Origin of the sequence: Kitasatospora sp. NBC_00374 (assembly GCF_041434935.1) — a bacterium.
GTDB lineage: Bacteria > Actinomycetota > Actinomycetes > Streptomycetales > Streptomycetaceae > Kitasatospora.
In genome coordinates this window covers 4,459,434-4,515,556 of the sequence record NZ_CP107964.1, presented here as the reverse complement: position 1 = coordinate 4,515,556, position 56,123 = coordinate 4,459,434, and the positions used below count along the sequence as shown (strand labels likewise).

50 protein-coding genes and 1 riboswitch (1 of these 51 only partly in view) are annotated in these 56,123 nt (G+C 73.5%); of the genes, 23 read left to right on the top strand and 27 right to left on the bottom strand.

Annotation, left to right across the window (positions count from 1 at the left end):
• Positions 1-98 precede the first annotated feature (98 nt).
• Positions 99-1,217, bottom strand: coding sequence for a histidinol-phosphate transaminase (hisC, locus tag OG871_RS20320; RefSeq protein ID WP_371503365.1), 1,119 nt, complete (start codon positions 1,215-1,217; stop codon positions 99-101).
• A gap of 302 nt (positions 1,218-1,519) precedes the next feature.
• Here hisC and OG871_RS20315 point away from each other — a divergent pair, with 302 nt between their 5' ends.
• The 3 genes from OG871_RS20315 (at position 1,520) to OG871_RS20305 (ending at position 5,240) form a co-directional block, all read left to right on the top strand.
• On the top strand, positions 1,520-2,677 hold the full coding sequence (locus OG871_RS20315; RefSeq protein WP_371498382.1) for a LacI family DNA-binding transcriptional regulator: 1,158 nt from the start codon (positions 1,520-1,522) through the stop codon (positions 2,675-2,677).
• 215 nt (positions 2,678-2,892) lie between these two features.
• Positions 2,893-4,161: a metallophosphoesterase gene (locus OG871_RS20310; RefSeq protein WP_371498381.1), complete on the top strand. Its 1,269-nt coding sequence runs from the start codon at positions 2,893-2,895 to the stop codon at positions 4,159-4,161.
• Positions 4,162-4,394: 233 nt separating this feature from the next.
• On the top strand, positions 4,395-5,240 hold the full coding sequence (locus tag OG871_RS20305) for a hypothetical protein (protein WP_371498380.1): 846 nt from the start codon (positions 4,395-4,397) through the stop codon (positions 5,238-5,240).
• 19 nt (positions 5,241-5,259) lie between these two features.
• Here OG871_RS20305 and OG871_RS20300 read toward each other — a convergent pair whose 3' ends face one another.
• The 3 genes from OG871_RS20300 to OG871_RS20290 all read right to left on the bottom strand — a co-directional run bounded on the left by OG871_RS20300 (position 5,260) and on the right by OG871_RS20290 (position 6,587).
• Positions 5,260-5,895, bottom strand: coding sequence for a hypothetical protein (locus OG871_RS20300; RefSeq protein WP_371498379.1), 636 nt, complete (start codon positions 5,893-5,895; stop codon positions 5,260-5,262).
• 115 nt (positions 5,896-6,010) lie between these two features.
• Positions 6,011-6,178 carry a hypothetical protein gene (locus OG871_RS20295; RefSeq protein ID WP_371498378.1) on the bottom strand — a complete coding sequence of 56 codons (168 nt, stop codon included), beginning with the start codon at positions 6,176-6,178 and terminating at the stop codon, positions 6,011-6,013.
• Positions 6,179-6,230: 52 nt separating this feature from the next.
• Positions 6,231-6,587 carry a PRC-barrel domain-containing protein gene (locus tag OG871_RS20290; protein WP_371498377.1) on the bottom strand — a complete coding sequence of 119 codons (357 nt, stop codon included), beginning with the start codon at positions 6,585-6,587 and terminating at the stop codon, positions 6,231-6,233.
• A 202-nt stretch (positions 6,588-6,789) separates the two neighbouring features.
• On the opposite strand from OG871_RS20290, the gene OG871_RS20285 reads away from it, so the two are divergent.
• Positions 6,790-7,044: a hypothetical protein gene (locus tag OG871_RS20285; RefSeq protein ID WP_371498376.1), complete on the top strand. Its 255-nt coding sequence runs from the start codon at positions 6,790-6,792 to the stop codon at positions 7,042-7,044.
• A 35-nt stretch (positions 7,045-7,079) separates the two neighbouring features.
• Here OG871_RS20285 and OG871_RS20280 read toward each other — a convergent pair whose 3' ends face one another.
• Together OG871_RS20280 and OG871_RS20275 are read right to left on the bottom strand one after the other, a co-directional pair.
• Positions 7,080-7,655, bottom strand: a complete 576-nt coding sequence (locus OG871_RS20280) for a DUF5994 family protein (protein WP_371498375.1) — start codon at positions 7,653-7,655, stop codon at positions 7,080-7,082.
• Between the two features lie 377 nt (positions 7,656-8,032).
• Positions 8,033-9,517, bottom strand: coding sequence for an ice-binding family protein (locus OG871_RS20275; protein ID WP_371498374.1), 1,485 nt, complete (start codon positions 9,515-9,517; stop codon positions 8,033-8,035).
• Between the two features lie 416 nt (positions 9,518-9,933).
• On the opposite strand from OG871_RS20275, the gene OG871_RS20270 reads away from it, so the two are divergent.
• Positions 9,934-10,251 carry a hypothetical protein gene (locus tag OG871_RS20270; protein ID WP_371498373.1) on the top strand — a complete coding sequence of 106 codons (318 nt, stop codon included), beginning with the start codon at positions 9,934-9,936 and terminating at the stop codon, positions 10,249-10,251.
• A 321-nt stretch (positions 10,252-10,572) separates the two neighbouring features.
• Here the strand turns inward: OG871_RS20270 and thiC are convergent, their stop codons facing one another.
• Entirely contained in the window at positions 10,573-12,399 is a 1,827-nt protein-coding gene (gene thiC, locus OG871_RS20265; RefSeq protein ID WP_371498372.1) for a phosphomethylpyrimidine synthase ThiC, read from the bottom strand.
• Positions 12,395-12,530: riboswitch (TPP riboswitch) on the bottom strand. It overlaps the preceding gene by 5 nt.
• A 94-nt stretch (positions 12,531-12,624) precedes the next feature.
• Here thiC and OG871_RS20260 point away from each other — a divergent pair.
• Positions 12,625-12,831, top strand: coding sequence for a hypothetical protein (locus tag OG871_RS20260; protein WP_371498371.1), 207 nt, complete (start codon positions 12,625-12,627; stop codon positions 12,829-12,831).
• Between the two features lie 242 nt (positions 12,832-13,073).
• On the top strand, positions 13,074-14,543 hold the full coding sequence (locus OG871_RS20255; protein ID WP_371498370.1) for a flotillin family protein: 1,470 nt from the start codon (positions 13,074-13,076) through the stop codon (positions 14,541-14,543).
• Positions 14,544-14,650: 107 nt separating this feature from the next.
• Here the strand turns inward: OG871_RS20255 and OG871_RS20250 are convergent, their stop codons facing one another.
• Positions 14,651-15,319 carry a VC0807 family protein gene (locus OG871_RS20250; RefSeq protein ID WP_371498369.1) on the bottom strand — a complete coding sequence of 223 codons (669 nt, stop codon included), beginning with the start codon at positions 15,317-15,319 and terminating at the stop codon, positions 14,651-14,653.
• A 189-nt stretch (positions 15,320-15,508) separates the two neighbouring features.
• On the opposite strand from OG871_RS20250, the gene OG871_RS20245 reads away from it, so the two are divergent.
• From OG871_RS20245 to OG871_RS20225, 5 genes are read left to right on the top strand one after another with little or no spacing between them, the layout of a single operon-like run.
• Complete coding sequence (locus tag OG871_RS20245) at positions 15,509-16,519, top strand: 3-oxoacyl-ACP synthase III family protein (RefSeq protein WP_371498368.1); 1,011 nt, start codon at positions 15,509-15,511, stop codon at positions 16,517-16,519.
• On the top strand, positions 16,516-17,256 hold the full coding sequence (locus tag OG871_RS20240) for a glycosyltransferase family A protein (protein ID WP_371498367.1): 741 nt from the start codon (positions 16,516-16,518) through the stop codon (positions 17,254-17,256). The genes OG871_RS20245 and OG871_RS20240 overlap by 4 nt, the downstream gene beginning before the upstream one ends.
• A 14-nt stretch (positions 17,257-17,270) precedes the next feature.
• A complete protein-coding gene (locus tag OG871_RS20235) occupies positions 17,271-18,728 on the top strand; it encodes a class I adenylate-forming enzyme family protein (RefSeq protein WP_371498366.1) in 1,458 nt (485 codons plus the stop codon).
• Positions 18,725-19,762, top strand: coding sequence for a cytochrome P450 (locus tag OG871_RS20230; RefSeq protein ID WP_371498365.1), 1,038 nt, complete (start codon positions 18,725-18,727; stop codon positions 19,760-19,762). The genes OG871_RS20235 and OG871_RS20230 overlap by 4 nt, the downstream gene beginning before the upstream one ends.
• 5 nt (positions 19,763-19,767) lie before the next feature.
• Complete coding sequence (locus OG871_RS20225; protein WP_371498364.1) at positions 19,768-20,646, top strand: NAD-dependent epimerase/dehydratase family protein; 879 nt, start codon at positions 19,768-19,770, stop codon at positions 20,644-20,646.
• Positions 20,647-20,671: 25 nt separating this feature from the next.
• On the opposite strand, the gene OG871_RS20220 is transcribed toward OG871_RS20225, so the two are convergent.
• The 3 genes from OG871_RS20220 to OG871_RS20210 all read right to left on the bottom strand — a co-directional run bounded on the left by OG871_RS20220 (position 20,672) and on the right by OG871_RS20210 (position 22,236).
• Complete coding sequence (locus OG871_RS20220) at positions 20,672-20,872, bottom strand: DUF5326 family protein (RefSeq protein WP_363636447.1); 201 nt, start codon at positions 20,870-20,872, stop codon at positions 20,672-20,674.
• Positions 20,873-21,070: 198 nt separating this feature from the next.
• Positions 21,071-21,733 carry a thiaminase II gene (tenA, locus tag OG871_RS20215; protein ID WP_371498363.1) on the bottom strand — a complete coding sequence of 221 codons (663 nt, stop codon included), beginning with the start codon at positions 21,731-21,733 and terminating at the stop codon, positions 21,071-21,073.
• A 185-nt stretch (positions 21,734-21,918) separates the two neighbouring features.
• Positions 21,919-22,236, bottom strand: coding sequence for a cupin domain-containing protein (locus OG871_RS20210; RefSeq protein ID WP_371498362.1), 318 nt, complete (start codon positions 22,234-22,236; stop codon positions 21,919-21,921).
• Positions 22,237-22,325: 89 nt separating this feature from the next.
• Here OG871_RS20210 and OG871_RS20205 point away from each other — a divergent pair, with 89 nt between their 5' ends.
• Positions 22,326-22,700 carry a phage holin family protein gene (locus OG871_RS20205; protein ID WP_371498361.1) on the top strand — a complete coding sequence of 125 codons (375 nt, stop codon included), beginning with the start codon at positions 22,326-22,328 and terminating at the stop codon, positions 22,698-22,700.
• A gap of 94 nt (positions 22,701-22,794) precedes the next feature.
• On the opposite strand, the gene OG871_RS20200 is transcribed toward OG871_RS20205, so the two are convergent.
• Positions 22,795-23,223 carry an SsgA family sporulation/cell division regulator gene (locus OG871_RS20200; protein WP_371498360.1) on the bottom strand — a complete coding sequence of 143 codons (429 nt, stop codon included), beginning with the start codon at positions 23,221-23,223 and terminating at the stop codon, positions 22,795-22,797.
• 217 nt (positions 23,224-23,440) lie between these two features.
• The gene (locus OG871_RS20195; protein ID WP_371498359.1) at positions 23,441-24,217 is read right to left on the bottom strand and encodes an IclR family transcriptional regulator; all 777 of its coding nucleotides are present in this window, start codon (positions 24,215-24,217) and stop codon (positions 23,441-23,443) included.
• Positions 24,218-24,591: 374 nt separating this feature from the next.
• Here OG871_RS20195 and OG871_RS20190 point away from each other — a divergent pair, with 374 nt between their 5' ends.
• Entirely contained in the window at positions 24,592-25,116 is a 525-nt protein-coding gene (locus OG871_RS20190) for an NUDIX domain-containing protein (protein WP_371498358.1), read from the top strand.
• A gap of 17 nt (positions 25,117-25,133) precedes the next feature.
• Here the strand turns inward: OG871_RS20190 and OG871_RS20185 are convergent, their stop codons facing one another.
• The 4 genes from OG871_RS20185 to pdhA form a co-directional block, all read right to left on the bottom strand.
• Positions 25,134-26,438 carry a globin domain-containing protein gene (locus tag OG871_RS20185; protein ID WP_371498357.1) on the bottom strand — a complete coding sequence of 435 codons (1,305 nt, stop codon included), beginning with the start codon at positions 26,436-26,438 and terminating at the stop codon, positions 25,134-25,136.
• A 583-nt stretch (positions 26,439-27,021) separates the two neighbouring features.
• On the bottom strand, positions 27,022-28,347 hold the full coding sequence (locus OG871_RS20180) for a dihydrolipoamide acetyltransferase family protein (RefSeq protein WP_371498356.1): 1,326 nt from the start codon (positions 28,345-28,347) through the stop codon (positions 27,022-27,024).
• Between the two features lie 4 nt (positions 28,348-28,351).
• Positions 28,352-29,356 (bottom strand): alpha-ketoacid dehydrogenase subunit beta, encoded by a 1,005-nt coding sequence (locus OG871_RS20175; RefSeq protein WP_371498355.1) that lies wholly within the window; start codon positions 29,354-29,356, stop codon positions 28,352-28,354.
• Positions 29,353-30,495, bottom strand: a complete 1,143-nt coding sequence (pdhA, locus tag OG871_RS20170) for a pyruvate dehydrogenase (acetyl-transferring) E1 component subunit alpha (RefSeq protein ID WP_371498354.1) — start codon at positions 30,493-30,495, stop codon at positions 29,353-29,355. Before pdhA ends, OG871_RS20175 begins: the two co-directional genes overlap by 4 nt.
• 231 nt (positions 30,496-30,726) lie before the next feature.
• On the opposite strand from pdhA, the gene OG871_RS20165 reads away from it, so the two are divergent.
• Positions 30,727-31,182, top strand: a complete 456-nt coding sequence (locus OG871_RS20165) for an Lrp/AsnC family transcriptional regulator (protein WP_371498353.1) — start codon at positions 30,727-30,729, stop codon at positions 31,180-31,182.
• 69 nt (positions 31,183-31,251) lie between these two features.
• Here the strand turns inward: OG871_RS20165 and OG871_RS20160 are convergent, their stop codons facing one another.
• The 3 genes from OG871_RS20160 to OG871_RS20150 all read right to left on the bottom strand — a co-directional run bounded on the left by OG871_RS20160 (position 31,252) and on the right by OG871_RS20150 (position 35,989).
• Positions 31,252-34,191: an N-acetylmuramoyl-L-alanine amidase gene (locus OG871_RS20160; protein ID WP_371498352.1), complete on the bottom strand. Its 2,940-nt coding sequence runs from the start codon at positions 34,189-34,191 to the stop codon at positions 31,252-31,254.
• Between the two features lie 146 nt (positions 34,192-34,337).
• On the bottom strand, positions 34,338-34,946 hold the full coding sequence (locus OG871_RS20155; protein WP_371498351.1) for a TetR/AcrR family transcriptional regulator: 609 nt from the start codon (positions 34,944-34,946) through the stop codon (positions 34,338-34,340).
• 50 nt (positions 34,947-34,996) lie between these two features.
• A complete protein-coding gene (locus tag OG871_RS20150) occupies positions 34,997-35,989 on the bottom strand; it encodes a glycosyltransferase family 2 protein (protein ID WP_371498350.1) in 993 nt (330 codons plus the stop codon).
• 173 nt (positions 35,990-36,162) lie between these two features.
• On the opposite strand from OG871_RS20150, the gene OG871_RS20145 reads away from it, so the two are divergent.
• The gene (locus tag OG871_RS20145) at positions 36,163-37,431 is read left to right on the top strand and encodes a glycosyltransferase family 39 protein (RefSeq protein ID WP_371503364.1); all 1,269 of its coding nucleotides are present in this window, start codon (positions 36,163-36,165) and stop codon (positions 37,429-37,431) included.
• Positions 37,432-37,535: 104 nt separating this feature from the next.
• A complete protein-coding gene (paaN, locus tag OG871_RS20140; protein WP_371498349.1) occupies positions 37,536-39,236 on the top strand; it encodes a phenylacetic acid degradation protein PaaN in 1,701 nt (566 codons plus the stop codon).
• A 70-nt stretch (positions 39,237-39,306) separates the two neighbouring features.
• Here paaN and OG871_RS20135 read toward each other — a convergent pair whose 3' ends face one another.
• Positions 39,307-40,539: a glycosyltransferase gene (locus OG871_RS20135; RefSeq protein ID WP_371498348.1), complete on the bottom strand. Its 1,233-nt coding sequence runs from the start codon at positions 40,537-40,539 to the stop codon at positions 39,307-39,309.
• 120 nt (positions 40,540-40,659) lie between these two features.
• Between OG871_RS20135 and OG871_RS20130 the strand changes: the two genes are divergently transcribed.
• Positions 40,660-42,168, top strand: a complete 1,509-nt coding sequence (locus OG871_RS20130; protein ID WP_371498347.1) for an FAD-dependent monooxygenase — start codon at positions 40,660-40,662, stop codon at positions 42,166-42,168.
• A 15-nt stretch (positions 42,169-42,183) separates the two neighbouring features.
• Here the strand turns inward: OG871_RS20130 and OG871_RS20125 are convergent, their stop codons facing one another.
• Entirely contained in the window at positions 42,184-42,729 is a 546-nt protein-coding gene (locus OG871_RS20125; RefSeq protein ID WP_371498346.1) for a CGNR zinc finger domain-containing protein, read from the bottom strand.
• Between the two features lie 200 nt (positions 42,730-42,929).
• On the opposite strand from OG871_RS20125, the gene OG871_RS20120 reads away from it, so the two are divergent.
• The 4 genes from OG871_RS20120 to OG871_RS20105 all read left to right on the top strand — a co-directional run bounded on the left by OG871_RS20120 (position 42,930) and on the right by OG871_RS20105 (position 47,850).
• Positions 42,930-45,074 (top strand): protease pro-enzyme activation domain-containing protein, encoded by a 2,145-nt coding sequence (locus OG871_RS20120; RefSeq protein ID WP_371498345.1) that lies wholly within the window; start codon positions 42,930-42,932, stop codon positions 45,072-45,074.
• A 259-nt stretch (positions 45,075-45,333) separates the two neighbouring features.
• Positions 45,334-46,359, top strand: a complete 1,026-nt coding sequence (locus OG871_RS20115) for an XRE family transcriptional regulator (protein WP_371498344.1) — start codon at positions 45,334-45,336, stop codon at positions 46,357-46,359.
• Positions 46,360-46,468: 109 nt separating this feature from the next.
• On the top strand, positions 46,469-46,960 hold the full coding sequence (locus OG871_RS20110; protein ID WP_371498343.1) for a VOC family protein: 492 nt from the start codon (positions 46,469-46,471) through the stop codon (positions 46,958-46,960).
• Positions 46,960-47,850 carry a pyridoxamine 5'-phosphate oxidase family protein gene (locus OG871_RS20105; RefSeq protein WP_371498342.1) on the top strand — a complete coding sequence of 297 codons (891 nt, stop codon included), beginning with the start codon at positions 46,960-46,962 and terminating at the stop codon, positions 47,848-47,850. Before OG871_RS20110 ends, OG871_RS20105 begins: the two co-directional genes overlap by 1 nt.
• A gap of 221 nt (positions 47,851-48,071) precedes the next feature.
• Here OG871_RS20105 and OG871_RS20100 read toward each other — a convergent pair whose 3' ends face one another.
• The 5 genes from OG871_RS20100 to OG871_RS20080 all read right to left on the bottom strand — a co-directional run bounded on the left by OG871_RS20100 (position 48,072) and on the right by OG871_RS20080 (position 53,881).
• Positions 48,072-48,755 (bottom strand): TrmH family RNA methyltransferase, encoded by a 684-nt coding sequence (locus OG871_RS20100; protein ID WP_371498341.1) that lies wholly within the window; start codon positions 48,753-48,755, stop codon positions 48,072-48,074.
• The gene (locus OG871_RS20095) at positions 48,752-50,896 is read right to left on the bottom strand and encodes an FUSC family protein (protein ID WP_371498340.1); all 2,145 of its coding nucleotides are present in this window, start codon (positions 50,894-50,896) and stop codon (positions 48,752-48,754) included. The genes OG871_RS20100 and OG871_RS20095 overlap by 4 nt, the downstream gene beginning before the upstream one ends.
• Before the next feature lie 9 nt (positions 50,897-50,905).
• Complete coding sequence (locus OG871_RS20090; protein ID WP_371498339.1) at positions 50,906-52,003, bottom strand: HTTM domain-containing protein; 1,098 nt, start codon at positions 52,001-52,003, stop codon at positions 50,906-50,908.
• Positions 52,000-52,632, bottom strand: coding sequence for a DUF5819 family protein (locus tag OG871_RS20085; protein WP_371498338.1), 633 nt, complete (start codon positions 52,630-52,632; stop codon positions 52,000-52,002). Before OG871_RS20085 ends, OG871_RS20090 begins: the two co-directional genes overlap by 4 nt.
• Before the next feature lie 103 nt (positions 52,633-52,735).
• A complete protein-coding gene (locus tag OG871_RS20080; RefSeq protein WP_371498337.1) occupies positions 52,736-53,881 on the bottom strand; it encodes a rhodanese-like domain-containing protein in 1,146 nt (381 codons plus the stop codon).
• Between the two features lie 366 nt (positions 53,882-54,247).
• Here OG871_RS20080 and OG871_RS20075 point away from each other — a divergent pair, with 366 nt between their 5' ends.
• Positions 54,248-56,123 carry the 5' portion of a SpoIIE family protein phosphatase gene (locus OG871_RS20075; protein WP_371498336.1) on the top strand. It continues 938 nt past the right edge of the window, so only the first 1,876 of its 2,814 coding nucleotides appear in the window; it begins with the start codon at positions 54,248-54,250; its stop codon lies off the right edge, out of view.

Here is a 56,123-nt window from a genome sequence, read left to right as displayed (position 1 = left end):
CAGCCGTCGGACAACAGCGATCGGATGACAGATTTCAACATCTGTCATCCGTCGACTGCCATCGGTCCGCCGTCAGCCCCACCCCGCCGCCATCCCGCCTACAGCTCCTCGCGGAACGCCTCCGCCGCCGCCAGGAAGATGTCGTTGCCGGCCACCTCGCCGATCGTGATCCGCACGCCGTCCCCCTGGAACGGCCGCACCACGACACCCGCCGCCGCGCAGGTCGCGGCGAAGTCCAGGGCGCGGTCGCCCAGCCGCAGCCAGACGAAGTTGGCCTGCGAGTCGGCCAGGGCCCAGCCCTGAGCGGTCAGCGCGGCCACCACCCGGGTGCGCTCGGCGACCAGCGCCTCGACCCGCTCCAGCAGCTGGTCCTCGGCCCGCAGCGAGGCGACGGCCGCGTCCTGGGCGATCTGGCTGACGCCGAACGGCACCGCGGTCTTGCGCAGCGCGGTCGCCACCGGCTCGTGCGCGACGGCGAAGCCGACCCGCAGCCCGGCCAGGCCGTACGCCTTGGAGAAGGTGCGCAGCACGCAGACGTTCGGGCGGTCGCGGTAGAGGTCGATGCCGTTGGGCACCCGCTCGTCGCGGATGAACTCGATGTACGCCTCGTCCAGCACCACGAGGATGTCGGTCGGCACGGCGTCCAGGAACCGCACCAGCTCGTCGCGGCGGATCGCGGTGCCGGTGGGGTTGTTGGGGTTGCAGACGAAGATCAGCCGGGTCCGGTCGGTGATCGCCGCGAGCATCGCGTCGAGGTCGTGCTCCTCGGTCGCGGTGAGCGGCACCGGGACGGGGGTGGCACCGGCCACCTGGGTGATGATCGGGTAGGCCTCGAAGGAGCGCCAGGCGAAGATCACCTCGTCGCCGGGGCCGGCCGTGGAGAGGACCAGGGACTGCGCGACGCTGACCGAGCCGGTGCCGGTGGCGATGTGCTCGGCCGGCACGTCGAAGCGGCGGGAGAGCTCCTCGGTGAGGCCGGTGACGGCCATGTCCGGGTAGCGGTTGAGCGACCCGGCCGCGGCGACGGCGGCCTCCAGCACGCCGGCCAGCGGCGGGTAGGGGTTCTCGTTGGAGGACAGTTTGTACGCGTCGGCTCCGGCCGGCTTGCCGGGCTTGTAGGTCGGGATGCCGTCCAGGCTCGGCCTCAGCCGAGGACCCTGCGCTGCCGTTCCGCTCACGGTCGTCTCCGTTCTCTCCAGCCGCCAGGCTGCGGCCATCAGATCGCGTGCGTACGGGATCGCCGACACACGCAGTCCTCGGTACGCACCCGCACCACCCCGGTCGGGTGCCCTGAACGATACCCACCGCGCTCACCCGTAGGGGTGAGATGCTCGTTCGGGTTACGGGTGCAGATCAGCCATTCTGCCGGGTTCCAATGGCACATGTCAGAGGTAAGACGGCCGGATCTGGGCAGGTATCGAAGGGGGTTGTTCGGGCGCACTCAGGAAGAAACGTATCTTCATCAATGAGTAGTGAACCGGTCACGCAGCGGCGTCACGAGCCATACGATCGGTCCGCCATGACAGCAGCAGCCAACCAGAGCGGTCGGCGACCCACCGCCTCGCGGCGTCTGGAGCGGGCCGGCATCCGGGACGTGGCGGCAGCCGCCGGAGTGTCGATCACCACGGTCTCCGACGCCTTGAACGGTAAGGGCCGCCTGCCCGACGAGACCAGAAGCCGGGTGCGCGAAGTCGCCGAGCGCCTCGGCTACCGCCCCTCCGCCGCCGCCCGGACCCTGCGCACCGGCCGGTCCGGCCTGATCGGACTGACCGTCACCACCTACGGCGAGGAGCCTTTCACCTTCACCGAATTCGCCTACTTCGCCGAGATGGCCCGCGCCGCCACCAGCGCCGCCCTCAGCCGCGGCTACGCCCTGGTGGTCCTGCCCGCCTCCTCCCGCCACGACGTCTGGAGCAACATCGCCCTCGACGGCACCGTGGTGATCGACCCGCCCGACCAGGACCCGCTGGTCAGCGAGCTCTACCGGTCCGGCGTACCGGTGGTCAGCGACGGCAAGCCGGGCAACTGCCCGGTGACCGCCTGGGTGGACAACGACCACGAGGCCGCCGTACTCGGCATCCTCGACCACCTCTCCGAGGCCGGCGCCCGCCGGATCGGCCTGCTCACCGGCACCAGTACCGACACCTACACCCGGCTCTCCACCGACGCCTACCTCGGCTGGTGCCACCGGGTCGGCCAGGAGCCGGTCTACGAGGCCTACCCCGCCCACGACCCCGCCGCCGGCGCACTCGCCGCCGACCGGCTGCTGGCCCGTCCGGACCGTCCGGACGCGGTGTACGGCCTGTTCGACCCGAACGGCACCGACCTGCTGGCCGCCGCCCGGCGGTACGGCCTGCGGGTGCCGGACGACCTGCTGCTGGTCTGCTGCAGCGAGAGCGACGTGTACGCGGGCACCGAGCCCCCGATCACCACCCTCTCGCTCAAGCCCCGGCGGATCGGCACCACCGTGGTCAACCTGCTCATCGACGCGATCGAGGGAGTCGACTCGGGCACCGGTTCGGACACCGGGCGGCTCTTCCCGCCCCGGTTCCGCACCGCCGGGACAGGGCCTCCGCCGGGCACCCTGATGCCCACCGAGCTGATCGTCAGGGCCTCCTCGGAGCGCCGCAGCCCGCGGACCACCGTCAACCCGCCCCGCCCGCCCGGCGAGGAGTGACGGCCGCCCGGCCGGGTACGGCGGCACGCCGCGGAGGGTCCACGGCGGGCCGGTGGTCCGTACCCGGCCGGTGATCCGGGCCGGTCCGGCCTTATGGTCTGGACCATCACAGAAGGGGGCGGACCGGGCAGTCGGGACCGCCCGGAGGACGTTCGGACGAATTGGATACCGACCAGGTGAGGACGCCGGGAGAGTGGTCTTCCTATGATGGGCGAATGACACCCGAGGACCGCTTCCCCGGGCCTGAACTGCCCGACTCAGGCCCCCACCCACAGCAGGACCTCGACGTGCTCCCGTACGGCTCCTACTACGAGCCCGCCGAACCACCGGCCGGCTACCCGTTCGAGCAGACCTACAGCGGCTTCGGCGGCGCGCGTTACCTGGAGCAGCACTGGCCGACACCCGGTCACCTGCCCGGAGTGCAGCAGGCGGTGGCCGTCGGCCAGGTGCCCGGCCACTACGCGCCGAGCGGCCAGTACGAGGGCGGATACGAGCCCGAGTACAGCTCCGCGCCCGAGCCCGCGCCCGCCCCGCCGCAGGCCCCGCCGCAGGCCCCGCCGCAGGCCGCGCCCGCCCCGCCGCAGTCCGAGGACCCGCCGACCATCGAGCTCGGCCCGCCGATCCCGGAGGCGATCCCCGAGGTGCACTTCCCGTACCCGCAGCCCGAGCCCGGCGAGGCTCCCGGGCCGCTGTACGTGATCGGCGACGTGCACGGCTACCTGGACGAGCTGCTGGCCGCGCTGCACCAGCAGGGCCTGATCGACGACGACGGCCACTGGGCGGCCGGCCGCTCCCGGGTCTGGTTCCTCGGCGACTTCACCGACCGCGGCCCGGACGGCATCGGCGTGATCAACCTGGTGATGCAGCTGGCCGCCGAGGCCGCCGCCGCCGGAGGCTACTGCCGGGCCCTGATGGGCAACCACGAGCTGCTCTTCCTGGGCGCCGCCCGCTACGGCGACGAGCCCGTGCAGTCCACCGCGGGCACCGCGTCCTTCCTCGCCGCCTGGCGGCTCAACGGCGGCCAGCAGCACGACCTGGAGCGGCTGGAGCAGCATCACATCAGCTGGCTCTCCCGGCTGCCCGCGATCGCCATCGAGGACGGCCACCTGCTGCTGCACTCCGACACCACCGCGTACCTGGAGTACGGCCAGTCGATCGCCGAGGTCAACGACGCCGTCCACGTGGTGCTGGCCGACGAGGGCATCGACGAGTGGTGGGACTGCTTCCGCAAGTTCACCAAGCGGTTCGCCTTCCGCGGGCAGTCCGGCCCGCTCGCCGTCCACGAACTGCTGGACGCCTACGGCGGCTACCGGGTGGTGCACGGCCACAGCCCGATCCCGTACCTGACCGGGGTGGACCAGGCCGACGACGCGCCGCCGCACGTGCCGGGGCCCTACATCTACGCCGACGAGCTGGCCATCGCGATGGACGGCGGGGTCACCATGGAAGGCCGGCTGCTGGTCGCCCGACTGCCGCTGAACTGACATGATGTCCGCTCCTGCGACAGACAACTGAACAACTCTCCTGCGCTGCCGAGCCGCTGACGGTACTGAAAATCCGGAAACCTACTGTCAGCGCCGGCTCGCCGACCCCTACCATCGAGGCACCACGCGAGGCCCCTCGTCCGGCCGCCACCACCGGCTTTCGCCCCGGCGGCCCGGCGCGGCAGGCCCGCGCGGACCATCCACCTCCGTGACTCCAGCGGAACGGGGTACCCATGAGCAACGCCCCGCACCTGCTCGCCGAGGACCGCCCGGACTTCCTCCGGATCCTCGACGAAGCACTGCGCGACGGATCCGTCCTCGAAGCACTGCGCGCGCCCGGCCCGCACCTCAACGCCGAGCAGCTGCACACCAAGGCCGTGCTCGCGGCGGCCGAGATCGCCTCCACGGCGGCCACCGAGTACCGGCACTACGTCGACCTGCGCGACGGTCTCACCGCCCCGGACCGGAGCAGAGCCGGGGCCGGCGACGGCGCCGCGGGCGCAGGCGCCGGCCCCGCGCTCGGGGAGGGCGCCGGGCTGTTCCCGGTGCTCACCGCGCTCGCGCCCGTCCTGGCGGGCGGTGGCGGCTGCATCCTGCTGCTGCTCGGCTACTCGGTCCAGGCCACCAGCTCCGACCTGGCCCTGGGCCACGCCCTGGTGACGGCCGGCTGGGTCGCCGTCGTCATCGCCCTGGCCGCGCTGCTGATCGGCGGCGTCGGCCTGCTGCTGACGGCCCGTCGGGACGGCGCGTCCACCCCGGCAGGCCAGGATCCGCAGCTGCACGCCGATCTGGCCGAGGCCCGCCGCGTCTGGCACACCGCCCTGCGCGAGCGCGCCGTCATCCCCTACCTGCTCGCCAACCTCGACTCCGAGCCCGCGCTCTCCCCACAGCCCGGCGGCCGACCCGTCCCACCCGAACTGCTCAGCCCGGGCTACAGCAGCGCCCGCTACTCCAGCCCCGGATTCTCCAGCCCCGGCGTCGAGGGCGTCACCGATCCGGAGGGCAGGCGGCCCCGCCCCGCCGAGTTCACCGGCCCCGGCTACACGTCACCCGACTTCACCGGCCCGGACGAGGTCTGAGCGGCTCCGGTCCGCACGGTCAGAGCAGCCGGCCGCCGTGCTGCGGGCAACCGGGGTTGCGGTGGACGGCGGGCCGCCCCGCGGCGTCGTCCAGCCGGTACTCCCACGGCGCCCCGGGCGCCAGTCTGCGCAGGAAGAGCAGCTGGTTGACCCCGCCCGCCAGCCGCGCCCGGTACTCCTCGACCACCGGGCCCCCGGCACCGACCAGCTCCGACGCCACCCCTTCGACGAAGCAGAGCGGGCATCCCTCGGTGAGCCGCACGCTCCGCGACCCCGTCCCCGGCGGCACCTCCTCGACCAGGAGGTTCCCGTTCGGGACCACCGCGAGCATCATCACCACCCGCCCGGTCGACTCCCGCGCCGCGGCCACCAGGTGCCGCAGCCCCTCCGGGGTCACCACCCGCACCCGGACCACCTTGACCAGGACGACCAGGATCTCCAGCAGCGCCAGCCCGAGCACCCCGTACGCCGCCGGGACCAACCAGCCCGGCCCGGTGCCGTAGCCCTGCCACAGCGCCGCCCCGCTCCACAGCAGCAGGACCAGCAGCGGCCCCGTCCTGATCCCCCGTACGAACAGGAACCGCAGGAGCGAGACGAACAGCATCACCGGCAGCAGAACGACCCAGACCGCGTGCGCGAGCGCACCCACATCCATGGCATCCCCCCGGTCGGACCCGACTCAGGAAGGGGATGCCCGGTCCGCCCGGCGGTCAACCTGCCTCCGGGCGAGCCCACTTGCCGGCGGCCTCGGCAAATCGCCCCGGATGGCCTCAGCGGCCTGGACGCCGCCCTCCGCTCCGGAACCGCGCGCCGGCGACGACCAGCGCGACCACCAGGACGACGATGCCGAGGAACAACAGGTAAAGCAGACCGTCCGCGACGACGCCGATGATGCCGAGCACGATCGCCACGATGATGAGGAACAGCACCAGTGCCATCTCGGGACTCCTTCCCGTGTCTCCCGGGCTCTAGCGTCGCGTCTCCCGGGCTCTAGCGTCGCGCCAGGCGACGTTCACCGCCCCCGCCCGGCGCGTAGTCCAGCTCGTAGTGGGCGAAGACGGCCGGCTCGTCCTCGGCCGGCAGCTCACCGTCGGTGTCGATCGCCGGGGCGTTCTTGACCTGGTTCTTGGAGCGGGCGACCCGCAGATAGCCCGGCCCCACCAGCGCATCGGCGAGCGGGACGAACACCAGTCGGCGGCGCGTGGGCATCCCGACGGTGACGGTGGCGAACGAGGGCAGGTCGGTCGCGGTGTCGACGTAGACCGCCTCCAGCCTGCCGATCTTGTGGCCGTCGACATCGACCACGTGGTGGCCACGCCATTCCCGGATGTCAGCCGCTTCGAACATCAGCAACCTCCGACGTCAGTGGGCGTCTCCCATCGTCCCACCGGGGCGACCGCCGCACCCGCCGGTGCTCCGGCGCGGGTGAATCGGGGCGATCGACCACTCGCCCCGCCGCGGCGCCGGCCGGGCCACCGGTCGCCGACGGGACGCCGGGCCCATACGGTCGTGTCCTGGAAGCGGGGCGCCGTCGGCACAGGAGGCCAGGATGCGGCAGTACCGGTGGACTCTCGAAACCCAGGACGACGACGGCGACTGGTCCGAGCAGCGCGACGCTCCCGTGCCGAATCCCCTGGAGTACGACGGACCGCCCCAGAAGGCGGCCAACCACCTGCGGGACGTGTTCGTGCGCACGCTCTCCACACCGGCCCCGGGCCCCAGGGCGATCAGGGTACGGACTTGGGAGGGGCGCCACGCCGCCGGCGAACCCCAAGCCGAAACCGAGTGGTCACGCGAGTCGTGAGCCCTCTGCCGCGGCCGACAGGGCGAGAGCGACGCCTACCCGGGCGCGGGCCACGTCTCGGCACGCATCCGGGCTACGCCCGCGCGGCGGTCGGCCGCACCCGTTCCCGCGGCAGGCGTGGCGGCCGAAGGCAGGAAGTCGGTACGGACCTCCCGCTCCGGAAGGCCGTCGTCCTCACCTCCGAGCAGCGCACTCGCGGTCCGGGCGCCGCCCGGGTCGGCCGCTTCGGACATCAGGCGAGCGGCATCGACGACGTCCGTCGCCGGCGGAACGATCAGCAGCTCCAGGAGGGGAGGTGCGTACGAGCACACCATGATCGTGTGTTCGTCCTGCTCCGTGGTGAACCAGCCGACATGGATGATGTGCCCTGCGGCCGGAATCCGCCGGGGGATCTCCGGCCACTGTGCGGGGTTCACCGTGATCCGGGTGACACGACCCCAGCGCTGGTCCAATTCCGCTACCAGCGAGGGGATTTCAATGAGAAGATCACGCGAACGGGGCCACCAGGCGCCGTCCAGACGGCCGGGACGCACGCCGTCAGGCGCCAGTGACAGCCGGACGGGTGATTCCGAAGGCCGTGGATTAATCGCGCGGTCGAAGGTCACGGTCATGATGGACGACCTGACTGCGAAACCGGTCGAACCGGCTCCGAACTAGTCTTGCGCCGGAGACGACGCCAGTGTCCGGTGCCGGCATGCGAAGTGCCTTCGGTGATCTCCAGGATACTCCGGGCGGCCGGGCCGGAATCCCGCGCTGTGCGAGGCGCTGCGCGGCCAGGGCACCGGCCTCCCAGCCCCGGACGAGACCGCTGCCGAGGGGAGTCCTGTCCGGCTTTCCGTCGCCGGTCGCGCCCGTGTCGGCGAGACCCTGAGCCTCCGGACCAGTGGTCCGGAGGCTCAGGGCGGCGAATCCGACATTTCCGCGGCTGCTGTCCTGCCCTCAGGATTGCCGGTCCGACAGCACGCGACGATCAGCCCCTAGCCCTCGGCTAGTGCCGGCGGCCGACTCCACCGTCACGGCTCCTTCTCACCATGATGACGAGGAGTGAACCACCCGCGGCGAACAGAATCGCCGCCATGGCCGCGATACCCGTGACCGGGCTGTCTCCCGTCTGCGCAAGGCCGTGGGAAGGACCCTTGGACGGCGGGCCTGCCGAGGGCCTACTGGACGGAACACCCTGCGAGGGGCTCTGCGACGGCTGACCGTGGTCGTCGTTCCCCTGGTCGCCCTTCCCGTGATCGTCTCCACCATGGTCGTCTCCACCATGGTCGCCGCCGCCGTGACCGCCACCGCCGTGACCGCCACCCGGCCCGGCAGGCCCAGCAGGACCAGCGGGACCAGCCGGACCAGCGGGACCGGAGGGACCTGGGGCGCCGGGGGAACCGGGAGCACCGGGGGAACCGGGAGCACCGGGAGCACCCGAAGCGCCAGGAGCACCGGGGGAACCAGGGGCACCGGGAGCGCCGGGAGCACCCGAAGCGCCAGGAGCACCGGGGGAGCCAGGGGCACCCGGAGCACCCGAAGCGCCAGGAGCGCCAGGAGCACCGGGAGCACCGGGAGCGCCAGGAGCACCAGGAGCACCGGGAGCGCCGGGAGCGCCAGGAGCACCGGGAGCGCCAGGAGCACCGGGAGCACCAGGAGCACCCGCCGGGCCGCTAGGGCCGGGGGAGCCCGTAGGTCCGGGAGGCCCGCTCGGTCCGGGAGGACCAGGCGGACCGACGGTGCAGGCGGCCCGGGTAATGGTGTTGGTGTCCAGCGTGACCGCACCGTTCCGGGCCAGGGCCCGGCCCTCGATCACGGTGCCGGTCTGTGCCGCGATCGACGTGAGAGCAAGGATGTTGCCCTTGAAGAAGGAGTTGGTCCCGATGGTGGCCGAACTCCCCACCTGCCAGAACACATTGCAGGCCTGAGCGCCGTTGATGAGGCTGACGTTGCTCGCCGAACCCGTGATCAGGGTGGAGGCGATCTGGAAGATGAAGACGGCGCTGGGGTCGCCCTGGGCATCGAGCGTCACGGTGCCGTTGAGCGCCAGTGACGACGTGGACTTGTACACACCGGACGTCAGGGTCAGCCCGACGAGGTCCCCGGAGACGAGTGCCGTGGGCGCCCGGCCGGCGGCGTCGTTGTAGGCGATGACCAGATCGGACTGGGCCTGGAGGGCCTCGGCGTCGGCGACGTGCTGCACCCCGTTGAGAATTCCGGGCGGGAAGCCCGTCACCGACGAACCGGGGCTGAGGCCCAGATCGCCGTTGATGACGCTGGGGCCCGTGTTGGTGACCGTTGAACCGCCGAGGACCGCATAGCTGGTGTCGGTCCCCAGGGTCACCGGGGCCTCCGCCGCATGGGCAGGCTGCGAGATCAGCGTGGTTGTCGCCAGTAACGCCAGTCCGGGCACGAGGTAGAGGGCTTCCTTGAACCGGGTGCGTCTACGCCCGCTGTCGGGAGGGGCGGACAGGGTGGCATCCACTGCCATGGGACAAAGCCTTTCGTGTCGCCGTCGAACTCGGCCATCCATGGGGATTCCGAGTGGCTGTGGTGAGTTCCGATCAGACTCCATGCCCCGGTGATCACACCGACACCTATCGGGATTCGCCCCATGGCGGGGGCCACGAAGCGACTGCCTACCGGGTTTGTGATGAACCGTCACTCAACCGCGTACATACCAATGGCACCATAAGATCGAATGCTTTTTGAGAATCCAAATGAGTGGTGTCGCGGCCGAATTTCGACTGTTTCACCCATGTGCCTACGGCGCGTCGGCGGCCGCTCGCCGGGCGCGGGTGATCGCACATCGATCGCACACGATGGTGAAATACCTACGAATCGCCGCGTACGTCCGAGCCGGGGAACTGCCGCATCGTTTTTGCAGTTCGTGTCGTTGGGCCGAACATGAACACCCTGACCGATCTGCGTGGTGACTTGCCGACCGCTCCCGGGGACGGCGGCACCGGCCCGGTGGCCGAGCGCTGTCGCGCAGCGGGCGGCCTGGTCCGGACCTCGCTCGGCGAGCTGCGCCAGGAGCTCGGCTACGGGCGACTCGGCAGGCACGCCCTGGAGGAGGTCGCGGAGAGCCTGACCGCCGACGGGCTCGGCTGGTTCCCGGCCTGGCGGTTGTCGCCGAAGCAGAACGACGAGCCCCACAAGGAGCAGGAGTTGCGGGTGTACGCCCGGGATGGCGGCCTGCGGTGCCAGATCATCGGCGTCTGATCAAGGAGGCCGCACCGCAGCCAGGCCCTGGAGAATGCGCTGCCTGTCCTGCCTCAGCCGGCTGCCCGAGCAGCACTCAGGGCCCGCCGAACAACCAGACCCGTGCAGGTGAGAACACAGGTGAGCTCAGCAGCCCCAGGAGAATCGCCTTCCGCACCTCCATGGCGCGGAGCCTGACGATCGCCTCCCGGCGCGCGGCACCAGGACAGCAGGACGGGGAGAGCAGCAGGCCGGCGGGCAGCTGGCGCGGACGTGCCCGGGGCGCTGCCATGGGAGCCCCCTCCGGTCCCCCATGGCAGCGCCCCGGCGGTTCACCCGGTGTCAGTCGGCCAGCGGCAGGTAGACCCGGTTGCCCTGGGCGGCGAACTCCTCGGACTTGGCCTGCATGCCGGCCAGTGCCTCGGGTGCGTAGCCGGTGCCGTTGACGGCCGTGGAGCCCTCGCCGTGCTCGGCCCGGATCTGCTGCGAGATCTTCATCGAACAGAACTTCGGGCCGCACATGGAGCAGAAGTGCGCCGTCTTCGCGGGCTCCGCGGGGAGGGTCTCGTCGTGGAACTCGCGGGCCGTCTCCGGGTCGAGGGCCAGGTTGAACTGGTCCTCCCAGCGGAACTCGAAGCGGGCGTCGGAGAGTGCGTCGTCCCACTCCTGGGCGCCGGGGTGGCCCTTGGCCAGGTCCGCCGCGTGGGCGGCGATCTTGTAGGTGATGACGCCGGTCTTCACGTCGTCCCGGTTGGGCAGGCCCAGGTGCTCCTTGGGGGTGACGTAGCAGAGCATCGCGGTGCCCCACCAGGCGATCATCGCCGCGCCGATGCCCGAGGTGATGTGGTCGTAGCCGGGCGCGACGTCGGTGGTGAGCGGGCCGAGGGTGTAGAACGGCGCCTCGTCGCAGATCTCCCGCTGGAGGTCCATGTTCTCGCGGATCTTGTTCATCGGGACGTGACCCGGGCCCTCGATCATCACCTGGACGTTCCTGTCCCGGGCGATCCGGCCGAGCTCGCCGAGCGTCTGGAGCTCGGAGAACTGGGCGTCGTCGTTGGCGTCCGCGATCGAGCCGGGCCGCAGGCCGTCACCGAGCGAGAAGGTGACGTCGTACGCGGCGAGGATGTCGCAGAGCTCCTCGAAGTTGGTGTAGAGGAAGTTCTCCTGGTGGTGCGCCAGGCACCAGGCCGCCATGATCGAGCCGCCGCGCGAGACGATGCCGGTCTTGCGACGGGCCGTCAGCGGGACGTACCGCAGCAGCACGCCCGCGTGGACGGTCATGTAGTCGACGCCCTGCTCGCACTGCTCGATGACGGTGTCGCGGTAGACCTCCCAGCTCAGCTCCTCGGCCTTGCCGTCGACCTTCTCCAGGGCCTGGTAGAGCGGCACGGTGCCGATCGGCACGGGGGAGTTGCGCAGGATCCACTCGCGGGTGGTGTGGATGTTGCGGCCGGTGGAGAGGTCCATGACGGTGTCGGCGCCCCAGCGGGTGGCCCAGGTCATCTTCTCCACCTCCTCCTCGATGGAGGAGGTGACCGCGGAGTTGCCGATGTTGGCGTTGATCTTCACCAGGAAGTTGGTGCCGATGATGGCCGGCTCCACCTCGGGGTGGTTCACGTTGACCGGGATGACGGCGCGGCCACGGGCCACCTCGTCCCGGACGAAGTCCGGCTCCAGGCCCTCGCGCAGGGCCACGAACTCCATCTCCGGGGTGATCACACCCTGCCTCGCGTAGGCGAGTTGGGTGACCGCGGCGCCGTCGCGGCCCCGCAGCGGGCGGCGCGGCCGGCCGGGGAAGACCGCGTCCAGGTTGCGGAGGTTCCCGCCGCGCGGCGAGGTGTGCTTGATCCCGTCGTCCTCGGGGCGGGCCTCGCGGCCGTCGTACTCCTCGACGTCGCCGCGCTGGCGGATCCACGGGTCGCGCAGCGCCGGCAGGCCGCGGCGCACGTCGGGCTCGTAGGCCGCGTCGGTGTACGGCCCGGAGGTGTCGTAGAGCGGGACGGTGCGGCCGTTGGTGAGGTGGACCTCGCGGTACGGGACCCGCAGGTCGGGCCGGGATCCCTCCAGGTAGGCCTTGCGCCAGGCCGGGGTCGGGTAGCCGGTGGCCGCGCTGCTGACCGGGGCGGCCGTGCTGCGGGCAGACTTCTGCTGTGCATCAAAGACGGTCATCTGACCTTCTACTCCCTACGCCGGCATTATCCGGTCCAGGTTCCTGCGGTCGGCGCAGCGGTCGGCACGTCCTCGACGTGACCGTTCAGCGCCCTCTCAGCCCGGTGCTCCGAGCTCCCGTGTCCGCAGGCGGTTTGCCTGCGTAAGACGTCCAACACCGTAGCGGGCCGATCCGCCCAGGTCCAGACAGGTTCCGGACAGTGGACGCGGTGGCAGACTGGCCGGATGGTCGGGCTGACGGGGCGGGTGACGGGCAGGATCGGGGCCGGGCTGGTCGGCGAGGTGCTGATCCATGTGCCCGAACGGCAGGGGACGGAGGCCTTTCTCGCGTACCTGGCGGTGCCGGGCGAGCCGCTGGCGCCGGGGACACCCGTCGTGGTGCTGGAGTACCAGCCGCCGCGCACGGTCTACGTCGGCCCGGCGTACGGGTGACACCGCCGCCCGGACGCCGACCACCCGGACGCGACCGCCGCCCCTGACGCCGACCGCCGCCACCCTGCCGCGCACGCCGCCGTCTTGACGCAATCTTGACGCCCCTGATGCGCAATCAGGACGCCCGAGCCTTCCCAAGCGATCACAGCAGGCGAAGAATCTGCTGCTGCCACCGCGTTCCGCGCCGTCCTGCACATCAGAGCGCAGCCACGGAGCCGGTGCGCTTCGAAGGGGGAAAGCCGATGCTCATCGGCATCGCGGGGGCCGTGGCGGCCTCCATCGTCGTTCTGATCGTGCTCTTCAAACTGATGTGGCGGGTGGCGGAGCCGAACGAGGCGCTGGTCATCTCGGGCTCCACGCACCGCACCGAGGGCCTCGCCGACGGGCTGGGCTTCCGGATCGTCACCGGCCGGGGCACCTTCGTGGTGCCGGGCGTGCAGGTGGTGCGCAAGCTGTCGCTGGACCTGAACGAGGCCGAGCTGGACGTCGAGTGTGTGACGTCGCAGGGTATTCCGGTGCACGTCAAGGGCGTTGTGATCTTCAAGGTGGGCGACGACACGGTGTCGATCGCCAACGCCGCCCGGCGCTTCCTGGACCAGCAGAAGATGATGGGCCAGCGGGTGCACAACGTGTTCGCGGGCCATCTGCGGTCGATCGTCGGCGGGTTGACCGTCGAGGACATGATCCGCGACCGGGAGCGGCTGACCGGGGAGACCCGGGCCGCGTCCGGTTCCGAGATGGAGAAGCTCGGCCTGATCATCGACTCGCTGCAGATCCAGGAGATCCTGGACCCGACCGGCTACATCACCAACCTGGCCGCCCCGCACGCGGCCGCCGTCCAGCGGGACGCCCGGATCGCGGCCGCGGAGGCGGACCGCCGGGCCACCGAGGCGGAGCAGGAGGCGTTCGCCCGCAAGGCCGAGGCGACCCGTAACTCCGGTATCCAGCAGGCCGGTTACCAGGCCGAGATGGAGACCGCGACGGCCCGCGCGATGCAGGCGGGACCGCTGGCGCAGGCCGCCGCCCGGCAGGAGGTCGTGGTCCAGGAGACCAAGGTCGCCGAGCTGGAGGCGCACCGCAAGGAGCAGCAGCTGCAGGCGGACGTCCGCAAGCCGGCCGACGCCCGCGCGTACGAGACCAGGACCAAGGCCGAGGCGGACCGTGACGCCCGGATCTCGGCCGCCGAGGCGCTGGCGCGGGAGACCGAGCTGAAAGCGGGTGCCGAGGCGAACCGGGTGAAGGTGGCGGCCACCGCCGAGGCGGAGGCGACCAGGGCCCGCGGTCTGGCGGCGGCCGAGGCGACCAAGGCGACCGGTCTGGCGGAGGCCGCCTCCGCGGAGGCGAAGGGCCTGGCGCAGGCCGAGGCGGCCCGGGCGCTCGGTCTGGCCGAGGCGGAGGCCATCAAGGCCCGGGCCGCGGCCCTCGCGGAGAACCAGGAAGCCGTGGTGGCCCAGCAGTTGGCCGAGAACTGGCCGGAGATCGTCCGGGCCGGCGCGGAGGCCTTCGGCAACGTCGAGCACATGATCCTGCTCAACGGCGCGGACGGGATGTCGGACATGTTCGCCAAGGCGCTGACCATGGGCGGCACCGGGCTGGGCCTGGCCCGGCAGCTGCTGAGCGCGATGAACGCGCCGAAGGCCCCGGCGGACGAGGAGCGGCCGGCCGGCGGAAAGCCGGTGGTCGGCCTGCCGATCCCGGTGCAGGAGGGCTGACACGGGTGCGCCCGCCCGTCGGGGAGACGGGCGGGCGCACTGCGGGCGGGCGCACTGCGGGCGGGCGCACTGCGGGCGGTTCGGGAGGTTCAGGTGGCCTCGGAGGCTCAGGCGGCCTCGGCGACGACCCGCTCGGCCATCCGCCCGGCGAAGACGTTGCCGACCAGGACCCCCAGGCCGATCGCGGCGACCAGCAGGACGGTGCTCAGCCAGACCATGGTCTCCACCGGCACGGTGTACGCCAGCACCACCTTGGCGGCGCACTCGGTGACCAGCACGGTGCCCCAGGCCAGCGAGAAGTTGCGCTCGTCGCGGCGGAAGGCGGCCGAGCCGGCCATCAGCCGGTCCCAGGCGGCGGACCGGGCCGCGTCGCCCTTGACGAGGAAGGGCCGCAGGCCGGCCGTCATGAGCGGGCGGCCGAGCAGCGCCGTGACGATCATCGAGCCGCCGATCACGCTGCTGACCGCGCCGTCCTTGGCGACCATCAGCCTGGGGTCGCCGGCGACGGCGGACAGCGCGATGCCGACCACGTTCACCACCAGCATCACCAGGGCGAGGGTGTTGACCGAACGGTCCCGGACCAGCCCGGCGACCGTGCGGACGACCGGGACGGCGCTGGAGAGGGTCAGCGAGGCGACCAGGCCGAGGCCGAACAGCGAGTGTGCCGCGTAGTAGACGCCGAGCGGCACCGCCACGTCGACGGCCAGCGGCCGGAGGGCGGCGGCCGCCCCGGAGGTGTTCTGCTCGGTCTTCGCGCTGGTGGTGATGGTGGCCATGGTCCCGCTCCCCGTCCGTGCCGGTCGCTCTCTGCGATGTCTCAAGGTTCCCGTCCGGCGGGGGTCGTGCGGCAGTGTCGGCTGTGCGGGAAAGCGCATGACGGATGTCATGGCCGGGGCCGATCGCCTGTCACTGATGAGTACGGGTACTCAGGCCCGGCACTGCGGTGACCGGCCAGGATGATGGCCATGGACCTCCATATACCGCGGGTCGGCATCACCGCCGTGGGCGCCTGTCTGCCCGCCCAGGTGCTGACCTCTCAGCAGCTCCAGGACGAGGTGGCGGGCGGCAGTGGCCTCCGGCTGCCCGGCGGGATGTTCGAGAAGGCCACCGGCATCCGCACCCGGCACTTCGCCGCCGACGGCGAGTACGCCTCCACGCTGGCCCTGGGCGCGGCCCGCCGGGCGCTGCACAGCGCCGGCCTCGACCCGCTGGACATCGACCTGCTGCTGTTCGCCTCGGCGACCCGGGACGTCTGCGAGCCCGCCACCGCCCACCTGGTGCAGGCCGAACTCGGGTCCCGCGCGCATGCGTTCGACATCTCCAACGCCTGCAACAGCTTCCTGAACGGCATCGACACCGCCCGCGCGATGATCCTGGCCGGGCGGGCCCGCCGGGCGCTGGTGGTGACCGGCGAGACACCCAGCCGGGCGATGCGGCGCGACCCCGGCGGGCTGGCGGAGTTCCGGGCGGGATTCGCCGGCTACACCTTCGGCGACGCGGGAGCGGCCGTGGTCGTGGAGGCGGTGGAGCGCGGCGGCATCCTGGACATCGAGACCGAGACCGCCTCCGAGCACTGGGAGGTCGGCGGCATCCCGGGCGGCGGCTCGCGCCACCCGCGCGGCGACGAGTACAGCTACTTCCGGGGCGGCGGCAAGGAGTTGCGCGGCGTCTTCGAGAAGATCGGCGGCGACATCCTGACCAGGGTGGCGGCCCGTACCGGCCTCGGCTGGGACGCGTACGCCCGGGTGCTGGTGCACCAGGTGACGCTGCCCTACCTGGAGCGCTTCGTGGAGCTGACCGGCGTGCCGGCCGAGAAGCTGGTGGTCACCGTGGACCGGCTGGGCAACCTGGCCAGCGCCACCCTGGGCGTCCAACTGGAGCAAATCCGAGCCGAGTTGACGCCGGGCGAGCGGGTGCTGCTGGTCGGACTCGGCGGCGGGGTCAGTCTGATGACGATGGTCTGGGAGGTGTCGTGACCGAGCTGTGGGTGGTGATCCCGGCCTACCAGGAGGAGGCCCGGATCGAGGGCGCGCTGCGGGCCCTGGCCGCCCAGCGGGACCGGGACTTCACCCTGCTGGTGGTCGACAACGACTCCGCCGACGGCACCGTCGACAAGGTCCGCGCCTTCGCCGAACGGGCTCCGTTCCCGGTGCGGGTGCTGGTCGAGACGGAGAAGGGCGTCGGCTGCGCCGTCGACACGGGCTTCCGGCACGCCATCGCACACGGCGCCGCGCTCCTGGCCCGCACCGACGCCGACTGCCTGCCGCAGCCCGGCTGGACGGCCGCCGCCCGGGCCGGGATGCTCGCCTCCCGCGGCCTGGTCTGCGGGCACATCACCGCCCGGCACGACGAGCACGGCCCGCTCGGCCGCACCGTCTTCCGCGTCCTGGTCGCCCTCGGCGCCGCCTTCGGCCGGATCCGCCCGGCGCACCGCCGCCGGCACGGGTACCTGGTGCCGTACCGGATGCACGCGGGCAACAACATGGCGATCACCGCCGAGCTGTACCAGGCGGTCGGCGGCATGCCGCGCCGCCCGTCGCCGACCGACCGGATGTTCATCAACAGCGTCCGCCGCCACACCACCGCGATCGTGCACCGCCGGGACATGGTGGTGCAGAACTCCACCCGCCGGATCCGCGCCTACGGCGTGCTCGGCACCGCCCGCTGGTACCTGGAGCGCGGCGCCGGCGCGCGCGGCGTCGACCCCCGCTGAGGAGGCACACCACCGTGCTGGACCGGCTCGAACGCACCCTGCGCCAGGGCGCCGACCGCCCCGCCGTGCTCGGCTGCACCCGCGGCGGAGCGGTCACCGTCAAAGCCCGCTGCGGCGAACTCGCCGACCTGGCCGACGGCTACGCCGCCGCGCTGCACCACCGGTACGGCCTGCGCCCCGGGGACACCCTGGGCGTGGCCGTCCGGCCCGGCCCACGCGCGCTGGCCGTGATGCTGGCCGCACACCGGCTCGGCCTGCGGGCCGCCGTCCTCGACCCGCAGGCCGGGCCCGACGTGCTGCTCGCCCGGCTGGCGCTGGCCAGGCCCGCGCTGGTGCTGGCCGACGCCGCCGCCCAGGCGGTGGCCGGCTGGGCCGGGCCGCTCGCCCGCCGGGCCCACCTCGCGCTGCCGCCGCTGGCCGAGCTCGGCCCGGTCGCCACCGTCGGCCCGCGCCGGCCGGGCTGTGCCCCCGTGCTGGCCGGCGGCGGGGGCACCCCGCCGCCGGGGTACGACGGCGACGGGGACGCCGTGATCGTCTTCACCTCGGGCACCACCTCCGCGCCCCGCGCCGTGGTGCACACCCGCGCCGGACTGGCCGCGGGGATGCGCACCGTGGACGGGCTGGTCCGCCCGCAGCCCGGCGCCGCCGTCCTCGGCGGCACCTTCTTCGTCCTGGTCCCCGCGCTGGCCGCCGGGGCCACGGTCGCCCTGCCGGCCCGCTCGCCGAAGGTGCTGGACCGCCAGCTGGCCCGGCTGCGCCCCGACGAGACCTACCTGACCCCGCCGCAACTGCGCGACGTCGGCGCCTTCACCGGCCGGGTGTGGACCGGCTCGGCCCCGGCGAGCGCGGAACTCCTGGCCCGGGTCAAGCGGTTGGGGGCGCGCGAGGCCTGGGGGGTGTACGCGCTCACCGAACTGTTCCCGGCGGCGGCCGTCGAGGAGTCCGAGAAGTCCGCGTTCACACCGGACGGGGACCTGCTCGGCCACCCGCTGCCCGGCGTCGCCACCCGGCTGACCGAGACCGGGGAGCTCCTGCTGAGCGGTCCCGGCGCCCGGGACCGCTACCTGGGCGAGCAGCCCGACCCCTGGGTCCGGACCGGGGACCGCGCCCGGCTCACCGCCGACGGCCGGATCGTGCTGGCCGGCCGCTGCAAGGACATGGTGCTGCGCCGGGCCGAGAACATCTACCCGGGCCTGTACGAGCCGGCGCTCCACCTGCCCGGCGTGGACCTGGCCGTCCTGGTCGGCGTGCCCGCCGGGGACGGCGACGAACGGCTGGTCGCCCTGGTCCAGCCGCAGCCCGGCGCCGACCGCCGCCGGCTGCGGACCGCGCTGCAGGCCCCGCTGGAGCGGATGGGCAGCGCCCGCCCGGACGCCCTGCTGTTCGCCGACATCCCGCTCGCGGGCCGCTCCCGCAAGCCCGACCGGGCCGCCGCGGCCCGGCTGTGCGCCAGGGAGCTGAGCCTGCGATGAGCACCGCCACCGCCCGCCGCCTGGACCGCCGGGTGTACCTGCGCAGCCATCCGGTGCTGTTCGCGCTGCTCTGCGCGACCCGCCGCCGCCCGGTGCTCCGGCTCGGCCGGACGGTGCTGGTGCACGACCCCGAGGTGTACCGCGAGGTGCTGACCCGGGTGCCGCTGGACCGCACCGCCGAGGGCACCACCGGCGGCGCCGCGGCCGGACTGACCGACGGCGGGCTGCTCTTCGACCAGGACGGTGAGGCGCACCGGGCCGCCCGGCGGGCCCTCGCCGAGCGGCTCGGCAGCCACGGCGTCCAGCGGCTGCGCCCGGTGTGGCAGCAGGTGCTGGAGCATCGCCTCGCCGACCTCACCGGGCCGCTCGACCTCGTCCCGGTCGTCCGGGAGCTCGCCGGGGCGACCGCCGCCGCCCTGACCGGATCCACCGCGGCGCCGACGGTGCTGGCCCGGGCCGCGTCCGAGGCGGCGTCGGCGGCGGCCGGCGACCACCTGCCGAGCCTGTTCCCCCGCCGCCGGGCCGGCGCCGACGCGGCCGCGAGCCTCACCGCCCTGCTGCCCGACCCGCTGGACGCCATGGTCGCGGTCGCCGCCGTCAACACCACGGTGGCCGCCCTGCCCCGGGCCGCCGCCTGGTGCGCCCGGGCCGGCCTGTGGCCGCAGGTGTCCCCCGAACTCGCCGCGGAACTCCTGCGGTTGACGGCGCCCTCGCCGATCCTGCCGCGGGTGGCGGCGGCCGACGCCGAGGTGGCGGGCTGCCCGCTCCGCCGGGGCGACCGGCTGGTGCTGGTCGCCCGCCACGCGGCCGAGGCACACCGTGCGGTGCCCGGGCAGCCGGCCGCCGCCGCGCAGGCGGTCTTCGGCGCAGGCCCGCACGCCTGCCCGGGCGCGCGGCTCGCCCGGGTCCAGCTCACCGACTTCCTGACCGCGCTGGCCCCGTACCGCCCGGCGGTGCTGCGAGCCCGGGTGGACCGGCACTCGGCCCTGCCCGGGTACGCCGCACTGCTGGTCGGAACGGTCCCAAGGGGGTGAGGGCCGTGCGGATCGCCGTCACCGGCGCGAGCGGCTTCTGCGGCGGGTACGTGGCCCGGGCCGCCGCGGCGAGCGGGGCCGAGGTGCTCTGCGTGGGGCGCCGCCCCGGCCCGGTCGGCCGCCACCTGCCCTGGGACGCGTCCCGCGCGGCGCCCGACCTGGGCGCCGCCGACGTGGTGGTGCACTGCGCGGCCGCCGTCGGCGACCACCCGCCCGGCTCCCCCGCCGAGGCCGAGCAGTACGCCGTGAACGTCGACGGCACGGCGCGGCTGCTGGCGGCCGCCGCCGGCCGGCCGGTGGTCTGGGTCAGCAGCGCCAGCGTCTACGACCCCCGGACCGGCGGCTCGCCGATCCGGGAGGACCAGCCGACCGCGGCCGGACACCTCAACGGGTACGGCCGCAGCAAGGCGCTCGGCGAGCGGCTCGCGCTGGCGGCCGGCGCGGTGGTGCTGCGCCCGCGCGCGGTCTACGGGCTCGGGGATCCGCATCTGGTGCCGCGGCTGCTGTCCCGGGTCCGGGCCGGGGTGCTGCTGCTGCCGGGCCGCGACGTGCCGCTCAGCCTGACGGCGGTGGAGAACCTGGCCGAGGCCTGCCTGGCGGCGCCCGGCTGGCCGCCGGGGGCGTACAACATCACCGACGGCCGGCCGTACCTGCGCGACGAGGTGCTGCGCCGGGTGCTGCGGGCGTACGGCGTGCGGGCGCGGATCGCCCATGTGCCGCTGCCGCTGGCCCGGTTGGCGCGCTCGGCGGAGCTGACCCCGTACGCGCTGGACCAGTTGGCGCGCAGCGTGGTGCTGGACACCGCGAAGGCCCGCGGCCAGGGCTGGGTGCCGGGGCACGACCTCGACGGCCTGCTGACGGCGGTGGGCGCCCGCACCCCCTGAGGGAGTGCGGGCGCCCGGTGGTCCGTCAGCTCTTGGCGGCCTTCTTCACCAGGATCACCACGGCGGCGGCGACGCCGACCACGACCAGGACCTTGAGCAGCAGGGCGATCAGCGTGCCGACCACGCCGACGACGAACCAGATCAGGTTCCAGGCCAGCACCAGCACCAGGATCGGGACGACGATGTTGCGCACCCACGAGGGCAGCGACTTCCAGAGCTCGGCCATGTCTGTTCCTTCTCTCCCCTCGGGCTCGGCGTCGGTCTCGTTCCGCCGCTCTTCCCGGTAGCTTTCGATATCTCGATCGTAGGCGGCGGCATCTGCGGAAACGAGGTCTCCCGTCCCCGAGAGAACCCGGAGATCACCCCGAGCCGGGGTCTCGGGGCCGTCCCCGAAACCCCGGCCCGGCGGGTGGCGCAGCCGCGGTCAGACCGGCCAGGTCTCGCCGCGCCAGGCGGCGTCCCAGAACATCCACTCGTAGCGCGAGGTGGTGGTGAAGTGCTCGACCATCCGTCGGCGTTCGGCCGGGGAGATCTCCTCGCCGAGCCGGTCGGTGAGCGCGAGCACCCGCCGCACCACCGCCTGGAACGCCTCGTCGCCGTAGGTGGCGATCCACTTGGCGTACAGCGGGTCGGGGGAGGACGCGGCGAGCAGCCGCTCGCCGACCCGGGCGTAGATCCAGTAACAGGGCAGCACGGCGGCGACCGCCTCGGCGAACGATCCGCCGTACACGGTCGCCAGCAGGTAGCTGGTGTACGCGCGGGTGGTCGGCAGGACGGGCTCCGCGGCGGCCTGTTCGGCGCTCTCGCCGAAGGCGGTGAGGAACTCGGCGTGCATGCCCTGCTCGGCGGCGATCGCTCCGACCGCGTCGTCGGCGAAGGCCTGCACGTCCTCCTCCGAGGGCGCCTTGGCGGCGCAGACCGCCAGCGCCCGGGCGTAGTCCCGCAGGTAGTGCGAGTCCTGGACGACGAAGTGCCGGAAGGCCTCGCGCGGCAGGGTGCCGTCGGTGAGGCCGCCGATGAAGGGGTGGTCGAGGATCTCCGCGTGGATCGGCTCGATGGCCGCCCAGAGTTCGTCGGTGAGTGCCACTGCTGTTCTGCTCCCTCCCCGACCCGGGCTGCGGTCCTGCCGCGCCACGGCCAGGTTCTGGCGGTCGGCGCAGCGTCGGCCGGCCGGCCGTCAGCGCCCTCTCAGCCCGCTGCTGCGGGCTCCCGCGGTGTTCGAGTACCTGGCGGCGACCCTACCCGGCGGGGTTCGCGCGCCGTCCCCGGTGGTCAGTCCTCGGGCGGCGAGAAGACCACCAGGACGCGCAGTTCCTCGGTGATGTCGTGGAAGCGGTGCGGCACCCCGGCGGGGACGTACACGACGCTGCCCCGGCCGACGGTGGTGGTCTCGTCGCCGACGGTCAGCCGGGCCCGGCCGCTGACGACCTGGTAGATCTCGTCCTGGGCGTGCGGGGTCTGCGGGTCGGTGTCACCGGGGGAGAGCGCGAACAGGCCGGCCGAGATGTTCCGCTCCTTCAGGAACCGCAGGTAGGCGCCCCGCCCCCGGGCGCGCTCGGCCTCCAGGTCGTCCAGCCGGAAGACTCTCACCGTTCTCCTTCCTCGGCCGGGCGGGATGTCGAAATCCAGCCCCGCCCGGAGCTTCCCTGGCGCGCGGCGGCCTGCCACCATCGCCAGTCATGAAGAGTTTCGCGATCAAAACCCTCATCAACGCGGCGGCCATCTGGGTGGCCGCCTGGATCGTCGACGGGATCACCCTGACGGGGAACGACTGGTGGCACAAGACGATCACGGTGATCGCGGTCGCCCTGATCTTCGGCGTGGTGAACTTCCTGATCAAGCCGCTGGTCAAGCTGCTCTCGCTGCCGCTGTTCATCCTGACCCTGGGCCTGATCACCTTCGTGATCAACGCGCTGATGCTCTGGCTCACCTCCTGGGCCTCGGACAAGCTCGACCTGAACTTCCACGTCTCGGGCTTCTGGTCGGCACTGTTCGGCGCCCTGATCATCAGCATCGTCTCGTGGGGCCTCAGCCTGGCCCTCGGCGACGACTGACGCCGCGCGCGGCCGGCCCACCGGCGGATCGGCTCCGGCAGCGGGCCCGGCCCGGTCGCGGGCCCGGCACGCGGGCCGGCACGCGGGAGTGCGCTCAGCCGGCGTTCTCGCACCCCGGCGCCGCCAGGATGCTGGCGAGCTGCGCGTCCAGGTCGCCGGCCGCGGTCTCCTCGCCCATCGCCACCAGTCGGTCGGTGCGCGCCAGGAAGTCGATCAGCGCCGGCGTGCCGGCGCGCAGCACGGCGGCGCCCTCCGGCGAGTGCAGCACGATGCGGACCTCGGAGAGCTCCGCCCCGACGGGGTGGATCCGGACGTCCCCCTCGCCGCTGGGGCGGCTGATGCCGTCGACCACCAGCTCGCGCGCGAACACCCAGCCGACCGGGTCGCCGCCGGGCAGATGGAAGGTGAAGCGGACCGCGAAGGGGTCGGCCGCGTCGTACTCCAGGTCGACCATGATGCGGAAGGAGAGCTCGTTCGAGACCACGAGGTGCATGACCATGTGGCCCTGGACTGTGCTGTGCATGCGCCGGTACCTCTCGTTCTGCCCGGCCGCCGCGTGCTGAGGTCCACGCGAGGGGCCGGACATGCGGTTCGCTGTGGTGGAACGGTGACGGCGCCCCCGGAGGGCGGGCCCGCCGGTGGCGGTGTCCGCGGTTCCCCGTCCGCGCCCCATCGTCCTGGTGGGCGACGGGGCGGACAAGGAGCGGTTTTTCACATGGTGAGCGATGCGGCCGGACGGGTCAGCGCACGAACGACGGCGACATCGCACCGACCAGCGAGCGCAGCCGGGCCGCGGCGGCGGGCAGCCGGGCGGCCTGGTCGAGGGGCAGCGACAGCGCCATCGTGGCGATCACCGAGCCGACCGTGATCGGCACCGCCGCGCAGACCGTGCCGAGCGCGTACTCCTGGCGCTCCAGCACCGGCACGGTCGGGCGGACCCGGTCCAGCCTGCGCAGCAGCAGGCCCTCGTCGGTCAGGGTGGACGGGGTGAGCCCGGCCGGCGGGTGCCGGGCGAAGTGGTCGCGCCGCTCGTCCTCGCCGAGCTGGGCGAGCAGGCACAGACCGGCCGCGTGCGCGTGCGCGGTGAGCCGGAAGTCGGCCCACTCCTGGACGGCCGGGCGGCCGGGTCCGTCGGCCACGTCGACCAACCGGACCTCGCCCTCCTCGTACACGGCGAAGTAGACGGCCGCGTCGAGCTCTTCGCCGAGCTGTGCCATCCGGCTGCGCAGGTCGGCCCGCTCGGTCTGCCGTTCGTCGGCCCGGCTGATGCAGTCGACGGAGGCGCCGAGGTAGAAGCGGCCGTCGACGCGGCGCAGGTAGCCCTCATGGGTGAGGGTCCGCAGCAGGTGGTACGTGGTGCCGAGGGGGAGTCCGGTGGAGCGGGCGAGCTGCTTGGCGGCCGCCCCGTCCCGGTGGCCGCCGACCGCCTCCAGCAGGCGCAGCGCCCGCCGCACCGAGGTGATCAGCGTGGGCGGCCGGTCCGGCGGCCGGTCCGGCGGTTGTGCGATCTGGTCCACGGCCCACCCAGCCCCCAGCCCGAGTCTGTGCACAGGTGGGCAGCCGGAGCGTGTCGCTCCGGCCGCCCGATTGGCGCTCATTGCAGCACAGGGCGGCCGGGGCTGCAATCATTCCCGCGCACTCGATGCCAGAATTACCTTTGAATCGAAGACGCAGGCCCCATTTCGCCCGATGCATCACAAAAGCATGCGGGTGGCATCCGAGGGATCGAAGCCCCACCGGGCGGGCGCCCATGCCAGGGGAGGGACACACTCGGGCACGCCGGTTCACCCGTTCAGCGGAACGAGATCTTCCCGATAGGCCGCCCGCACGCGTTTCAGCCCCTCCCGGGAGCGGCAGAATCCCGCACAACGCCCGCCCTCCGGAGGTGGCCATGCCCGGCCCGGCCCGCCCTGTCGTCAAACGCACCGCACGGGCGATCCTGCTGGAAGTGGACCAGGAGCGGCCGCACGCCCAGGCCACCATCGTGCTGATCAAACGCACCCGGCCCGGCCGTCCGCCGTACTGGATCACCCCCGGCGGCGGCGTCGAGCCCACCGACCGCACCGTCGTGGACGCCCTGCACCGCGAGGTGGACGAGGAGCTGGGCGGCAAGGTCGAGGACGTCGTGCCCGCATTCGTCGACACCGTGGCGCACTCCCATCACGAGGACGGCACCCTGGCCCACCCGCACGGGGTCAAGGTCCAGCACTTCTTCGTCTGCCGGCTCTCCGCGATGGACCCGTCCCGGCGGCACGGCCCGGAGGTGGACGCACCGCGCGGCGAGTACGAGATCGTCCGGCTGCCGTTCACCCGGGAGGGCGTCACCGCGGTGAACGTCGTACCGCCCAGCCTGCGCGCCTACCTGGCGGCGAACATCGAGGGCGTCCGCGCGCTGCTCGCCCCCGACCTGGGCTGACCGGCACCGGCGGCCGGTCAGCCCGCCGCCAGGTCTCCCACCAGGTCGTGCCGGATCCGCTCGGCCGGCACTCCCGCGCCCTGCAGCGCCGCCACGCCACGGCGGACCATCGCCGCCGGCCCGCTCAGGTACGCCGAGTACCCGTGCCAGGGCGCGTACCGGGAGACCGCCTCGGGCAGATCGCCGCTCAGCGCCGCCCCCGGCACCTGCTGCCGTCCGGAGACCACCGGCCGTACCGACAGCCAGGGGTGCCGCTCGGCCAGCCGGCGCAGCGACTCCAGCTCGTAGAGGTCCGCGCTGTGCCGGGCGCCGTAGAACACCTCGACGGGGCGCCCGCGCGTCCCGCGTTCGGCCAGCTCCTCGACCAGCGCGCCGATCGGGGCGATGCCGGTGCCGCCGCCCAGCAGCAGCAGGTCGGTGTCGGGCTCGCGCTCGTGGTCGAGCACCATCGCGCCGGCCGCCGGGCCGAGCCGCAGCACGTCGCCCGCGGCGGCGCGGTGGACCAGCGCGTTGCTCACCCAGCCGGCGGGCACGGCCTTGACGTGGAAGGTCAGCAGACCGTCCGGGCGGGGGGCGGTGGCGAACGAGAAGTGCCGCCAGACCCGGGGCCACCAGGGGGTCTCCACGGTGGCGTACTGACCGGCCCGGTACGGGTAGGCCTGGTCCGGGCGGAGGGTGAGGACCGCGACGTCCGGGGTGCGCCGCTGGTGCGAGACGACCTCGGCCTGCCACCAGGGCGGGGAGGACGCGGCGGCGGCCTCGGCCGATTCGATCATGATTCGGGAGACCAGGGCGTAGACCCGGCGCCAGGCCAGCTCCGTCTCGGCGTCCCAGCGGCTCCCGCAGAACCTGGCCAGGGCCGCCACCAGGCACTCGCCCACCGGCCCGTAGTGGCCGGTCAGGGTGCCGTACTTGCGGTGCCCCGCACCGAGGCGGCTCAGATAGGCGGTCAGCCCGACCGGGTCGTCGGCGCTGCGGGCCGCCAGCAGCAGCGCCCGGAACAGCCGGTCCCGCTGGACGTCCATGGCGGCCGGGAACAGCGCCCGCACCTCCGGGTGGTGGAGGAAGATCAACGCGTAGAAGTGCGCGGTGGCCCGGTCCGCGACGGGCTCGACGACGGCCAGGCTCGCCTGGATCAACCGGATGTCCCGCGGGGTGGGCGGTTGGTCCTGCGCCCGGCCCGCCGGCTCGATGGCCGGTGGACCGGGACGGGCCGGGGCGCCGGACACCGTCTCCAGCGCCCAGGCGCGGCTCCAGTGGTCACCGGGGCCGGACCAGTTGAGCCCGGGGGCGTCGGTGAACAGCGGCTCGTAGTGCGGCATCGGGGCGGCCGGCGTCCCCGGCTGCGAGGGCGGCACCGGGCCGTGCGACCGCCGCGGCGACTGCGGTACGGGCGACTGCGGCGCGGGCGGGACCGCGGGGACGGCGGGCCCGGGGGCCGGGGGCGCCGGTGCGGGGGGAGCCGGGATCCGCGGGGGTTCCGTCGGTCTCGGCGGGGCCCCGGTCGCCGGCTGGTCGGCCGGCCCGGCCGCCGCCCGCACCGGTACGGCGGCCTGCTCGCGCTCCGGCGGACTCGGCGGCAACCCCGGTACGGCGGCCGCCGCGACCGATCCGTGTCCCGCTCTGACTTTCAGCGGGCGTGCCTTCACCGCGACTTGACGTGTGCCCAAGAGAATCGTTTCGCTTCCGGTCGTCCCAACCACACCTGGTCTGTCTCTGCTGACGCCATCAGCAGAGTGGCACGCCCGAACAGCTCATCCGACAAGTCGGGGGAAGGCCGGACAACCGGCCCCCCCGCGCGCTACGCTCGCCCGACCTATGGCCACCTTGCGTGCCACAGCCGACACGCAAGGTGACACCGGAGGTCGCGGGCGGGGTCGCGCGAGACCCCGCCGCCGGCACCCGTCACAGCTGCCGCAACAGCATCCCCGGCTGCTCCACGCAGTCCGCGACGAAGCGCAGGAAGCCGCCGGCCGTCCCGCCGTCACAGACCCGGTGGTCGAAGGTGAACGACAGCTGGGTCACCTGCCGGACGGCCAACTCGCCCTGGTGGACCCAGGGCTTGGGGGTGATCCGGCCGACACCGAGCATCGCCGCCTCCGGGTGGTTGAGGATCGGCGTCGAACCGTCCACCCCGAAGACCCCGTAGTTGTTCAGCGTGAAGGTGCCACCGGTCAGCTCGGCCGGGGTCAGCGACCCGGCCCGGGCCGCCTCGGTCAGCCTGGCCAGCTCCGCGCCGAGCTGCTCGGTGCCCAGTGCCTGGGCGCCGCGCACCACCGGCACCACCAGGCCGCGCTCGCCCTGGGCCGCGAAGCCCAGGTGCACGGCGCCGTGCCGGCGGATACCCGAACCGTCCGGCTCCACGCTGGAGTTGAGCTCCGGGAAGCGGGCCAGCGCGACGGTGCAGATCCGGGCCAGCAGCGCCAGCACACTGATCTTCGGCCCGGCGGTACGGTTCAACTGCGTGCGCAGCGCCATCAGTTCGGTCGCGTCCGCGTCCACCCAGCAGGTCGCGGCCGGCAGCTCCCGGTGACTGCGGGTGAGCTTCTCCGCCACCGCCTTGCGCAGCCCGCGCAGCGGCACCACCTCGTCCGCCGGCGAGGCCGAGGACAACGCCGGCGACGACCCCGGGGCCGGCGCCGCGACGGCAGCGGCGAGCGCGGCCGGCGCCGGATCGGCCACCGCCCTGGCCACGTCCGCCCGCATGATCAGCCCGTGCGGGCCGCTGCCGGCCAGCGCGGCGAGGTCGACCCCGTGCTCCCGGGCCATCCGCCGCACCAGCGGCGAGATCACCGCCACCACCGACGGCTCGGCCACGACCGGCGCAGCGGGCGCCACGGCGACCGGAGCCGGCGCAGCCGCCACCGGCGAGCCCGCGCCACCCGCCCGGACCCGGCCGCGCCGGGCACCCTTCGGCCCGTCGGCGACGCCGTACCCGACCAGCGGGCGCTCGTCCGCCCCGCCGGACACCCGGACGTCCTCTCCCGGCGAGACCGCGACGGTGACCAGCGGCGCGCCGACCGGCACCTCCTCGCCGACCTCGCCGAACCGGGCGGTGACCACCCCGCCGTACGGGCAGGGCACCTCGACCACGGCCTTGGCGGTCTCCACCTCGACCACCGGCTGGTCGACGACGATGACCTCGCCGACCTCGACCATCCAGCGCACCACCTCGGCCCCGGTGAGGCCCTCACCGAGGTCGGGCAGGGTGAACTCGCGAACCACGGGCATCACGTCAGTCCTCCCACTGCAGCCGGGCGACCGCGTCCAGGATCCGGTCCACCCCGGGCAGGTGGTGGTGCTCCAGCATCGGCGGCGGGAACGGGATGTCGAAGCCGGTGACCCGGAGCACCGGCGCGGCCAGGTGGTGGAAGCACTTCTCGGTGACCCGGGCGGCGATCTCCGCCCCGGCCCCGCCGAAACCGCCCGCCTCGTGCACCACGACGGCCCGGCCCAGCGAACGGACCACCTCACAGACGGTCTGCTCGTCGAACGGCACCAGGCTGCGCAGGTCCAGCACGGCGAGGTCCCAGCCCTCGGCCTGGGCGGCCTCGGCCGCCTCCAGGCAGACCGGCAGCGACGGACCGTAGGTGATCAGCACCGCCGAGCGGCCGGTGCGCCGCAGGACGGCCTTCCCGATCGGCTCGGTGGGCACCGCCGGGTCCCACTCGGTCTTGCCCCAGTAGAGCCGCTTGGGCTCCAGGAAGACCACCGGGTCGTCGGAGGCGATCGAGGACCGCAGCAGCCCGTACGCGTCCGCGACCGTGGCCGGGGTGACCACGTGCAGGCCGGGGGTGTGCGTGTAGTACGCCTCGGAGGAGTCGCTGTGGTGCTCGACGCCGCCGATGCCGCCGCCGTACGGGATCCGGATGGTGATCGGCAGCGGCAGCCGGCCGGCCGTGCGGTTGCGCATCTTGGCGACGTGCGAGAACAGCTGCTCCATCGCCGGGTAGGCGAAGGCGTCGAACTGCATCTCGACCACCGGGCGCAGGCCGTACATCGCCATGCCCACGGCGGTGCCGAGGATGCCGGCCTCGGCGAGCGGGGTGTCCAGGCAGCGGTCGGCGCCGAAGTCCCTGGTCAGGCCGTCGGTGATCCGGAAGACGCCGCCGAGCTGCCCGACGTCCTCGCCGAGCACGTGGACGGTGGGGTCGGCCTGCATGGAGTCCCGCAGCGCGGCGTTGAGCGCCTGGGCCATGCTCGACGTACGGGCGCCGCGGACGGGGGTGGCGGTGGTCATCGGTTGTGCACCTCGGCCTCGGCGGCCAGCTCGGCCGCGAGCTGGTCGGCCTGCTCGCGCAGCTGGGGGGTGGGTTCGGCGTAGACGTGGGCGAACAGCGACATCGGGTCGAGCACGGCGTCGGTGTGGAACTCCTCGCGCATCCGGGCCGCCAGGGCCTCCGCCTCCTCGGCGGACTCGCGGACCAGCTTCTCGTCCAGCAGCCCGGCGGCGCCCAGGTGGCGCTCCATCAGCAGGATCGGGTCGTGCCCGGCCCAGGCGGTGACCTCGCCCTCCTCCCGGTAGCGGGTGGCGTCGTCGGCGTTGGTGTGCGCCTCGACCCGGTAGGTGAGCGCCTCGACCAGGGTCGGGCCGCCGCCGGAGCGGGCCCGCTCGACCGCCTCGGTCAGCACCGCGTGCATCGCGGCGGCGTCGTTGCCGTCCACCAGGCGGCCCGGGATGCCGTAGCCGACGGCCTTGTGGGCCAGGGTGGGCGCGGCGGACTGCTGGGTGAGCGGCACCGAGATCGCGTACCCGTTGTTCTGCACCAGGAAGACCACCGGGGCGTGCAGCACGGCGGCGAAGTTCAGTGCCTCGTGGAAGTCGCCCTCGCTGGTCCCGCCGTCGCCGAGCATGGCCAGCGCGACCACCGGGTCGCCCGCCAGCCGGGCCGCGTGGGCGAGGCCGACGGCGTGCGGTGCCTGGGTGGCCAGCGGGGTGCACAGGGGCGCCGTCCGGGTGGCCTTCGGGTCGTAGCCGGTGTGCGCGTTGCCGCGCAGCAGGGTGAGGGCCTCCAGCGGGTCCACCCCACGGGCGACCACGGCGAGGGTGTCGCGGTAGCTGGGGAAGAGCCAGTCCTGCTCCCGCAGCGCCAGCGCCGCGGCGACCTGGCAGGCCTCCTGGCCGGTGGAGGCCGGGTAGACGGCCAGCCGGCCCTGCTTGGTGAGGGTGGTGGCCTGCTGGTTGTAGCGGCGGCCGACCACCAGGCGCCGGTACAGCTCGCGCAGCAGCTCGGGGTCGGTCTTCTCCACCGCGGGGGTGCCGAGCACCCGGACCGGGGCGGCGTCGGGCAGCAGCGGCGCCGGGTCGCTCCGGGGGCCGGTGGCGCCGGGCAGCCAGCCGGGGACGGCGGCCAGGTGTCTGTGATCGAGAACGGTCATCTCGGGCACCTCCTAAGGGTGGGGGAGGGTGCAGCAGGGGCAGTGGTGATGCCGTGGTGCGCGGGGGCCGAACGGCAGCCCGAGGAGGGTCGCCGCTCCCTACCGATTGTTCGGTCGTCTGGGCATTCTGGCCACAGTCGCGACGCAGTGGTGGACAATCGGCCCGAACAGCTGTCGACTGGGGGCAGCACGTCCAATCGAGGAGGGTAGGGGGCCATGTCGGCTGAACAGATGTCCAGACTCGACCGTGTCGACCGCTCGATCCTGCGGCTGCTGCAGCAGGACGGTCGCGCCTCCATCCGCTCGGTGGCCGAGCGGGTGCACGTGTCCCGGGCCAACGCGTACGCCCGGATATCCAGGATGGTCGAGGACGGCGTCATTCGCGGCTTCACCGCCCGGGTCGACCACGAACGGGCCGGGCAGGGGGCGTCCGCCTACATCACCCTGAAGATCGTCCAGAACTCCTGGCGGACGGTCCGCGAGCAGCTGCTCCTGCTGCCGGGGGTCGCGCACATCGCCCTGGTCGGCGGCGAGTTCGACGTCCTGCTGCTGGTGCACACCGCGGACAACCGGGCCCTGCGGGAACTGGTGCTGAACCGGATCCAGTCCATCCCCCAGGTGCTCACCACCCAGACCCTGCTGGTCTTCGAGGAGACCGACCAGGTCCCGCCCGACCCGGCGCCCTGACGGCCCCGGAAACGGCGGTGTCCCGGCCGAGGGCTCGGCCGGGACACCTGGTCGTCGTGGTCGTGCGGGTCAGCGGCCGGCGGCCGCCAGCGACCCGACCGGGGCGATCGCGCCGCCCGCGCCCGACACCTCGGTGTCACCCCAGCCGGACCAGCGCCCGGCGGTGTAGTCACCGTTCGCGTTGTGGATCCGGCCGCCGATCACACCGTAGAGCCGCAGGCTGTTGCCGGTGGCCGCGGCGGCGACCGCGGTGACCGACCCGGACTGGCCGGTCGCCGCGGAGATGTCGCCCCACTGGTACCAGCGACCGCCGGCGTAGTCCGCGGTGGCCTCGCTCAGCCGGCCGCCGGACAGCGCGACCACGTGCAGCTTGGACCCGATCGGTGCCACGGCCAGCGCGGAGATCCCGGTCAGGGCGCCCGCCTGGGCGCTCACGTCGCCGAAGCTCCAGCGGCCCTGGTCGTAGTCGCCGTCGGCCATCTTGACCCGGCCGTCGGCGCTCAGCCCGACGATGTGCAGGACGTTGCCGATGGTGGCGGCGGCGATCCCGGTCAGCGCGCCGGACGGCTGGCCGATCGCCGCGGAGACGTCGCCCCACTGCTGCCAGGTGCCGGAGCTGTAGTCGCCGGACGCCTCGTAGAGCCGGCCGCCGGACAGCGCGACCACGTGCAGCCTGTTGCCGCGGGCCGCCACCGTCACCTCGGTGACCGTCCCCAGCGGTCCGGCCGCGCCGGCGCCGTGGAGGTCGTACCAGCCGCTCCACAGGCCGGTCGAGACGTTCCGGTCCGCGGTGTAGAGCCGGCCGCCCGCCAGTGCCACGGCGTGCAGCTGGTCGTTGGACGTGAAGGCCTCGGCGAAGGTGCCCTGGGCGTCGGGGGCCGAGCCGGGGGGCTGGATCGCGCGGTACTGCTCCCACTGGCCACGGGTGTAGTTGGCCGCCGCCGCCACCGGGCCCGCCGAGGTGTTGGCCAGCAGCTGGACCCGCTCGCCGTCGGCCACCAGGTTGGTCGCCGCCGGAGCCGACTGGACGTCCTCCGCCCGGACGAAGGCCAGCCGGTGGTTGTACCGGATCGGGTAGTAGCGGGTGCCGTCGGTGACCGTCGTGCGGTCGTGCGGGGCGTCACCGTTGATGTTGCTGGTGTAGTAGTAGTCGCCCGCCACCGGGTCGGCCGTCACCGGGACGTAGGCCTGGCCGGCCGGGATGGTGGCGTCGAGCGGCGAGATGTTCGGGCTCGGCAGCGGCACGCCGGCCGCCGTGAAGGCGGCGTCCTGCGGGTACGTCCTGCCGTACACCTGGATGCTGCTCAGGCCGGCCCGCGGGGTGAGGACGCTCTGGCCCGGGCGGTTGTCCGCCGCGATGCTTCCCGCGCCGTAGAACCACGCCTTGCGGCCGTTGTACCAGATGGCGGTCCACGGGTACTGCTGGTCGGCGACCACGTAGCTGCCGCCGGCGACGGCCTTGTCGCTCCAGTCGGAGGCGTTCGTCGTGCCGTTGCCGATCAGCGCGCCGCCCGGCGAGCCGTACAGGTAGACGAAGTTGGCCGGCTGCGGCGTCACCCCGTTGATCTGCGGCCGGTAGGCGTTGGAGAACGGCGGGTTGATGACCACCCGGCCGCCGACCGCCACCGCCTGGTCCGAGGGCGGCCACACGCCCATCAGGGCCATGTAGTGGTTCCAGTCCCAGAACGTGCCCGGGTCCCAGTGCATGCCGGCGACGCTGCTCTGGACCGGGCCCGGCACCTCGTCGTGGCCGATCACGTGCTGACGGTCGAGCGGGACGCCGTACCGGCCGGCCAGGTAGCGGGTGAGCGCGGCCGAGGACTGGTATAGCTGCTCGGAGTACCAGCTGGCCCCGCTGAGCGCGAAGCCCTCGTGCTCGATACCCAGGCTGTGCGTGTTGACCGTCTTGTTGCCCGCGTGCCAGGCGACGTCCTTGGTGGCCACCAGCTGGCTCACGTGGCCGTCCGAGGAGCGCACGATGTAGTGCGCGCTGGCCTGGGTCGCGGGGTTCTGGAAGGTGGCGACGGAGCCCGCGAAGCCGCCCTCGGTGTCGTGGATGACGATGTACTGGATGTCGCCCGCGCCGCGCTCGGCCACCGAGTAGTTGCCGTACGAGGTCGGGTCCGACTGGTCGGTCAGGGCGTACGCGGCCGGCTTGACGTCACAGTTCAGCGCCGCCGGGCACTCGGCCGTCGCGCCGGGCGCCAGCGCCGCCCTCGCGGAGGAGCGGGAGGCCGCCTCCGGGACGGTGCCGCGGTCCACGGCCGGGCTGTGCGCCACCGCCGACGGACTCGCCGCCAGCGTCACCTGCTGGCCCTCGGAGGTCGTGCGGGCGGTGCCGACCCGGATCGACCCGAACACCCGGTCGGCGAACTCCCGGCCGCCGGTCGCGGAGACGGGGTCCTGGCCGCCGTTGCTGAACCGGGCGACCGCGTCGTACCACTGCGCCGGGTCCTTCGGCGGCGTTCCGCCGGCCCGCTTCTGAAGGTCCGCCAGCAGCGCGGCCCCGCCGCGGATGTTCTGCAGGGTGTCGGTGCGCAGCTCGGCGGCCGGCCTGCCGGTCAGTTTGGCCGCGGCGTCCAGGGTGTGCAGCGCGGGGCTGTCCACCGGCGGCGCGGGGCGCGGCGGGGTCGTCTTCAGCCGGGGCGCGTCCTCGCCGCGGAGGTTGACCTCGGGCTGGGCCGCGGCCTGGGCGGCGGCGACCGCGGCCAGGTCGACCTGGGTCAGGCCCATGACGTTGTAGTTGCCCGTGGTGCTCGGCCGGCCCTGGTGCGACTCCCACCTGGTCTCCTGGTAGGAGACGGCCAGCAGGATGCTCTCCGGTACCTGGAACTCCTTGGCCACCGCGGCGAACTGGCTCTGCAGCGTCTTCTCCGGAGCCACCGCCGCCGAGGGGGCGGCTCCTGCGGACGGGACGGCCACGCCGAGCGTGAGCAGGGCCGCGGACGCGATGCCCGCGGTGAGGGCGCCGGGTCTTGCGCGCCGAACTATGGGGTTGGACTGAGTCAAGGGGGGTGTCCGGCCTTTCCCTGGGCAGGCGATCCAGCAGCTGACGGTCTGGACCCGCCGGGACGGCAGGGACGGGCCGCGGGTGTGCACGGACCGGCCGGCCCCCCGAGGCCCACCGAGCGGCCGCGCGGCAGGCTGAGCCGACGTTAGCAGCCCGCCGGCCGGTCCCCCCGGGGCGCCCGCAGGCCGTCGAAGGCCAGGTGGACCACGGCGTCGGCGACCCCGTCGGAGGTCCGGCTGCCCGGGCGGTACCACTCCACGATCGAGTTGATCATGCCGAACAGCAGCCGGGTGGCCAGCCGGGGCTCGACGTCGGCCCGCAGCGACCCCTCCGCGACCGACTCGCGCAGCAGCTCGGCCACCCGGTGGTCGAAGTCACGGCGGCGCTCCAGCGCCCACAGCTCGGTCTCGGTGTTGCCGCGGACCCGCAGCAGCAGCGTCACGTAGGGCAGTTCCGCCAGCAGCACCTCGGCGGTCCGCCGCACCACGTGCTCCAGCCGGTCGACCGACCGGCCGGTGGCCGCCCCGGGCTCGTCCAGGATGCCGAACAGCGAGTCCAGCGCCCGCCCGACGGCCAGCCGGAGCAGTTCCTCCTTGCCCCTGACGTGGTGGTAGATCGAGGACTTGGAGATACCGGCCGCCCGGGACAGGTCCTCCATCGAGGTGCCGTCGTAGCCCCGCTCGTTGAAGACCTCCACCGTCACGGCGAGCAGCGAGTCGACGGTGTAGGCGGTGCGGGTGGAGTTCTCGGCCATACGCACGAGTATCCCCGCCGACCGGACGGCGAAGCAGCCGGGGGCCGGGCTCAGGCCCCGCCGCCGCCCGGCTCCCACGCGGGCTCGCGCCCCGGATCCCGTGCCGAGTCGTGCGCGACGAAGTACGTGGGCCGCCGCTGGACGGCGGTGTAGATCCGCCCGATGTACTCGCCGAGCAGGCCGACGCAGATCAGCTGCACGCCGCCGATGAACAGGATGCCGACGAAGAGCGAGGTCCAGCCCGGCACGGTGTGCCCGCTCGCGTACGCGGTCAGGCTGAAGACCAGCAGCCCGAGACAGGTGAAGAAGCTCACCACCCCGAGCCAGGTGGCGATCCGCAGCGGGGCGGCGGAGAAGCCGGTGACGCTGTCGACGGCCAGCCGGACCATCTTGGTGACCGGGTACTTCGTCTCGCCGGCGACCCGCTCGTCGCGCTGGTAGCGCACCTCCCCGCTGGGGAAGCCCAGCCAGGGCACCAGCAGGCGGTAGACCTGCTGCTGGTCCGGCAGCGACTTGAGCGCCTCGACGGCCTCCCGGCTGAGCAGCCGGAAGTCGCCGGCCTGCGCGGGCACCTGCTTGCCGGCCAGCCGCCGCACCAGCCAGTAGTAGGCCCCGGCCGTGCGGCGCTTGAAGTTGCTGTCGGTGCTCCGGTCGTCGCGGACGCCGTAGACCACGTCCAGCTCCCGGGCGCGGGCCAGCTCCAGCATCTCGGGGATCTTCTCCGGCGGGTCCTGGAGGTCCGCGTCGATGCTGGCCACGTACGCCCCGACGGCTCGGTGCAGGCCCGCCGTGAGGGCTGCCTGGTGGCCGCAGTTCCGGCGCAGCCGCACCACCCGCAGCTCGGGCCAGCCGGCCCGGACGTCCTGGAGCAGCACCGCGGTCTTGTCGGCGCTGCCGTCGTCGACCGCCACCACCTCGTAGGACACGCCGATCCCGTCGAGGACCGGACGCAGCCGTTCCACCAGGGCGGGGAGCGCGTCCTGCTCGTTGTACATCGGCACGACCACGGAGAGGGTGACCCCGGCGGGCGGCGCTGAACTCATCGGACACTCCCCGGCTCGGGGCCTCGGCTCGGCATTGCTGGGAGTTTACCCGCGCCGTCGCGGGGCCCGGGAGGGGCGATTGGTACGGACCACTGTTCGCCCGATCGGCCGCACGGCAGACTGTGGGGGATCATCTCAGCGTGACCACCAGCGGAAGTCAGGACCAGATCCCCATGGACGTGATGACCGGCACGGACGTCGACGAACGTTCCGGACCGGGCCGGCCGGCCGAGCCCGCTCGCGGGCGGACCGAGTCCCTGCGGGAGTGGGGCCGCCGGACGGCCCGGTCGTACGGCCCGGCCCTGGCCCTGTACGGCGCGGTCAAGCTGATCGGCTTCGCCGTCTTCATGCAGCTGCTGGAGTGGTCCGGCGAGTACCTCGGCAAGAACCCCCGGTTCGGCGGCGGCAGGCACCCCTGGGACGTGCTCGGCGGCTGGGACGGCTGGTGGTACCAGCAGGTCGCCGAGAACGGCTACCGGCCGCGGCTCGTCCCGCTGGTCGGCCAGGTCTGGTCGTACGACCAGAACTCGGCCGCGTTCTTCCCGCTCTACCCCGGCCTGATGCAGATCGTCGCCAAGTGCACCGGCCTCGGTCTGTACGGCGCGGGCATGCTGGTCTCGGTCCTCGCCTCGTTCGCCGCCGCGGCCGGGATCTACGCCGTCACCGCCCGGCTGACCGACCGCCGGACCGGTGTGATCGCGGCCGCCGTCTGGGGCGTCTTCCCCGGGTCGGGCGCCGAGTGGGCGGTCTACTCCGACTCGCTCTTCGTCGCGCTGGCCGCCTGGGCCTGCTACTTCGTGCTGACCCGCAACTGGCTCGCCGCCGGCGTCACCACCTTCGTCGCCGGACTCAACCGGCCGACCGCCGCCGCCCTGGTGGCGGCCGTGGGCATCGCCGCCCTGATCGCGCTCTACCGCCGCAGGGACGGTGTCCTCGGCCCGCTCGCGGCGGGCGCGATCGCACCGGTCGGCATGTTCGGCTACATCGGCTGGGTCGGCTGGCAGATGGGCGACCTGGGCGGCTACTTCAAGCTCCAGCGCGGCGCCTGGCTGCACTTCTTCGACAGCGGCGCGCACACCCGCGACGTGTTCGAGGGCGTCCTGCTCGGCCACAACAACTACCTGTTCGCCTACCCCACCGAGGACCTGATCGGCGTCCTGCTGGTGCTCACCCTTCCGATCCTGCTGACCCTGCTGATCCGGCTGCGCCCGCCGGCCTTCCTGGTCGTCTACACCGTGGTCACCATCGTGCTGGTGCTCGGCAGCCAGCAGATCTTCGGCAACACCTCCCGCTACCTGCTGCCCGCGTTCCCGCTGTTCATCCCGATCGCGGTCGCCCTGCGGCGGCTCTCGCGCACCTCGCTGGCGGTGGTCCTCGGCACCGCCGCCGTCGCCTCCGGCTGGTACGCGGGCTACGTCCTCTTCGAGCTCGGCATCCCGTAACCGCCCCGGCGGCCCGGCGCGACGAACCGGCCACAGGGTGTTGCCCCGACCGATCGTTCGGTTACTCTGAGGTGTGTCCCGCCTGCCCCTGTGAGGAGCGCACCATGGCTGCTGCGACCCCGACCCCGTCGGTCGCCGAACTGATCGAACGCCACCAGGACACCCTTGATCGCGCGCTCGACGCGATCAGGAGCCGTGACTACTGGTCGCCGTACCCCGAGTTCCCCAAGGCGTACGGCGAGACCGGCCTGCCGGACGGCAAGGCGGCCTTCGAGGCCCGCCTCGGCCGGCTGTTCGCGATCGACGGCCAGCCGGCCGCCGGGGAGCCGGTCAGCGGCGAGGCCTCGCCGTACGGGATCGAGCTCGGCGTCAGCTACCCGCACGGCGACCCGGACGCGCTGATCGCCGCGCTCGACGCGGCCCGCCCCAGCTGGGCGGCGGCCGGTCCGGCCGCCCGGGCGGCGGTCTGCCTGGAGATCCTGGCCCGGATCAACGCCCGCTCGCACGAGTTCGCGCACGCGGTGATGCACACCACCGGCCAGGCGTACGGGATGGCCTTCCAGGCCGGCGGCCCGCACGCCCAGGACCGCGGCCTGGAGGCCGTCGTCTACGCCTACGCCGAGCAGACCCGGCTGCCCGCCAGCGCCGGCTGGAGCAAGCCGCAGGGCAAGCGCGACCCGCTCACCATGGTCAAGGAGTTCACCGTGGTGCCGCGCGGCCTCGCGCTGCTGATCGGCTGCAACACCTTCCCCACCTGGAACGGCTACCCGGGCCTGTTCGCCTCGCTGGCCACCGGCAACCCGGTGCTGGTCAAGCCGCACCCGCGCGCCGTCCTGCCGCTGGCACTGACCGTCGAGGTGGCCCGCGAGGTGCTGGCCGAGGCCGGGTTCGACCCCAACCTGGTCTGCCTGGCCGCGGAGCACGAGGGCGGCGCGATCGCGAAGACGCTGGCCGTCCGGCCCGAGGTCAAGGTGATCGACTACACCGGCTCGACCGCCTTCGGCGACTGGCTGGAGGACAACGCCCGGCAGGCCCAGGTCTACACCGAGAAGGCCGGCCTCAACACGGTGGTGATCGACTCCACCGACAACTACCGCGGCATGCTGGCCAACCTGGCCTTCGCGCTCTCGCTGTACAGCGGCCAGATGTGCACCACCCCGCAGAACCTGCTGATCCCGCGCGGCGGCATCCGCACCGACCAGGGCGACAAGTCCTACGACGAGGTCGTCGCCGACCTCGCGGCCGCCGTCGAGGGCCTGCTGGGCGACGACGCCCGCGCCGCCGCGATCCTGGGCGCCGTGGTCAACCCCGGGGTGCTGCAGCGCACGGTCGCCGCGGCCGCCGGCGAGTACGGCGAACTCGCCCTGGCCCCGAGGGTGGTGGAGTCCGCCGAGTTCCCGGGCGCGACCATCCGCACGCCCGCCCTGATCACGGTGGACGCCGACAAGCCGGACGACCGGCCCGCGTTCCTGTCCGAGTGCTTCGGCCCGGTCTCCTTCGCCGTCGCGGTGGAGTCCACCGAGGCCGCGGTCGAGCTGCTGCGCCGCACGGTCAAGGAGCAGGGCGCCATGACGGCCGGCGCGTACACCGTGTCGGACGAGGTCGAGGCGGCGCTGGTCGAGGCCTGCCTGGACGGCGGTGTCTCGCTCTCGCTCAACCTGACCGGCGGGGTCTACGTCAACCAGACCGCGGCCTTCTCCGACCTGCACGGCACCGGGGCCAACCCGGCGGCCAACTCCGCGTACTGCGACGGCGCCTTCGTGGCCAACCGCTTCCGCACCGTCGAGGTCCGCCGCCACAGCTGACCGACCGCGGCCGGGCGGGACCGGTCCGGTGGCCCGCTCCCGGGGGGAGTCGGAGCGGGCCACCGGAGTCTCAGGGCCGCTGCGCCCGGCGGGGGTTGAACACCCACACCCGCAGCAGCAGGAACCGCACCACGGTGGCGAGCGCGTTGGCCGCCACCAGCGCGGCCAGCTCGACCGACGGCCCGGCCTGCGCGTGCGCCAGGTGCAGGGCGGCGATCGCCCCGCTGCTCAGCGCCAGCCCGAGCACGAACGCGATACCGCCCTCCACCTGGTGCTTCAGCGCGTCCTGACGCCCGGTCACCCCGAAGGTGAAGCGCCGGTTCGCCGCGGTGTTGGCCACCGCCGTCACACCGAGCGCCAGCGCGTTGGCGAGCAGCGCGGGCAGCAGCTGGCGCAGCCCCAGGAAGAGCAGCACGTACGCCAGCGTGGAGAGCGTCCCGATCACCGCGAAGCTGGCCAACTGCCAGCCCAGACCCGGCGCCAGCCGCGCCTGCCGGACCCGGTCGGGGAGTTCCACCCGGCCGGTGCCGGAGAGCGAGCGGCGGGCCACCCTGGCCATCCCCCGCAGGTCGTCCAGGGCCGTCCGGACGATGTCCACCCGGCTGTCCGGATCGTCGACCCAGTCCACCGGCACCTCGTGGATCCGCAGTCCGGACCGCTCGGCCAGCAGCAGCAGCTCGGTGTCGAAGAACCAGGCGTTGTCCTCGACCTCCGCCAACAGCTCCCTGACCACCTCCGTCCGCCCGGCCTTGAACCCGCACTGGGCATCGGAGAACTTGGCGGCCATGGTGGCCCGCAGCAGCAGGTTGTAGGTGCGCGAGATGAACTCCCGCTTGGGCCCGCGGACCACCGCCGAGCCGCGGTGCAGCCGGCTGCCGATGGCCAGGTCGCTGTGGCCGGACAGCAGCGGGGCGACCAGCGGGAGGAAGGCCTCCAGCCCGGTGGACAGGTCGACGTCCATGTACGCGACCACGTCCGCCTCGCTCTCGCCCCAGACCTGGCGCAGCGCCCGGCCCCGGCCCTTGAGGTCCAGGTGCACGGCGTGCACCTGCGGGATCTCCTGGGCCAGGGCCGTCGCCACGGCCCAGGTGCCGTCCGTACTGGCGTTGTCGGCGACGGTGATCCGGTACGGGTAGGGGAAGGTCTCGTCGAGGTAGGCGTGCAGCCGGCGCACGCACCGTTCGACGGTGTGCTCCTCGTTGAAGACGGGGACGACCACCTCGACGGAGCGCACCCGCTGCCTGCTCCGTGCGACGGGCTCGGCAGCCGCCAGGGTCACGCCGTTCGTCATGGGCTGAGTCATGCGAATGAGATTCACAGCCCGTGATGGGCCCGCGATGATGGGAGGCTGAGAGCACGCTGAGAACCGCCTCCGCTCCACCCTGTGTTCCGAATTGCTCTGCCGATCAACGGGAGATGGCCGATGTCAGACAAGCAGCTCAGCTCCGACGTGCTGGTCGTGGGCGCCGGTCCCACCGGGCTCCTGCTGGCCGGTGACCTGGCCGCCGCCGGGCTGCGGGTGACCGTGCTGGAGAAGCGCGACGGCGAGTCCAACCTGACCCGTGCCTTCGCCGTGCACGCCCGGACGCTGGAGCAGTTGGACGCCCGCGGACTGGCCGACGACCTGATCGCGACCGGCGCGGCGCTCGGCTCGCTGCGGCTGTTCGGCCGGCTGCGGGTCGACCTGGGGCAGCTGCCGACCCGGTTCCCGTTCGTCCTGATCACTCCCCAGTCGAACACCGAGCGCCTGCTCCAGGAACGGGCCCTGAAGGCCGGGGCGACGATCCTGCGGGGCACCGAGGTGGTCGGCCTGCGCCAGGACGCCCACGGCGTCACGCTGACCGCCCGGGAGCCCGGCGGCGACGGCCGGAGCGCCGGGACGGGCGCCGGCACCGAGCACCGGGCGCGCTACGCGGTGGGCACCGACGGCGTGCACAGCAGCGTCCGCGATCTGCTGGGGATCCCCTTCCCGGGCGAGTCGGTGGTCAACTCGGTCCTGCTGGCGGACGTCCGGCTGGAGCGCGAGCCGCAGGACGTGATCACGGTCGGCGCCACCGACGCCGGGTTCGCCTTCCTGGCCCCGTTCGGCGACGGCTGGTACCGGGTGATCGCCTGGGACCGGGCCCGTCAACTGCCGGACGACGCACGGGTCGCACTGCCGGAACTGGCCGAGCTGACCCGGACGGTGCTCGGCACGGACTACGGCCTGTACGACCCGCGCTGGCTCTCGCGTTTCCACAGCGACGAACGCCAGGTGCCCAGTTACCGCTCCGGCCGGGTGTTCCTGGCGGGCGACGCCGCGCACTGCCACTCCCCGGCCGGCGGCCAGGGCATGAACACCGGCCTGCAGGACGCCGCCAACCTGAGCTGGAAGCTGGTGGCGGCCCTCCGCGGCTGGGCCCCGGACGCGCTGCTGGACACCTACCAGACCGAGCGCCACCCGGTCGGCCGGGCGGTGCTGCGCAGCTCCGGCGCGCTGATCCGGCTCGCGCTCGCGCAGTCCGTACCGACCCGGGCGCTGCGCTCCGCGCTGACCTCGGCCGCGGACCGGCTCGGCCCGGTGGGCCGGCTCGGCGCCCGGCAGGTCTCCGGGCTCGCGGTGCGCTACCCCGCACCGCCGGAGGCCCACCCGCTGACCGGGCGCCGGCTGCCGGACCTGCGGCTGGCGGTGGACCAGCCGGGCGGGCCGTCCCGCCTGTACGAGGCGCTGCGGGCCGGCCGCGCGGTGCTGATCAGCAACGACGAGCTGTCGGTGGCCGAACCGTGGGCGGACCGGGTCGTGACGGCGGCCCCGGCCGATCCGCACGGCAAGCTGCGGGACGCCGTGCTGCTGGTGCGGCCGGACGGCTACGCGGCCTGGGCGTCGGTCGACCCGACCCGGGGCGAACTCCGGACGGCGCTGACCCAGTGGCTCGGCCGACCGGCGGAGTGAGCCCCGCGGGGAAAACTACCGGGTGACCTTTTCGTAGTGCCGGGCGGCTTTCGCCCGGTTTCCGCAGACGGCCATCGAACACCAGCGGCGACGGCCGTTCTGCGATGTGTCGAAAAAGTGAAGAATGCAGCTGGGGTGGGCGCACGCCTTGATGCGGTGCGCACCCTGGTCGAGCAGTTCGAGGTAATTGTCGGCGGCGAGCCAGGCGGCCAGCCACTGGTCCCCGTCCACCTCGACGCTCTGCTGCGGGCCGGCCCCGGTGAGCCGGCGGCGCAGCCGCCCGTGCGCGAGGACCCGGTTGAGCCCGTCCGGCGGCGCGCCCTGCTGCCGGTCGGCCGCGTCGACCAGTTCCTGCAGCGCCGTCCGGACGGTCAGCACGGCGGCGAGGCTGTCCCGGTCCACCGGGCAGCGCTCGGCGAGGCCGTTGGCGGTGAGCCAGATCCGGTAGCCGTCGAGGTCGGCGAGCAGGTCGTTGACGGGGGTGCCGGCCCAGCGCGTGTTGAGCAGATCGAGGGCGAGCGGTTCACCGATCAGCGGGCGCGGGTCGCGGGGGTCAGCCATGCGGTCGAGTGTAACTCCGCCCGGCCCGAACCATATTCACTGTATTTCGCCGGGCGAATTCAGTTGATGAATTCACCGTCCACAGTTGACTGTTTTTTAGTAAGCAATTGCTCCACCATGGGCCTCTTTACCGGAATTCTCTGTCAGGGTCTGGTCAGCGTTTTCGAACCCGGAACGCCCCACACTTTCCGGAGGAGCCCGTGCGACCCCGCTCGCTCGCCCTTTCCGCGGCTATCGCCGTCCTGCCGCTCACCGCCTTCTCCCTGGGCGTCTCCACCGCCCAGGCCGCGCCGGCCCCCCACGCCGCCGCCCGCGTCTCCCTGCCCGGTACCGTCACCCCCGCGGTGGCCCGTTCGCACAAGCAGGGCGACCTGCCCGCCGCCCAGCAGCTGTCGGTGGCCGTCGGCCTCAAGCTGCGCAACACCGCCGACCTGGACCGCTTCCTGGCCGCCGTGTCCACCCCGGGCACCGCGGAGTACGGCCGGTACCTGACGCCCGAGCAGTTCACCGCCGCCTACGGCCCGACCCAGGCCGACGTGGACCAGGTCCGCGCCTACCTGACCTCCCAGGGCCTGTCCGTCTCCTCGGTCAGCGCCAACCGCCAGGTGGTGAACGCCCAGGGCACCGCCGAGCAGCTGGCCAAGGCCTTCGGCACCCACGAGAGCTCCTACACCGACCCCCAGCAGGGCAACCGGACCTTCTTCGCCAACGACGCCGCCGCCTCGGTGCCGGCCTCGCTGGCCGACGTGGTCGAGGGCGTCTCGGGGCTGAACAACCACACCGTGCGCACCGCGCAGCTGGCCAAGCCGAACGGCGCGACCCCGCACGCGGCGCCGAGCGGCTTCGGCCCGGCGCAGTACGACGGCGCCTACAACCTGGGCAAGGTCGGCGCCGACGGTACCGGGGTGACCGTCGCGCTCTGGGAGTTCGACGGCTACAAGTCGGCCAACCTGACCACGTACGACAACCAGTACGGCCTGTCCGGCCCGGCGGTCAGCACGGTGTCGGTGGACGGCGCCAACTACGACGCCACGCCGGGCGAGGGCCAGGGCGAGGTCGAGCTGGACAGCGAGATCGTCCGCGGCGTGGCGCCCAAGGCGACCCAGCTGGTCTACGAGGCGCCCAACAGCGACCAGGGCGAGATCGACATGGCCGCCAAGATCGTGGCGGACAACCGGGTCTCGGTCATCTCCATCTCCTGGGGCTCCTGCGAGCCGGACACCACCGCGTCCTCGATGACCGCGGTGAACAACTCCTTCAAGCAGGCCGCGGCCCAGGGCATATCCATCTTCTCGGCCTCCGGGGACGACGGCTCGCGCGACTGCACCCGCTCGACCAGTGGGTCCTCGGTGAAGGCGGTCGACTTCCCGGCGTCCAGCCCGTACAACACCGGCGTCGGCGGCACCAACCTCAAGGTGAGCGGCAACGCCTACTCCTCCGAGAGCGCCTGGTCCACCGCGGGCGGCGGCGTCTCCACCCAGTTCGCCAAGCCGAGCTGGCAGACCGGCACCGGCGTGAGCGGCACCATGCGCACCGTCCCGGACGTCTCCTCCAACGCCGACCCGGCCAGCGGCTTCGCGATCTACACGGTCGGCGGCTGGCAGGTCTACGGCGGCACCTCGGCGGCCGCGCCGCTGTGGTCCGGCTACACCGCGCTGTACAACCAGAAGGCCAAGGCGGCCGGCAAGACGGTGCTCGGCGAGGCCAACCCGAAGCTCTACACGCTGGCCAACTCGGGCAGCTACGGCTCCGTCTTCCACGACGTCACCAGCGGCAGGAACCAGGACTTCTCCACCAAGGCCGGCTACGACCAGGTGACCGGCTGGGGCACCCCGGTCGCCGACGCACTGACCACCGCGCTGCTCGGCGGCACCACCACGCCGCCCGGCACGTGCACCGCCGGCCAGCTGATCGGCAACGGCGGCTTCGAGACGGGCACCGCCGCCCCCTGGAGCGCCTCCACCGGCGTGGTGGACAACGCCAGTGGCGAGGCCCCGCACGCCGGCTCCTGGAAGGCCTGGATGGACGGCTACGGCTCGGCGCACACCGACACCCTGTCGCAGACCGTCACGATCCCGGCCGGCTGCAAGGCCACCTTCAGCTTCTGGCTGCACATCGACACCGCGGAGACCGGCTCGACCGCGTACGACAAGCTGACCGTCAAGGCCGGCTCGACCACGCTGGCGACCTACTCCAACGCCAACGCGGCCACCGGGTACGTCCAGAAGAGCTTCGACCTCTCCGGGTTCGCCGGGCAGAGCGTCACGCTGACGTTCACCGGCGTGGAGGACTCCTCGCTGAAGACCAGCTTCGTGATCGACGACGCCGCGCTGGCCATTTCCTGACCTTTCCTCAGGGAAGCCGTGTGGTTTAGACCTCAGCACCTGCTCGGACCTGGTGGGTTCCGGGCAGGTGCTGTTGTTTCCACAATGTTTCAAGATCCATTGATTTTTCGATTCCTTGTCGTGACCACTGTCATATGTCCAAGTTGATGACGTAACCTCTGGCCGTGCGTAGGGTTCCCACAGCTCGGTGGCACAACTCTCGGCGCAGGTGCGCGCCGGGCTGAACCCGCCGAACTCACCTGGTGGGGAAGGTGTCGGGATGGGCTCACAGCAACCGCAGCAGGCCGGCCGCCTGCGGCTGGTCGGCCGCAGGGACAACGGGGCGGCGGCTCCCTCGGGCCCGGCGTCCGGCACACCGGGGCCCACGGCCCCCAGAACACCGCCCGCCGCTCCGGTGAGCGGGTTCGCCGACACCCTGAACGCCTCGATCGAGGCCAGCGGCCTCAGCCTCGACCGGATCCGGTCCGCGCTGGCCAAACAGGGTGTCAGAGTCAGCGTCACCACACTCAGTTACTGGCGCCGCGGGCGCAGCCAGCCCGAACGCGCCACCTCGCTGCGCGCCGTCCAGCTGCTGGAACAGCTGCTCGGCCTGCCGCCGGACTCCCTGATCGCCCAGCTCGGCCCGCCGCGCCCGCGCGGCCGCTGGGTCACCCCGCCCTGCCCCGACGCCCTGCGGGTGGAGGACGTCTGGCCGGGTGAGCAGGAGATCAGCGAGGTCTTCCTGGAGCTGGACGCCCCGCCCACCGGCCAGCTGGAGCGGCTGTCGATCCACGACTCGTACTTCGTCAACGCCGACCGCCGCGGCTACCTGCTGCGGATGCGCCAGGTGGTCCGGGCCACCGTGAGCGAGGTGGCCCGCTGCGTGGTGGTGCACAAGGCGGACGAGGGCGCCGTCGGCTGCCCGGAGATCACCTCGGTGCGGCACGCCCGGCTGGGACGGGTCCGCCGCCGGCCGGAGAACGGGCTGCTGGTGGCCGAGCTGCTGCTGGACCGCCCGCTGGGTCTCGGCGACTCCACCGTCTTCGAGTACGAGGTGGCGATCCCGGACACCGGGCAGACCACCGACTACGGACGCTTCTTCGCCGCGCCGGTCCGCGAGTACGTGCTGCAGGTCCACTTCGACCCGGTCTCCGTACCGGCCCACTGCGAGCGCTTCGACCGTGACCCGGGCGCCGAGGTGGACCGCCAGCACCAGCAGCTCTGGATCGGGGCCTCGGCCAGCGCCCATGTGCTCTCGCCGGACCAGCAGCCGGGCCAGGTCGGCATCCGCTGGCAGTGGGAGTGATCTTCTAACCGGTACACAATCTCATAGCGGTTGACCCTCGATGGACTAACCATTACTGTCTTCAGTAACGGTTAGCCAATCGGGCCGACCCGTCGTGGGAGCGAGCCGCATGTCCGACACCGCCACCGACACCGCCACCGCGCCCGTCCTGCCCTCCCTGCAGACCGGCCACATCGGGCTGAACGTCACCGATCTCGACCGTTCCACCGCCTTCTACCGGCAGCTGCTCGGCCTGGACCTCACCTCCGAGGGCACCGCCCCGGAGCGCCGCTTCGCGATGCTCGGCCGCGACGGCCGCCTGGTGCTGACGCTCTGGCAGCAGTCCAGCGGCGCCTTCGACCCCGCGCGGCCCGGCCTGCACCACCTCTCCTTCCAGGTCGACTCACTGGAGGAGGTCCGGGCCGCCGAGCGGGCCCTGCGCGGGCTCGGCGCGGACTTCGCCCACGAGGGCGTCGTGCCGCACCGCGAGGGATCCGCCTCCGGCGGCGTCTTCTTCACCGACCCGGACGGCATCCGGCTGGAGATCTACACCCCGTCCGGCGTCGACGGCACCGAGGCGAAGGCCCCCGCCGGCGAGGCCCCCACCTGCGGGTTCTTCTGATGAACGGCACGGCGGGCCGGTACCACCCCGGCGAGCGCGCCGTGCAGCGCCGGACGGGACAGCAGGAGCGGGCGGACCACGTGGGACGGTCCATCGGGGACGTGATCCCACCGGTGGCCGCCCGCTTCCTGGCCGAGCGGCGCACGCTGGTGCTGGGCGCCGCCGACCGGGCCGGCCGGCTCTGGGCCACCACCCTCGGCGGCCCGGCCGGCTTCCTGCGGGCGGCCGACGAGCACACCCTCACGGTCGCGGCCCTGCCGACCCCCGGCGATCCGCTCGCCGAGTCCCTCGCCCGCGGCGCCGAGGTCGGCACCCTCGCCCTCGACCCGGCCGGCCGGCGCCGGATGCGGGTCAACGGCCGTGCCGTACCGGACGGCCGCGGCGGCCTGGTGGTCACCGCGGAGCAGGTGTACGCCAACTGCCCCAAGTACATCCAGCGCCGCAGCCCGTCGGACTCCCCCGCCCGGCCCGGCACGGCCACCGCGGGCACCGCCCTGACCCTGCCCCAGCAGCTGGCGGCGGCCACCGCCGACACCTTCTTCATCGCCACCGCCGACCCAGACGGCAAGGTCGACGCCTCGCACCGCGGCGGCAACCCGGGCTTCCTCACGGTGCACGGCCCGAACCGGCTGAGCTGGCCCGAATACCCGGGCAACACCATGTTCATGACCCTGGGAAACCTGGAGCTGAACCCCGCCGCCGGCCTGCTGGTCCCCGACTGGGAGACCGGCGCCGCACTGCTGCTCACCGGCCGCGCCCGGGTCGACTGGACCGATCCGGCCGCCCCGGTGGTCGGGTACACGGTCACCGGCACCGTCCATCTCACCCACGCGACCGCGCTCACCTGGACCGAGCCGGAGTACTCCCCGGTCAACCCGCCGGCCGCCTGAGGAGGGTCCGGCCCGAGTCCCTTCTGTTAGACGCCGTGCTCTTCGGCGGCCGGACGGACTCCTCCCGCACCCGCTACACCGCGTACGAGCAGACCAGGCCGTCCACCCTCACCCGGGCGACGCCGTACGCGTACTGGAGCAACTCCGGCGCCTACCTGCCGTACCGCTACCGGGGCCTCGACACCTGGAGGCGGTTGTTCGGCTTGACCTGGCCTGTCCGGTCAGACCGGCTCCGGCCCGGCGGCGCCCCCGCCGTGCACCCGTACCCACGCGTGCATCGCGATGGCGGCCGCCGCGCCGGCGTTGATCGAGCGGGTCGAGCCGTACTGGGCGATCGAGCAGACCGCGGTGGAGTGCTCCCAGGCGGCCTCGGTCAGCCCGGGCCCCTCCTGGCCGAACAGCAGCACGCAGCGCTCGGGCAGCTCGAAGGTCTCGATCGGCACGGCGCCCGGCAGGTTGTCGATACCGATCAGCGGCAGGCCCTGCTCGGCGGCGAAGGCGGCCAGCGAGGCGACGTCCTCGTGGTGGCGCAGGTGCTGGTACCGGTCGGTGACCATGGCGCCGCGCCGGTTCCAGCGGCGGCGGCCGACGATGTGCACCTGCTCGGCGAGGAAGGCGTTGGCGGTGCGCACCACCGAGCCGATGTTGAAGTCGTGCTGCCAGTTCTCCACCGCGACGTGGAAGCCGTGCCGCCGGGTGTCCAGGTCGGCCACGATCGCCTCGTGCGTCCAGTACCGGTAGCGGTCGACCACGTTGCGCCGGTCGCCGGCGGCCAGCAGCGCCCGGTCGTAGTGCGGCCCGGCGGGCCAGGGCTCGGGGTGCGGGCCGACGCCGATCTCCCGGTCGTCCGGTGCGAAGGCCTCGTCGTACTGCTCGCCCGTCAGGGGCACACCCGTCTCTGTCACGCCTCCGAGGGTACGGGCCGGCCCGGCTCGGCCGGGCGGCGCGGTCGCACCGCCCGCTCCAGCTCGGCCACCGCCTGCATCAGCAGCCGGGCCCCGGCCCGGGCGACACCGCCCCGGTCCTCGGCGCCCGACTCCGGCGGCAGCGCGGCCAGCCGGGCGTCCCACTTCTCGTGCGCGGCCCGCAGGCCGGAGAAGTCGGGCGGCTGGCCGAGCAGCACGGCGGCCGCGCCGATCGCGGTGGCGTCCCGCAGCTCCTCGGCGAACTCCTCGGTGCCCGGCAGCGGCGGGCTGTCGGCGGGCGGCAGGTGGGCCTCCATCAGCATCGCGCCGCGGCCGAGCAGCGCGACCGCGGCCCGGGCCCGGTCGAGCTGCTTGCGGGGGAGCTCGGTCAACCGGTCCGGGTCACGGTGCGGCTCGGCGTCCGCCCGCTCCTGGGCCTGGAGCATCTCCGACCGGGTCTCCCGAAGGTCCAGCAGCGCCTCCCCGACCGCCCGGACCCGCCGCTCGCCCGGGTCGCCGAGCGCGCGCACCACCGCCGCCGCGTACCGGCCTGCGGCGGCCAGGTACTCGGCCAGCCGCTCGGGCAGCCGGGCCGTGTGCCAGGTCGGGAAGAGGGCGTACGCGCCCAGCGCCACGGCGCCGCCGAGCAGGGTCATGGCGACCCGGTCGATCGCCGTCTGGGTCGGGTCGACGTCCTCCAGGCCGAGCAGGAAGACCACGTACCCGGAGATGCAGGTGGTGGTCAGGGCGTACCCGGTGCGCATGGTCAGGTAGGCCCCGGCGATGAAGACCACGGCCAGCGCGGCCGACAGCCACTCGCCGGGGTCGAACAGCCGGACCACCAGGGTGGCCAGCGCGACACCGGCCACCGTGCCGGCCAGCCGGGCGACGCCCCGGCTGTAGGTCTGGGCGAAGTCCGGCCGCATCACCATGGCGGCGGTCATCGGCGCCCAGTAGCCGTGCCGGACACCGAGCAGCCGGGCCACCACGTAGGCGCCGGTGACCACGGACGACAGCCGTACGGCGTGCTGGAAGACGGCCGCGTGCGGGTCCAGCTGGCGGCGGACGGTCCGCAGCGCGGAGGGCAGGACCCGCAGCAGCGGCGGGCGGTGCAGCCCGGGGCCGGTGGCCGGGCCGCTCACGGTCGACTGGTCCTGCTTGTCGAGGCTGTCCACGGCCCTGCTGAGCAGGCCGGACAGCCGCCGCGCGGAGCGCCGGGCGGCCCCGGCGAGCGCGGGCTTGTCGTCCGGCCTGAACAGCGCCAGCGAGGGGGTGGACCTGGGCGGCCGGTACGAGTCGCCGGAGCGGATCGCCCGCGCGAGGGCGTCCAGCACTTCGGCGGCGGCGGCCAGGATCTCCCGGGCCCGGTCGCGGGCCGGTCCCTCGGCCGGGGCGCCGACCCGGGGGTCGGCCAGCGCGGCCAGCGCCGGGCGGACGTTCTCCGCCACGCCGCGCAGGCCCCGCAGCCCGGCCGGCCGGCGCCGCTGTTGCCAGGGTGTCAGCTCGGCGGCCTGGCGGGCCAGGAAGAACGGCTCGGGGTCGACCTGCGCGGTCGGGTCCTGGCGCAGCCGCCGGGCGTAGTCGGCGAGCGCGGCGTAGGTGTCGGCGAGCGCGGCGCGCTGGGCGCCCCAGCTGTCGATCGGCCAGAGCGTCACGACCAGGGCCTGGGCGGCGCCGCCCAGCGCGCAGAGCAGCCCGTGGCCGAGCGCGGTCTCCACGCTGACGGGCAGTTGGACGACCACCAGCATCACCGAGACGGTGGTCGCGGCGACCACGCCGCCGGTCGGCCCGACCGCCCAGGCCATTCCGGCGCCGAAGGCCCACAGCGCCAGCAGGACGGGGAAGGCGCCGGGCACGCCGACCGCGAGGTAGCCGAGGAAGGTGCTCAGGCCGAGGCCGATGCCCGCCGCCACCGCGAGCGAGGTTCGGGGCCGGAAGCTGCGCTGGAAGGTCGCGGTGCCCGCGATGAAGGCGCCCATCGCGGCCGAGGTGGCGAGGGCGGGCCCGGCCAGGGCCAGGGCCGGGAACACCACCAGGGCGACGGCGAGGGCACCGCGGACCGCCCGGCGGGGGTCGGAGAGGGCTCGGTCCAGGGTCAGCCCGGCCTTCGCGGTGTCGCGAAGCGAGGCGAACCAGGGCATAGCGGGAGCTTATCCCTCGCTCGGCGCCGGGTCCGGCCTCCCGCGCAGCACCCGGCGGTGCACCTGGCGTTCCGTCCACAGCAGGGCGCCGGTCGGCAGGAACACCGCGTCAGCCGCGATCATCGCGAGCGAGAAGAACGGCAGGCCGAGGGTGACCGCGATCGCCAGGTGCTCGGCCATCATCAGGGCCAGCAGCGCGTTCTTCAGCCTCCGGTTGGCCAGCGTGAAGGGGAATCCGACCTGGAGGACCACCGTGCCGTAGGAGAGCAGAAAGGTCAGCAGCAGGCTGGAGCCGAGCAGCCCGGACATCCCGGGCCAGGGGGTGAAGTAGTCCAGGTGCAGCGGGTAGTGCAGCGCGGTGCCGTCCTGCCAGCGCGAGCCCTGCACCTTGTACCAGCCGGCCGTGGAGTAGATCAGCACCACCTGGCCCGCGATCACCAGCAGACCGCAGTTGTGCAGCATGGTGGCCAGCGCGTCCAGCACCGCCCGCGGCTCCCCGACCGGCCCGCGCGGCGGCCGGCGCCGGGCCCGGCGGGCGTCCAGCGACCAGGCCCGGCCGCAGCGCACCAGCAGCAGGTAGATCGCCATCAGGTGGACGACGTTGTCGCCGCCGTCGCCGACCAGCACGTTGCGGTTCTGCAGTGAGACGGCGGTGACCGCGAACAGCAGGCTGCTCGCCCTGGTCCGCCAGCCGAGCCCGAGCAGGACGGCGGCCAGGATGCCCAGGTGGTAGACCAGCTCGAACCACAGGTGCGAGTCCGACCAGGCGAGCACGGTGAAGGCGTGGGTCTCGCCGAGCAGCCGGTCGGCCAGTGCGGCCGACCACGGGGAGCGGTCGCCGTACAGCTCGCGGCGGTTCGGCCACTCGCGCAGCAGGAAGCCGCCCCAGGCCAGCGCGGTGCCGATCCGCACCACGGCGGCCTGGCGGGGGAGCCAGGTCCGGGCGGTGAAGGCGTCGAAGAGCCGCTCGAACCGGGTCGGCGGAGGCGCGGACCGTGCCGCCGCGGGATCCGCGCCCCCGTCGGCGCCGTGCTCCCGCGCGGCCTGCGGGGGGATGCCGACGAGCAGCTGACGCTCCGTCTCCCGGTCGGGTATCGGGCCGCTCACGCCAGCCCCCGGAAGTCGTCCTCGGCCACCGGCCACCAGGGCAGGTCCTGGTACTGCACCCCGGTGTCGGCCTGCTCGCGGCTCCAGGCCGGCGGCGCGACGGTGGCCGAGCCGATCCGGAACTGGATCTGCAGGACCCGCTCCCCGCCCACCGTGCGGCCCAGTCGCTGCAGCGCGATCCGCTTGAGGTACTCCTCGGCGAGCTCGCCGCGCGGCCCGTTGCCGGTGCTGCCGTCCTGGGTCGGGTGGGTGGACTGGTAGAAGTCCAGGGCCCGGCGCAGCATGTTCTGGTCGAGGTGGCTGGGGGCCGGGTTGCCCCGGATCGCGGCGATGTCCTGGGCGGTCAGCGCGGCCCAGTCCCGGGTGTGCACCTCGCCGTCGTCGGCGATCGTCTGCACCCGGGCGTCTGCGGTGATGTTCTGCTGCAGGGGGTTGGGCGCGAACAGCTTCCAGTTCTGCTCGAACTCGGGGTACACCACCGCGTCCAGCTCCTGCCGGTACTCCTGGGAGAGGGCGTTGGCGGGCGCCGCGTGCAGGAAGAGCGCCCCGAGGAAGAGCCCGGTGCCGCCCAGCAGCGCGGCCCCGGACAGGCAGATCACCGCCAGGGCGGGGGTGGACCAGACGCGCACGGCCCTCTCCTCCCACGGTCACCGGTGCTGCTGCCCGGTCATCCTGCCCCAACCGGGCCCGCCCGCGACAGGGGGATCCCCGCGCAGCCCGGGGCCCGCGGGCTCAGAGCACGAAGGCGTCCCGGCCGTCGGTGCCGGTCATCGGACGGCCGGCGGACTCCCAGGCGAACATGCCGCCGTCCACGTTGACCGCCTCCCGGCCCTGCGCGACCAGGTACTGGACGACCTGCGCGGACCGGCCGCCGACCCGGCACAGCACGTACAGCTTCTCGGCCGGCAGCTCGTCCAGGCGGGCGATCACCTGGCCGATCGGGATGTGCAGCGCGCCGTCGACGTGGCCGGCGTCCCACTCGTCCTGCTCGCGGACGTCGAGCAGGAGGGCGTCGACGGGCACCGAGGCGGCGTCGGTGGTGGGGATGTGCTGAGCGGACATCGTCGGATTCTCCTGGGATTCACGGGGTTGGCCGTCACCATTGTGACCGGCGTCGCCGAGCAGCCGCTCCAACTCGGCCCGCTGTTCGGCGGCCCGGGCGAGCAGGCTCTCGGCCAGCTCCTCCAGCAGCCGCTCCGGCTCGTGCGGGGCCAGCAGCAGCAGCTCGCCCATGGCGGTGCGCTCCAGCCGGACCTGCTCGGTGGCCAGCTGCCCGATCTTGCCGGTCAGCCACTCCAGCCGCTGGCGCAGCCAGTCGGGACGCTCCGCGGCGTCGGCGGCGGGCGCGGCGTCGGGGTCGGTGGACCACTCCTCGGCCAGCTGCTCCAGCGCGGTGGTGTCGCCGTGCGCGTAGGCGTCGTTCACCCGGGCGATGAAGGCCGAGCGGCGCTCCTGCTCGGCCGGGTCGGTGGCGAGGTCGGGGTGTGCCCGGCGGGCCAGCTCGCGGTAGACCCGCTGGGCCTCGCGGTCCGGACGGACCTTGCGGGTCGGCTCCGGCTCCACCTCGCGCAGGCTCTCGCCCAGCTCGGGGTCGGCCGGCGGCTCGACCCGTGCCCTGGCCTCGACCGCCCGGCGCAGATCCTCCGGGTCACCGGTCCGGGCCGCGACCGCCTCGGCGATCAGCGCGTCCAGCTCGTCCAGGCTCGCGTACAGCGGGCCGAGCAGCTGGTGGTGGACGAGCGCGAAGTTGTCGATCTCGACCCGCAGGGTCTCCACGTCGACCTCGAGGGTCAGCCAGGCCAGCTCGGTGGCAGCCACCAGCTCCTCCAGCCGCTCCCGCTCCGGGTCACTCCACCGCGCCGGGCTCTCCGTGCTCACCTGCTCGCCTTCGTCCGGTCGACCTGGGTCCGGCCTGCCACCCTACCGGGGCCTCGGCCCGCCGAACCGCCGCAGCGAACGGGTGAACCGGAAGCTCCCACCGGCGCACAATGCGTGACACGCAACTGATACTGACGAATCTCCTCGATTCGCTGTCGGACCCGGGCCGGTCCGTGCTTCGCTGGAGGACGCACCGGGTCGCACCGCACGTACGGACGAGTGCCGAACGGTCGGCGGTACGACACACCGGGCACGGGTGCAGCAGGACAGGCAGGAGCGGCCGAAGACCAGTAAGCCCAGCACGCCGCCCCCATCACAGCGGGGCCGTCGCACGGCACAGCGGCCAGGCGGGAGCAGACCGAATCCATGGTGGACGAGCCCAACTCCACACCGAATCCAGGAGCCGAGCCGCCGCTGCCCTCCGGCGGCCCGGCCGCCACCGGCGCCCACCCCGCGGGGGTCGTGGCGCTGCTGCGGGTCGCCTCGGTGCTGGTCGACCCGGACGGCCGGATCGCCCAGTGGGACCGCGCGGCCGAGGAACTGTTCGGACACCGGGCCGAGGTCGCCTGCGGGCGCAACGCGATCGGGCTGCTGCCCGCCGTCGAGCCCCGGCCGGAGACGGCCGGCCCGCACCCCTCCGCCACCGGGCGCCGCTGCGACGCCTTCGCCACCCTCGACGACCTGACCCAGCTGGACACCCCGTGGGCCGGCGCGATGGCGGTCAGCGACCGCGAGGACCGGCTGCGGGACATCCTCTGGTGGGCCTACCCGCTGATCGAACCGGGCGGCCGCGGCCTGCTGGTACTCGCCACCGACGCCCGCCCGCTGCGCACCACCGGGCTGCGGATCGCCCTCGGCGAGCGGCTGCTGCCGTACGCGGCCGCACCCACCGCCCCCGGGCGCCCGCTGCGGGTGGCGGCCGCGTTCGCCCCCGGCGCCGCGCAGGGCGCGGCCGCGCTGGAGTCACTGCTGCCCAAGGGATCCGCCGAGCGCCGGCAGCGGCTGCTCGCCCAGCTGGTCACGGCCGGACTGCCCGCCCTGTGGGTCGACTCGGCCACCCTGCTCCCGGTCATGCCGTACCAGGCCTCGGTCACCGGCACCGCCCGGCTCGCCGCCGGGATCGGCCGCCGCTACCCCACCCCGCAGCAGCGAGCCGCCCAGCCCAGAGCCACCCGCCGGCCGCCCGAACCGGACCGGCCCGGCGTCGGACGCGCCACCGCCGCCGAGCCCGCCGGGCCGACCGGGGACGGCGCCCCCGACGGCACCACCGCCCCCGGACCGAACGGCCGCCGGATCCTCGGACTGCAGGACGCCACGGGCGACGACGGCGGTCGGGCCCTCGGCAGCACCATCCCCGGCCAGCGCGACGCGGTCGGCACCGGCGACGACACCGATCCGGGAGGCCCCACCATCGAGCCCGCAGTCAACGGCCGCCTGCCCGTCCGCGACGCCGAGCTCCCCGGTCGGCCACCCACGCCCGCCGAGCCGGTGGACGGCGTCGAGGTGGTCCGGGGCACCCCGGACGGCGACCAGCTGGCCCTGCTGAGCGAGGTCGGCGGCCGGGTCGGCACCACCCTCGACCTGGACACCACCGCCCGGGAGCTGTGCGACGTCCTGGTCCCCCGGGTCGCCGACTTCGCCTGTGTCGACCTCCTGGACGGACTGATCTCCGACTCCGAGCTGCCCCGCGACCGGCCGGACGACTCCACCATGCTGCGCCGGGTGGCCCGGGTGTTCAACGCCGGCTCCGGGAACTGGAACCACGTCCTGGACGAGGGCCGCCTGCTGGCCATGCCCCGCTCGACCCCGCCGGGCCTCGCCCTGCAGGAGAACAAGCCGGTACTGGTCCCGGTGATCACACCGGACGTCGCGGTCGAGTACGCGGCCTCGCTCGGCGGGCCCGAGCTGGTCCCGCTGGTGGTCGACCGCTCCATGCTGGTGCTGCCGCTGTCCGCCCGCGGCACCGTCCTCGGCATCCTCAAGCTGCTGCGCCTGGCCGACCGCGGCCCCTTCACCAAGGCCGACGCCGACACCCTCAGGGAACTCGCCGCCCGGGCCGCCCTCTCGCTGGACAACGCCCGGCTGCACCGTGCCGAGTCCAAGGTCGCCACCACCCTGCAGCGATCGATGATCCCGACCCGCCCGCCGAAGATCCCCGGTGTCCAGGTGGCCCACCGCTACCTGCCGGGCGACCCGAAGGCCGAGGTCGGCGGCGACTGGTTCGACGCGATCCAGCTGCCCG

Bases quoted from the DNA above. Each gene is read 5' to 3' on its own strand.
- hisC (WP_371503365.1), bottom strand. From the start codon at position 1,217: ATGGCCGCAGCCTGGCGGCTGGAGAGAACGGAGACGACCGTGAGCGGA.
- OG871_RS20315 (WP_371498382.1), top strand. From the start codon at position 1,520: ATGACAGCAGCAGCCAACCAGAGCGGTCGGCGACCCACCGCCTCGCGG.
- OG871_RS20310 (WP_371498381.1), top strand. From the start codon at position 2,893: ATGACACCCGAGGACCGCTTCCCCGGGCCTGAACTGCCCGACTCAGGC.
- OG871_RS20305 (WP_371498380.1), top strand. From the start codon at position 4,395: ATGAGCAACGCCCCGCACCTGCTCGCCGAGGACCGCCCGGACTTCCTC.
- OG871_RS20300 (WP_371498379.1), bottom strand. From the start codon at position 5,895: ATGGATGTGGGTGCGCTCGCGCACGCGGTCTGGGTCGTTCTGCTGCCG.
- OG871_RS20295 (WP_371498378.1), bottom strand. From the start codon at position 6,178: ATGGCACTGGTGCTGTTCCTCATCATCGTGGCGATCGTGCTCGGCATC.
- OG871_RS20290 (WP_371498377.1), bottom strand. From the start codon at position 6,587: ATGTTCGAAGCGGCTGACATCCGGGAATGGCGTGGCCACCACGTGGTC.
- OG871_RS20285 (WP_371498376.1), top strand. From the start codon at position 6,790: ATGCGGCAGTACCGGTGGACTCTCGAAACCCAGGACGACGACGGCGAC.
- OG871_RS20280 (WP_371498375.1), bottom strand. From the start codon at position 7,655: ATGACCGTGACCTTCGACCGCGCGATTAATCCACGGCCTTCGGAATCA.
- OG871_RS20275 (WP_371498374.1), bottom strand. From the start codon at position 9,517: ATGGCAGTGGATGCCACCCTGTCCGCCCCTCCCGACAGCGGGCGTAGA.
- OG871_RS20270 (WP_371498373.1), top strand. From the start codon at position 9,934: ATGAACACCCTGACCGATCTGCGTGGTGACTTGCCGACCGCTCCCGGG.
- thiC (WP_371498372.1), bottom strand. From the start codon at position 12,399: ATGACCGTCTTTGATGCACAGCAGAAGTCTGCCCGCAGCACGGCCGCC.
- OG871_RS20260 (WP_371498371.1), top strand. From the start codon at position 12,625: ATGGTCGGGCTGACGGGGCGGGTGACGGGCAGGATCGGGGCCGGGCTG.
- OG871_RS20255 (WP_371498370.1), top strand. From the start codon at position 13,074: ATGCTCATCGGCATCGCGGGGGCCGTGGCGGCCTCCATCGTCGTTCTG.
- OG871_RS20250 (WP_371498369.1), bottom strand. From the start codon at position 15,319: ATGGCCACCATCACCACCAGCGCGAAGACCGAGCAGAACACCTCCGGG.
- OG871_RS20245 (WP_371498368.1), top strand. From the start codon at position 15,509: ATGGACCTCCATATACCGCGGGTCGGCATCACCGCCGTGGGCGCCTGT.
- OG871_RS20230 (WP_371498365.1), top strand. From the start codon at position 18,725: ATGAGCACCGCCACCGCCCGCCGCCTGGACCGCCGGGTGTACCTGCGC.
- OG871_RS20220 (WP_363636447.1), bottom strand. From the start codon at position 20,872: ATGGCCGAGCTCTGGAAGTCGCTGCCCTCGTGGGTGCGCAACATCGTC.
- OG871_RS20205 (WP_371498361.1), top strand. From the start codon at position 22,326: ATGAAGAGTTTCGCGATCAAAACCCTCATCAACGCGGCGGCCATCTGG.
- OG871_RS20200 (WP_371498360.1), bottom strand. From the start codon at position 23,223: ATGCACAGCACAGTCCAGGGCCACATGGTCATGCACCTCGTGGTCTCG.
- OG871_RS20190 (WP_371498358.1), top strand. From the start codon at position 24,592: ATGCCCGGCCCGGCCCGCCCTGTCGTCAAACGCACCGCACGGGCGATC.
- OG871_RS20185 (WP_371498357.1), bottom strand. From the start codon at position 26,438: ATGCCGCACTACGAGCCGCTGTTCACCGACGCCCCCGGGCTCAACTGG.
- OG871_RS20180 (WP_371498356.1), bottom strand. From the start codon at position 28,347: ATGCCCGTGGTTCGCGAGTTCACCCTGCCCGACCTCGGTGAGGGCCTC.
- OG871_RS20175 (WP_371498355.1), bottom strand. From the start codon at position 29,356: ATGACCACCGCCACCCCCGTCCGCGGCGCCCGTACGTCGAGCATGGCC.
- pdhA (WP_371498354.1), bottom strand. From the start codon at position 30,495: ATGACCGTTCTCGATCACAGACACCTGGCCGCCGTCCCCGGCTGGCTG.
- OG871_RS20165 (WP_371498353.1), top strand. From the start codon at position 30,727: ATGTCCAGACTCGACCGTGTCGACCGCTCGATCCTGCGGCTGCTGCAG.
- OG871_RS20155 (WP_371498351.1), bottom strand. From the start codon at position 34,946: ATGGCCGAGAACTCCACCCGCACCGCCTACACCGTCGACTCGCTGCTC.
- OG871_RS20150 (WP_371498350.1), bottom strand. From the start codon at position 35,989: ATGAGTTCAGCGCCGCCCGCCGGGGTCACCCTCTCCGTGGTCGTGCCG.
- OG871_RS20145 (WP_371503364.1), top strand. From the start codon at position 36,163: ATGGACGTGATGACCGGCACGGACGTCGACGAACGTTCCGGACCGGGC.
- paaN (WP_371498349.1), top strand. From the start codon at position 37,536: ATGGCTGCTGCGACCCCGACCCCGTCGGTCGCCGAACTGATCGAACGC.
- OG871_RS20135 (WP_371498348.1), bottom strand. From the start codon at position 40,539: ATGACTCAGCCCATGACGAACGGCGTGACCCTGGCGGCTGCCGAGCCC.
- OG871_RS20130 (WP_371498347.1), top strand. From the start codon at position 40,660: ATGTCAGACAAGCAGCTCAGCTCCGACGTGCTGGTCGTGGGCGCCGGT.
- OG871_RS20125 (WP_371498346.1), bottom strand. From the start codon at position 42,729: ATGGCTGACCCCCGCGACCCGCGCCCGCTGATCGGTGAACCGCTCGCC.
- OG871_RS20115 (WP_371498344.1), top strand. From the start codon at position 45,334: ATGGGCTCACAGCAACCGCAGCAGGCCGGCCGCCTGCGGCTGGTCGGC.
- OG871_RS20110 (WP_371498343.1), top strand. From the start codon at position 46,469: ATGTCCGACACCGCCACCGACACCGCCACCGCGCCCGTCCTGCCCTCC.
- OG871_RS20105 (WP_371498342.1), top strand. From the start codon at position 46,960: ATGAACGGCACGGCGGGCCGGTACCACCCCGGCGAGCGCGCCGTGCAG.
- OG871_RS20095 (WP_371498340.1), bottom strand. From the start codon at position 50,896: ATGCCCTGGTTCGCCTCGCTTCGCGACACCGCGAAGGCCGGGCTGACC.